General features: G+C 59.8%; 54 protein-coding genes. 17 read left to right on the forward strand and 37 right to left on the reverse strand.

Annotated elements, in window-relative coordinates; translation table 11 throughout:
* Window positions 1-179 precede the first annotated feature (179 nt).
* The gene (locus KGA85_RS02025; protein ID WP_223453934.1) at window positions 180-2,012 is read right to left on the reverse strand and encodes a sigma-54-dependent Fis family transcriptional regulator; all 1,833 of its coding nucleotides are present in this window, start codon (window positions 2,010-2,012) and stop codon (window positions 180-182) included.
* A 383-nt stretch (window positions 2,013-2,395) separates the two neighbouring features.
* Between KGA85_RS02025 and KGA85_RS02030 the strand changes: the two genes are divergently transcribed.
* The 8 genes from KGA85_RS02030 (at window position 2,396) to KGA85_RS02065 (ending at window position 9,321) form a co-directional block, all read left to right on the forward strand.
* Window positions 2,396-3,490 carry an ABC transporter ATP-binding protein gene (locus KGA85_RS02030; RefSeq protein WP_223453936.1) on the forward strand — a complete coding sequence of 365 codons (1,095 nt, stop codon included), beginning with the start codon at window positions 2,396-2,398 and terminating at the stop codon, window positions 3,488-3,490.
* Entirely contained in the window at window positions 3,490-4,605 is a 1,116-nt protein-coding gene (locus KGA85_RS02035) for an ABC transporter ATP-binding protein (RefSeq protein ID WP_223453938.1), read from the forward strand. The genes KGA85_RS02030 and KGA85_RS02035 overlap by 1 nt, the downstream gene beginning before the upstream one ends.
* Window positions 4,602-5,468, forward strand: a complete 867-nt coding sequence (locus KGA85_RS02040; RefSeq protein ID WP_008046507.1) for a carbohydrate ABC transporter permease — start codon at window positions 4,602-4,604, stop codon at window positions 5,466-5,468. Before KGA85_RS02035 ends, KGA85_RS02040 begins: the two co-directional genes overlap by 4 nt.
* 8 nt (window positions 5,469-5,476) lie before the next feature.
* Window positions 5,477-6,277: a carbohydrate ABC transporter permease gene (locus KGA85_RS02045; RefSeq protein WP_223453940.1), complete on the forward strand. Its 801-nt coding sequence runs from the start codon at window positions 5,477-5,479 to the stop codon at window positions 6,275-6,277.
* 10 nt (window positions 6,278-6,287) lie between these two features.
* Window positions 6,288-6,560 (forward strand): DUF2160 domain-containing protein, encoded by a 273-nt coding sequence (locus tag KGA85_RS02050; RefSeq protein WP_095943787.1) that lies wholly within the window; start codon window positions 6,288-6,290, stop codon window positions 6,558-6,560.
* A gap of 47 nt (window positions 6,561-6,607) precedes the next feature.
* Window positions 6,608-8,350, forward strand: a complete 1,743-nt coding sequence (locus KGA85_RS02055) for an extracellular solute-binding protein (protein ID WP_223453942.1) — start codon at window positions 6,608-6,610, stop codon at window positions 8,348-8,350.
* Window positions 8,351-8,714: 364 nt separating this feature from the next.
* Window positions 8,715-8,915: a co-regulatory protein PtrA N-terminal domain-containing protein gene (locus tag KGA85_RS02060; RefSeq protein WP_223453944.1), complete on the forward strand. Its 201-nt coding sequence runs from the start codon at window positions 8,715-8,717 to the stop codon at window positions 8,913-8,915.
* 73 nt (window positions 8,916-8,988) lie between these two features.
* Window positions 8,989-9,321: a DUF2790 domain-containing protein gene (locus tag KGA85_RS02065; protein ID WP_223453946.1), complete on the forward strand. Its 333-nt coding sequence runs from the start codon at window positions 8,989-8,991 to the stop codon at window positions 9,319-9,321.
* A gap of 118 nt (window positions 9,322-9,439) precedes the next feature.
* Here the strand turns inward: KGA85_RS02065 and KGA85_RS02070 are convergent, their stop codons facing one another.
* The 25 genes from KGA85_RS02070 to KGA85_RS02190 form a co-directional block, all read right to left on the reverse strand.
* Window positions 9,440-9,817 carry a type II toxin-antitoxin system VapC family toxin gene (locus KGA85_RS02070; RefSeq protein WP_223453948.1) on the reverse strand — a complete coding sequence of 126 codons (378 nt, stop codon included), beginning with the start codon at window positions 9,815-9,817 and terminating at the stop codon, window positions 9,440-9,442.
* On the reverse strand, window positions 9,814-10,197 hold the full coding sequence (locus KGA85_RS02075; RefSeq protein ID WP_223453950.1) for a type II toxin-antitoxin system Phd/YefM family antitoxin: 384 nt from the start codon (window positions 10,195-10,197) through the stop codon (window positions 9,814-9,816). Before KGA85_RS02075 ends, KGA85_RS02070 begins: the two co-directional genes overlap by 4 nt.
* Before the next feature lie 266 nt (window positions 10,198-10,463).
* On the reverse strand, window positions 10,464-11,927 hold the full coding sequence (nuoN, locus tag KGA85_RS02080) for an NADH-quinone oxidoreductase subunit NuoN (protein WP_108217843.1): 1,464 nt from the start codon (window positions 11,925-11,927) through the stop codon (window positions 10,464-10,466).
* Window positions 11,928-11,934: 7 nt separating this feature from the next.
* Window positions 11,935-13,467 carry an NADH-quinone oxidoreductase subunit M gene (nuoM, locus tag KGA85_RS02085; RefSeq protein WP_223453951.1) on the reverse strand — a complete coding sequence of 511 codons (1,533 nt, stop codon included), beginning with the start codon at window positions 13,465-13,467 and terminating at the stop codon, window positions 11,935-11,937.
* A 39-nt stretch (window positions 13,468-13,506) separates the two neighbouring features.
* Window positions 13,507-15,360, reverse strand: a complete 1,854-nt coding sequence (nuoL, locus tag KGA85_RS02090; RefSeq protein WP_223453953.1) for an NADH-quinone oxidoreductase subunit L — start codon at window positions 15,358-15,360, stop codon at window positions 13,507-13,509.
* The gene (gene nuoK, locus KGA85_RS02095) at window positions 15,357-15,665 is read right to left on the reverse strand and encodes an NADH-quinone oxidoreductase subunit NuoK (RefSeq protein ID WP_007946416.1); all 309 of its coding nucleotides are present in this window, start codon (window positions 15,663-15,665) and stop codon (window positions 15,357-15,359) included. Before nuoK ends, nuoL begins: the two co-directional genes overlap by 4 nt.
* 2 nt (window positions 15,666-15,667) lie before the next feature.
* A complete protein-coding gene (nuoJ, locus tag KGA85_RS02100) occupies window positions 15,668-16,171 on the reverse strand; it encodes an NADH-quinone oxidoreductase subunit J (RefSeq protein WP_223453955.1) in 504 nt (167 codons plus the stop codon).
* 9 nt (window positions 16,172-16,180) lie between these two features.
* Complete coding sequence (nuoI, locus tag KGA85_RS02105; RefSeq protein ID WP_223453956.1) at window positions 16,181-16,726, reverse strand: NADH-quinone oxidoreductase subunit NuoI; 546 nt, start codon at window positions 16,724-16,726, stop codon at window positions 16,181-16,183.
* Window positions 16,727-16,738: 12 nt separating this feature from the next.
* Window positions 16,739-17,746, reverse strand: coding sequence for an NADH-quinone oxidoreductase subunit NuoH (nuoH, locus tag KGA85_RS02110; protein ID WP_046037838.1), 1,008 nt, complete (start codon window positions 17,744-17,746; stop codon window positions 16,739-16,741).
* Entirely contained in the window at window positions 17,743-20,457 is a 2,715-nt protein-coding gene (nuoG, locus tag KGA85_RS02115; protein ID WP_223542863.1) for an NADH-quinone oxidoreductase subunit NuoG, read from the reverse strand. The genes nuoH and nuoG overlap by 4 nt, the downstream gene beginning before the upstream one ends.
* Before the next feature lie 137 nt (window positions 20,458-20,594).
* On the reverse strand, window positions 20,595-21,950 hold the full coding sequence (gene nuoF / locus KGA85_RS02120; protein ID WP_223453960.1) for an NADH-quinone oxidoreductase subunit NuoF: 1,356 nt from the start codon (window positions 21,948-21,950) through the stop codon (window positions 20,595-20,597).
* Window positions 21,947-22,444 carry an NADH-quinone oxidoreductase subunit NuoE gene (gene nuoE / locus KGA85_RS02125; RefSeq protein ID WP_008020715.1) on the reverse strand — a complete coding sequence of 166 codons (498 nt, stop codon included), beginning with the start codon at window positions 22,442-22,444 and terminating at the stop codon, window positions 21,947-21,949. Before nuoE ends, nuoF begins: the two co-directional genes overlap by 4 nt.
* Window positions 22,445-22,446: 2 nt before the next feature.
* On the reverse strand, window positions 22,447-24,231 hold the full coding sequence (gene nuoC / locus KGA85_RS02130) for an NADH-quinone oxidoreductase subunit C/D (protein ID WP_223453962.1): 1,785 nt from the start codon (window positions 24,229-24,231) through the stop codon (window positions 22,447-22,449).
* A gap of 73 nt (window positions 24,232-24,304) precedes the next feature.
* Window positions 24,305-24,979 (reverse strand): NuoB/complex I 20 kDa subunit family protein, encoded by a 675-nt coding sequence (locus KGA85_RS02135; protein WP_007970441.1) that lies wholly within the window; start codon window positions 24,977-24,979, stop codon window positions 24,305-24,307.
* A 10-nt stretch (window positions 24,980-24,989) separates the two neighbouring features.
* Window positions 24,990-25,403: an NADH-quinone oxidoreductase subunit A gene (locus KGA85_RS02140; protein WP_003223812.1), complete on the reverse strand. Its 414-nt coding sequence runs from the start codon at window positions 25,401-25,403 to the stop codon at window positions 24,990-24,992.
* Between the two features lie 555 nt (window positions 25,404-25,958).
* Entirely contained in the window at window positions 25,959-27,284 is a 1,326-nt protein-coding gene (gene aceA, locus KGA85_RS02145) for an isocitrate lyase (protein ID WP_007970439.1), read from the reverse strand.
* 473 nt (window positions 27,285-27,757) lie between these two features.
* Window positions 27,758-28,519, reverse strand: a complete 762-nt coding sequence (locus KGA85_RS02150; protein ID WP_223453964.1) for a secretin N-terminal domain-containing protein — start codon at window positions 28,517-28,519, stop codon at window positions 27,758-27,760.
* A 172-nt stretch (window positions 28,520-28,691) separates the two neighbouring features.
* Window positions 28,692-29,117 (reverse strand): GNAT family N-acetyltransferase, encoded by a 426-nt coding sequence (locus KGA85_RS02155; RefSeq protein WP_223453966.1) that lies wholly within the window; start codon window positions 29,115-29,117, stop codon window positions 28,692-28,694.
* Window positions 29,110-30,279, reverse strand: a complete 1,170-nt coding sequence (locus KGA85_RS02160) for a cupin domain-containing protein (RefSeq protein ID WP_223453967.1) — start codon at window positions 30,277-30,279, stop codon at window positions 29,110-29,112. The genes KGA85_RS02155 and KGA85_RS02160 overlap by 8 nt, the downstream gene beginning before the upstream one ends.
* An 86-nt stretch (window positions 30,280-30,365) precedes the next feature.
* A complete protein-coding gene (gene purB / locus KGA85_RS02165) occupies window positions 30,366-31,736 on the reverse strand; it encodes an adenylosuccinate lyase (RefSeq protein ID WP_223444758.1) in 1,371 nt (456 codons plus the stop codon).
* Between the two features lie 124 nt (window positions 31,737-31,860).
* Window positions 31,861-32,484, reverse strand: coding sequence for a high frequency lysogenization protein HflD (gene hflD, locus KGA85_RS02170; RefSeq protein WP_223531879.1), 624 nt, complete (start codon window positions 32,482-32,484; stop codon window positions 31,861-31,863).
* Window positions 32,481-33,614: a tRNA 2-thiouridine(34) synthase MnmA gene (gene mnmA / locus KGA85_RS02175; protein WP_223531877.1), complete on the reverse strand. Its 1,134-nt coding sequence runs from the start codon at window positions 33,612-33,614 to the stop codon at window positions 32,481-32,483. The genes hflD and mnmA overlap by 4 nt, the downstream gene beginning before the upstream one ends.
* 59 nt (window positions 33,615-33,673) lie before the next feature.
* Entirely contained in the window at window positions 33,674-34,120 is a 447-nt protein-coding gene (locus KGA85_RS02180; protein WP_223453970.1) for an NUDIX hydrolase, read from the reverse strand.
* 175 nt (window positions 34,121-34,295) lie between these two features.
* Window positions 34,296-36,521, reverse strand: coding sequence for an NADP-dependent isocitrate dehydrogenase (locus KGA85_RS02185; RefSeq protein ID WP_223542864.1), 2,226 nt, complete (start codon window positions 36,519-36,521; stop codon window positions 34,296-34,298).
* 326 nt (window positions 36,522-36,847) lie between these two features.
* Window positions 36,848-37,015, reverse strand: a complete 168-nt coding sequence (locus KGA85_RS02190) for a hypothetical protein (protein WP_185754733.1) — start codon at window positions 37,013-37,015, stop codon at window positions 36,848-36,850.
* Here KGA85_RS02190 and icd point away from each other — a divergent pair.
* Window positions 37,014-38,270 (forward strand): NADP-dependent isocitrate dehydrogenase, encoded by a 1,257-nt coding sequence (icd, locus tag KGA85_RS02195; RefSeq protein WP_007972065.1) that lies wholly within the window; start codon window positions 37,014-37,016, stop codon window positions 38,268-38,270. The genes KGA85_RS02190 and icd overlap by 2 nt on opposite strands.
* Window positions 38,271-38,350: 80 nt before the next feature.
* Here icd and cspD read toward each other — a convergent pair whose 3' ends face one another.
* Window positions 38,351-38,617 (reverse strand): cold shock domain-containing protein CspD, encoded by a 267-nt coding sequence (gene cspD / locus KGA85_RS02200; protein ID WP_223453974.1) that lies wholly within the window; start codon window positions 38,615-38,617, stop codon window positions 38,351-38,353.
* Window positions 38,618-38,841: 224 nt separating this feature from the next.
* Between cspD and clpS the strand changes: the two genes are divergently transcribed.
* Both clpS and clpA read left to right on the forward strand, forming a co-directional pair.
* Window positions 38,842-39,204 (forward strand): ATP-dependent Clp protease adapter ClpS, encoded by a 363-nt coding sequence (gene clpS, locus KGA85_RS02205; protein WP_015094394.1) that lies wholly within the window; start codon window positions 38,842-38,844, stop codon window positions 39,202-39,204.
* A gap of 30 nt (window positions 39,205-39,234) precedes the next feature.
* On the forward strand, window positions 39,235-41,505 hold the full coding sequence (gene clpA / locus KGA85_RS02210; protein WP_056723817.1) for an ATP-dependent Clp protease ATP-binding subunit ClpA: 2,271 nt from the start codon (window positions 39,235-39,237) through the stop codon (window positions 41,503-41,505).
* A gap of 234 nt (window positions 41,506-41,739) precedes the next feature.
* Here clpA and infA read toward each other — a convergent pair whose 3' ends face one another.
* The 4 genes from infA to trxB all read right to left on the reverse strand — a co-directional run bounded on the left by infA (window position 41,740) and on the right by trxB (window position 44,537).
* Window positions 41,740-41,958, reverse strand: a complete 219-nt coding sequence (infA, locus tag KGA85_RS02215) for a translation initiation factor IF-1 (protein ID WP_002553999.1) — start codon at window positions 41,956-41,958, stop codon at window positions 41,740-41,742.
* Window positions 41,959-42,069: 111 nt separating this feature from the next.
* On the reverse strand, window positions 42,070-42,777 hold the full coding sequence (locus KGA85_RS02220; RefSeq protein ID WP_223453976.1) for an arginyltransferase: 708 nt from the start codon (window positions 42,775-42,777) through the stop codon (window positions 42,070-42,072).
* A 57-nt stretch (window positions 42,778-42,834) separates the two neighbouring features.
* Window positions 42,835-43,515, reverse strand: a complete 681-nt coding sequence (aat, locus tag KGA85_RS02225; protein WP_223453977.1) for a leucyl/phenylalanyl-tRNA--protein transferase — start codon at window positions 43,513-43,515, stop codon at window positions 42,835-42,837.
* A 62-nt stretch (window positions 43,516-43,577) separates the two neighbouring features.
* Complete coding sequence (trxB, locus tag KGA85_RS02230) at window positions 43,578-44,537, reverse strand: thioredoxin-disulfide reductase (protein WP_150755578.1); 960 nt, start codon at window positions 44,535-44,537, stop codon at window positions 43,578-43,580.
* A 306-nt stretch (window positions 44,538-44,843) separates the two neighbouring features.
* Here trxB and KGA85_RS02235 point away from each other — a divergent pair, with 306 nt between their 5' ends.
* The 6 genes from KGA85_RS02235 (at window position 44,844) to cysG (ending at window position 52,498) form a co-directional block, all read left to right on the forward strand.
* Window positions 44,844-47,255 (forward strand): DNA translocase FtsK, encoded by a 2,412-nt coding sequence (locus KGA85_RS02235; protein ID WP_223542865.1) that lies wholly within the window; start codon window positions 44,844-44,846, stop codon window positions 47,253-47,255.
* 66 nt (window positions 47,256-47,321) lie between these two features.
* Window positions 47,322-47,945 (forward strand): outer membrane lipoprotein chaperone LolA, encoded by a 624-nt coding sequence (lolA, locus tag KGA85_RS02240; RefSeq protein WP_223453983.1) that lies wholly within the window; start codon window positions 47,322-47,324, stop codon window positions 47,943-47,945.
* A 164-nt stretch (window positions 47,946-48,109) separates the two neighbouring features.
* Window positions 48,110-49,432: a replication-associated recombination protein A gene (locus KGA85_RS02245; protein WP_223453985.1), complete on the forward strand. Its 1,323-nt coding sequence runs from the start codon at window positions 48,110-48,112 to the stop codon at window positions 49,430-49,432.
* A complete protein-coding gene (crcB, locus tag KGA85_RS02250) occupies window positions 49,432-49,806 on the forward strand; it encodes a fluoride efflux transporter CrcB (RefSeq protein ID WP_008049383.1) in 375 nt (124 codons plus the stop codon). The genes KGA85_RS02245 and crcB overlap by 1 nt, the downstream gene beginning before the upstream one ends.
* 16 nt (window positions 49,807-49,822) lie before the next feature.
* A complete protein-coding gene (serS, locus tag KGA85_RS02255; protein ID WP_223453987.1) occupies window positions 49,823-51,103 on the forward strand; it encodes a serine--tRNA ligase in 1,281 nt (426 codons plus the stop codon).
* Entirely contained in the window at window positions 51,104-52,498 is a 1,395-nt protein-coding gene (cysG, locus tag KGA85_RS02260; RefSeq protein ID WP_223453989.1) for a siroheme synthase CysG, read from the forward strand.
* 128 nt (window positions 52,499-52,626) lie between these two features.
* On the opposite strand, the gene KGA85_RS02265 is transcribed toward cysG, so the two are convergent.
* The 6 genes from KGA85_RS02265 to tusD form a co-directional block, all read right to left on the reverse strand.
* The gene (locus tag KGA85_RS02265; protein WP_223453991.1) at window positions 52,627-53,628 is read right to left on the reverse strand and encodes a glutathione S-transferase family protein; all 1,002 of its coding nucleotides are present in this window, start codon (window positions 53,626-53,628) and stop codon (window positions 52,627-52,629) included.
* A 91-nt stretch (window positions 53,629-53,719) separates the two neighbouring features.
* A complete protein-coding gene (locus tag KGA85_RS02270; RefSeq protein ID WP_223453993.1) occupies window positions 53,720-54,721 on the reverse strand; it encodes a glycosyl transferase family protein in 1,002 nt (333 codons plus the stop codon).
* Window positions 54,718-55,053 carry a TusE/DsrC/DsvC family sulfur relay protein gene (locus KGA85_RS02275; protein ID WP_223447804.1) on the reverse strand — a complete coding sequence of 112 codons (336 nt, stop codon included), beginning with the start codon at window positions 55,051-55,053 and terminating at the stop codon, window positions 54,718-54,720. Before KGA85_RS02275 ends, KGA85_RS02270 begins: the two co-directional genes overlap by 4 nt.
* Entirely contained in the window at window positions 55,050-55,343 is a 294-nt protein-coding gene (tusB, locus tag KGA85_RS02280) for a sulfurtransferase complex subunit TusB (RefSeq protein ID WP_223453995.1), read from the reverse strand. Before tusB ends, KGA85_RS02275 begins: the two co-directional genes overlap by 4 nt.
* A complete protein-coding gene (tusC, locus tag KGA85_RS02285; RefSeq protein ID WP_223453996.1) occupies window positions 55,343-55,705 on the reverse strand; it encodes a sulfurtransferase complex subunit TusC in 363 nt (120 codons plus the stop codon). The genes tusB and tusC overlap by 1 nt, the downstream gene beginning before the upstream one ends.
* A gap of 1 nt (window position 55,706) precedes the next feature.
* Window positions 55,707-56,099, reverse strand: a complete 393-nt coding sequence (tusD, locus tag KGA85_RS02290) for a sulfurtransferase complex subunit TusD (RefSeq protein ID WP_223454093.1) — start codon at window positions 56,097-56,099, stop codon at window positions 55,707-55,709.
* Window positions 56,100-56,115 lie beyond the last annotated feature (16 nt).

A 56,115-nucleotide genomic window follows, 5' to 3' on the forward strand; every position in this document is an offset into this window, starting at 1 on the left:
GTGGTTTGATCGCTTGGGACTTCCACGTCTCTCCTGACCTCAATCCCTCGAACCGCCCGGTGCGGACCCGCATGCCGGGTGGTGTGGCAGGGGTACGGTCTATGAAGGCCGTCCCCTATGCCGATTGGGGGTTGGCAGTTCATTTTGAAGTGACAGGGCTGACGCCTTCGGGCAACTTGTCATTCAGTCTGCCGCAACCGCTTGTAAAGCGTATTGCGACTAACCCCAAGGCGCCGCGCCAGATACGAAATATTCCCCCCCGCCGCCTGCAACTGCCGGTTCAAATCCTCTGCATCATTCAGATCCACGGCCAACGGCTCCGGCGTATCGACCGGCTCCATCTCCAGATCAACAAAAAAATCATCCGGCAAATGCTCCGGCCTTATCGGTTGTTCCTCGGCCATCGCCAACGCCACCTGCATCACACTGCTGACCTGACGCAAATTCCCCGGCCACGGATGGCGGTCGAACAACTCCAATACCTCGCGGCTCAGTCCAGCCCATTGGCTTGGTTCGCGATGCTGTTCCCACAGGCGTTTGAACAGCGCTTCTTTATCGCTGCGCTCTCTCAGCGGAGGCAGTTCCAGGGTCAGGCCGCCAATGCGGTAATACAGGTCTTCACGAAACCGCCCCAGTTGTACCTGTTCGCGCAACGAGCGATTGGTCGCTGAAATGATGCGCAAGTCCACGGGGAACAACTCGCTGCTGCCCACCGGTTGCACGCAACGCTCCTGCAACACCCGCAACAGGCGCGCCTGGGTCGGCAGCGGCATGTCGCCGATTTCATCGAGGAACAGCGTGCCTTTGTCAGCCTTGCGGATCAGCCCGATGCTGCCTTTCTGGTTGGCCCCGGTGAACGCGCCTTTTTCGTAGCCGAACAACTCGGACTCCACCAGTTCGGCGGGAATCGCTGCACAGTTGACGGCGATGAACGCTTGTTTGCTGCGCGAGCCGGCCTGATGCAGGGCTTTGACGAACACTTCCTTGCCGACCCCGGTTTCACCATGGATCAGCAGTGGAATGTCTTTTTCCAGCAAGCGCTCGGCCTGGCGCACGGCTTTTTCCACGCGACTGTCGCCGAAATGCAGGGTGTTGAGGCTGATGGCCGCGGGTGCAGTTACAACCGGCTCGGTGAATACTCGGGGTTGAATTGATGCCTGTTTCGGCCGCTTCAACAGGCACTGGAAGCGGTTTCGCCCCGAGGTTTGCAGGGCGAAGGGCAGGCCTTCTGGCTGGTTCAGCAACTCCAGCAGCGAGACCTTGAACAGGCTTTCGACACTGACCCGCGACAGGCTGATGCCCAGCAGATTGTCGGCCCGGCGGTTGGCCGACAGCACCTGGCCGGTTTCATCGAAGATCAGCAAGCCGGCCCATTGGCTGTCGAGGTTGTTCAGCCCGGTATTGAATATCAGCTGGAAATGCTGGCCATGGAACAGGTTGAGGATCAGCCGGTTTTCCACGGTCTGGCTCATCATCTTGACCATGCCCAGGGTGTGGGAGGGCGGCAGGTAGCTGTCACTGGATACGTCCAGTACGGCGATCACCTTGCGCTCGGCATCGAAAATCGGCGCGGCGGAACCGGTCATGAAGCGGTTGGCCTTGAGGAAATGTTCGTCGTGCTCGATGTGCACGGCTTGTTCGCAGGCCAGGGCGGTGCCAATGGCGTTGGTGCCGGTGCAGCGCTCCATCCAGCTGGCGCCGGCGCTGAAACCCCGGGCCAGTTTCGGTTCGATAAAGCGCTGAGTGCCCCAGGACGTGAGTACCTGGCCCTGATGGTCGGCGAGCATGATCAGGCAATTGGAATTGCTCAGGATGTTCTCGTAGTAGGGCAGCACTTCCTGATGGGTGGTTTGTACCAGTGAATGCTGACTCTCCAGCAGTTGCGCGATGCCCGCGGCCGGCAATTGGTCGAATGCCGGCGTGCTCTGATGACTGAGGCCGAACGCGCGGCAACGGGACCAAGAGTCCTGGATGATGGCGTCGTGGGACAACGGCGATGCGGGTGCGGCCATGGCAGTCGATCTCTGAGCAAGCTTTTATTGTTTTTATGGTGGCTTCAACTACACACGGTCACTGTAGGAGCGAGCTTGCTCGCGATGGACGTTAACGGTGATGAGGGCTGCCTGAATAAACGAGGCGCTCTCAAGTGCATCGCGAGCAAGCTCGCTCCTACAGGGGGGCGTGAGCAGTCCGTAGAGTGTTGTTCACTATTGTTCACTGTCAATGGGTGAACTGTTCAATTGTTCATTTCCGATTGTTCATTTGTGTTCAGCAACGAACGCGTTTTTGCCGTCTTGTTCTGGAATTTCAAGCTGAATCAAAGGCTTGGGTTTTTTGGCATGGATGTCGCTATGTAGCTCCGGTCGCTTGACTCCAATAATAAAAAGGCCGAGCCATGTCACTCACCCTGGAGCACGTCAGCCGCACCGTCGAGGGCCAGACCTGGATCGACGATGCCAACCTGAGTTTTGAACCCGGTTCCTTCAACGTTTTGCTGGGGCGCACCTTGTCCGGCAAAACCAGCCTGATGCGCCTGATGGCCGGTCTGGACAAGCCCGACAGCGGCCGCGTCCTGATGAACGGCGTCGACGTCACCCAACGTCCCGTGCGCTTGCGCAATGTGTCGATGGTCTATCAGCAGTTCATCAACTACCCGACCATGACGGTGTTCGACAACATCGCCTCGCCGCTGCGTCAGGCAGGTGTATCCAGCGAAGTGATCCAGAGCAAGGTGCTGGAAACCGCGAAGATGCTGCGCATCGAGAAGTTTCTCAAGCGCTATCCGCTGGAGCTTTCCGGTGGTCAGCAACAACGCACGGCCATGGCCCGGGCGCTGGTCAAGGACGCCGAACTGATCCTGTTCGATGAGCCGCTGGTCAACCTCGACTACAAGTTGCGCGAAGAGCTGCGCCAGGAAATGCGCGAGCTGTTCAAGGCGCGCCACACCATCGCGATCTACGCCACCACCGAACCCAACGAGGCCCTGGCCCTGGGCGGCACCACGACCATTCTTCACGAAGGCCGGGTGATCCAGAGCGGCCAGTCGGCTTCGGTCTATCACCAGCCGCAAACGGTGCTGGCGGCGGAGCTGTTCTCCGAGCCACCGATCAACCTGATGCCGGGGCGCATTGCCGGCAACGAGGTGAGTTTCGCCAACTTCGTGCACTTCCCGTTGAACGTCGATTTGCGCCCGGTGGGCGAGGGCGAGTTCCGCTTCGGCGTGCGGCCCAGCCATATCTCGCTGGTGCCGAGCAACGACGATGACCTCGAATTGGCGGTGACCGTCGAAGTCGCGGAAATCAGCGGCTCGGAAACCTTCCTGCACGTGCGCAACGAGCATTTCCTGCTGGTGCTGCACTTGCCGGGTGTCCACGAATACGACGTCGATGCGCCGATCCGCATCTACATCCCGACCCATAAACTGTTTGTGTTCGATACGCAGGGGCGGCTGATCCAGGCGCCGGGCCGGCGTGTCACGAGGGTTGCCTGATGGCCGAAATCCGTTTGCAGAACCTCGCCCACAGTTACACCAAAACCCCGGCCGGACCGGAAGACTACGCGATCCGCGAGATGGACCACATCTGGGAGCAGGGCGGCGCCTATGCCTTGCTCGGTCCCTCGGGCTGCGGCAAATCAACCTTGCTCAACATCATTTCCGGGCTGCTCAGCCCGTCCCAGGGCCATGTGCTGTTCGACGGCAAAGCGGTCAACAATCTGACCCCGGAGAAGCGCAACATCGCCCAGGTTTTCCAGTTTCCGGTGGTCTACGACACCATGACGGTGTTCGAAAACCTGGCCTTTCCGCTGCGTAATCAGGGCTTGGCCGAGGCCAGGGTTCATAGCAAGGTGCAGGAAATCGCCGAAGTCCTCGACCTGCAGAACCTGCTGAGCAAAAAGGCCCGCAACCTCACCGCCGACGAAAAACAGAAAGTCTCCATGGGCCGCGGGCTGGTGCGCGATGACGTATCGGCGATCCTGTTCGACGAGCCGCTGACGGTGATCGACCCGCACCTGAAGTGGAAACTGCGGCGCAAGCTCAAGCAGATCCACGAGCAGTTCAACATCACCATGGTCTACGTCACCCACGACCAACTGGAGGCTTCGACCTTCGCCGACAAGATCGCGGTGATGTACGGCGGGCAGATCGTGCAGTTCGGCACGCCAAGGGAGTTGTTCGAGCGCCCGAGCCACACCTTTGTCGGCTACTTCATTGGCAGCCCCGGGATGAACCTGATCGACGTGCAGCCGCAAGCGGGTGGCGTCGGGTTCGCCTCGACTCACCTGCCGCTGTCCGAGGCCATGCAGCAGCGTATTGCTGAATCCGAGTGGAAAACCCTGAAGGTCGGCATTCGTCCGGAGTTCGTCCATGTGTGGGACGAAGCCTTTGATGACGCGCTGCGGGCACAGGTCGTACACGTCGAAGACCTGGGCACCTACAAGATCATGAGCCTTGACCTCAATGGCGCGCCCCTGAAAGTGCGCCTGGCCGAAGACAAACCGGTGCCGCAAGGCACGGCGTACATCAGTTTTCCGGCGCAGTGGCTGATGGTCTACGCCGATGAATTCCTGCTCGAAGCCAATGCCAACCAAGAGGCGCGGCCATGAACAAGGTGCAGAACAACAAGGCCTGGTGGCTGGTGCTGCCGGTGTTCCTGCTGGTGGCGTTCAGTGCGGTGATCCCGATGATGACCGTGGTCAACTATTCGGTGCAGGACATCTTCGACCAGTCCAGCCGCTATTTCGTCGGCGCCGACTGGTACAAGCAGGTGCTGCTCGACCCGAGGCTGCACGACTCGCTGCTGCGTCAGTTCATTTACTCGGCATGTGTGCTGCTGATCGAAATTCCCCTGGGCATCGCCATCGCCCTGACCATGCCGACCAAGGGCCGCTGGTCGTCGGTGGTGCTGATCATCCTGGCGATTCCGTTGCTGATTCCGTGGAACGTGGTCGGCACCATCTGGCAGATCTTCGGCCGGGCCGACATCGGTCTGCTGGGGGCGAGCCTCAAGGCCATGGGTATCAGCTACAACTATGCGGCGAACACCATGGACGCCTGGGTCACCGTGCTGGTGATGGACGTCTGGCACTGGACCTCGCTGGTGGCGCTGTTGTGCTTCTCCGGATTGCGGGCGATTCCGGATGTGTATTACCAGGCGGCGCGGATCGACCGGGCCTCGGCCTGGGCGGTGTTCCGGCATATCCAGTTGCCCAAGCTCAAGAGTGTGCTGCTGATCGCCGTGATGCTGCGCTTCATGGACAGTTTCATGATCTACACCGAGCCGTTCGTGCTCACGGGCGGCGGTCCGGGCAATTCCACGACCTTCTTGAGCCAGACCCTGACGCAAATGGCGATCGGGCAGTTCGACCTGGGGCCGGCCGCCGCATTCTCGCTGGTGTACTTCCTGATCATCCTGTTGGTGTCCTGGCTGTTCTACACCGCCATGACTCACTCCGACGCCAACCGCTGAGGCCCGCCATGAGCAAGAGAAAGCTGATTCCACTGCTGCTCTACATCCTGTTTCTGCTGGTGCCGATCTACTGGCTGCTGAACATGTCCTTCAAGAGCAACAGCGAAATACTTGGCGGCCTGACGTTGTTTCCCCAGGACTTCACCTTCCACAACTACAAGGTGATCTTCACCGACCCGAGCTGGTACACCGGTTACCTCAACTCGGCGTACTACGTGAGCCTGAACACGATCATTTCCCTGACCGTGGCCTTGCCGGCGGCCTATGCGTTTTCGCGCTACCGATTCCTCGGCGACAAGCACCTGTTCTTCTGGCTGCTGACCAACCGCATGGCGCCACCGGCGGTGTTCCTGCTGCCGTTCTTCCAGCTGTATTCCTCGATCGGCTTGTTCGATACCCACATCGCCGTGGCCCTGGCCCACTGCCTGTTCAACGTGCCGCTGGCGGTGTGGATTCTCGAAGGCTTCATGTCCGGCGTGCCCAAGGAAATCGACGAAACCGCCTACATCGATGGCTACAGCTTTCCCAAGTTCTTCGTGAAGATTTTCATCCCGCTGATCGGCTCCGGCATCGGCGTGACGGCGTTCTTCTGCTTCATGTTTTCCTGGGTCGAGCTGCTGCTGGCGCGAACCCTCACCTCGGTGAACGCCAAACCGATCGCAGCGGTGATGACCCGCACTGTCTCGGCATCCGGTATCGACTGGGGGGTACTGGCGGCGGCGGGGGTGTTGACCATCCTGCCGGGCATGCTGGTGATCTGGTTTGTTCGCAATCACGTGGCCAAGGGCTTTGCCCTGGGCCGGGTATGAGGAACTGATGATGGAATGGATGAGTTGGACCGTCCCCACGGCGGCATTCTTCAGCGTGATTGCCCTGATCCTGGTGGTCATGACCACCTGGGAATTGCGTTCGCCGAGCATCCTTCGGCGTGGTTTTTTACCGATTGCCACCACCCGTGGCGATCGCTTGTTCATCGGTCTTCTCGGCAGCGCCTACCTGCATTTGCTGGTAATCGGCGTCACCGACTGGAGCATCTGGGTCGCCTTCGCGATGTCCCTGGTGTGGCTGTTGGCTGTGATGCGTTGGGGCTAGTCGAATCGCTCGGCAATGTTGCTCCGAAACTTAAACAGGAGGTCTCTATGTTCGACAAAAACAATAAGCTGCGACATAGCATTTCATTGGCAGCCATGCTGGCACTCAGCGGTTTGAGCGTGTCTGCCTGGGCCGATGCCTATGAAGACGCCGCGAAGAAATGGATCGGCGCTGAATTCAAACCGTCCACCCTGACGGCCGATCAGCAACTCGAAGAGCTGAAGTGGTTCATCAAGGCGGCTGAGCCGTTTCGCGGGATGAGCATCAAAGTGGTGTCCGAAACCATCGCCACCCACGAGTATGAGTCCAAGGTGCTGGCCAAGGCCTTCACCGAGATCACCGGGATCAAGCTGACTCACGACTTGCTGCAGGAAGGCGACGTGGTGGAAAAACTGCAGACCCAGATGCAGTCGGACAAGAACATCTATGACGGCTGGGTCAACGACTCGGACCTGATCGGTACGCACTTCCGCTACGGCAAGACCGAATCGATCACCGACCTGATGGCCAACGAGGGCAAGAACTTCACCTCGCCGACTCTCGATATCAAGGACTTCATCGGCATTTCCTTTACCACCGCGCCGGACGGAAAGATCTATCAATTGCCTGACCAGCAGTTCGCCAACCTGTACTGGTTCCGCGCCGACTGGTTCGAGCGTGCGGACCTGAAGGCCAAGTTCAAGGAAAAGTACGGCTACGAGTTGGGTGTACCGGTGAACTGGTCGGCCTATGAAGACATCGCCAAATTCTTCACCGAAGACGTCAAGGAGATCGACGGCAAACGCGTCTACGGGCACATGGACTACGGCAAGAAAGACCCGTCCCTGGGCTGGCGCTTCACCGATGCCTGGTTCTCCATGGCCGGTGGCGGCGACAAGGGGATTCCCAACGGCTTGCCGGTGGACGAGTGGGGGATCCGCGTCGAGGACTGCCATCCGGTGGGTTCCAGCGTGACCCGCGGCGGCGACACCAACGGCCCGGCGGCGGTGTTCGCCACCACCAAGTATGTGGACTGGATGAAGAAGTACGCGCCGCCGGAAGCGGCGGGCATGACCTTCTCCGAGTCTGGGCCGGTGCCATCCCAGGGCAACATCGCCCAGCAGATCTTCTGGTACACCGCGTTCACTGCCGACATGACCAAACCGGGCCTGCCGGTGATGAATGCCGATGGCACGCCGAAATGGCGCATGGCGCCTTCGCCAAAAGGTCCGTATTGGGAGGAGGGCATGAAACTCGGTTATCAGGACGCCGGCTCCTGGACGTTCATGAAGTCCACGCCTGAGAAGCAGAAACTGGCGGCCTGGCTGTACGCGCAGTTCGTGACCTCGAAAACCGTGTCGCTGAAGAAAACCATCGTCGGCCTGACGCCAATCCGCGAGTCGGACATCAATTCGCAAGCCATGACCGACCTGGCGCCGAAACTCGGTGGCCTGGTGGAGTTCTACCGCAGCCCGGCCCGCGTGCAATGGACCCCGACCGGGACCAACGTGCCTGATTATCCTCGCCTGGCGCAGTTGTGGTGGAGCCACATCGCCGAAGCCGCCAGCGGCGAGAAAACCCCGCAAGAGGCGTTGGACGGCCTGGCCAAGGATCAGGACGCAATCATGAGCCGTCTGGAACGCTCGAAGGCACAAGCCACCTGCGCCCCGAAAATGAACCCTGAGCGCGACGCGCAATACTGGTTCGACCAGCCGGGCGCACCGAAACCGAAACTGGCGAACGAGAAGCCTAAGGGCGAGACCGTGAGCTATGCCGAACTGTTGAAGTCGTGGGAGGCGGCGCGTAAATAATCGTCTGTAATGTGAAACGCTAACGGCACCGAAAGGTGCCGTTTTTTGTTTGTGTCTGTTCCACCGCCTTCGCGAGCAAGTCGAATCGTCGCACCGCTGCTCCCACAGGTTTTGTGTCATACACAAAATCTGCGGGCACCCTCGGACACTGTGGGAGCGAGCTTGCTCGCGAAGAGGCCGTGTCAGTCAACAAATGCTTTGAATGACACACCGTCTTCGCGAGCAAGCCCGCTCCCACATTAGTTATTTACCCTGATTCAACAGAGTGGCAGCTACATAACGGATATGTAATCTCCACGCCACCGTCATGAAAGGTTCGGATTGTTACTTTGGCCTCGTTAGTTAATTAAACGAGGAATCAAACATGAAACTTGCACAACTGAGTGCGTTTGCAGCGGCGTTGGTGATGTCTACTGTTGTTTTGGCTGAAGGTGGCGGCGACAGAGCCTTTGAAAAAATGATGGCGGCCAATGACCGTTCGGTGGAGAAGTTTGTCGCGAAGCAACAGGCGCGTGACCCCGTTGTCGTGAATGAAAAGAAGGACGACAAGACCAAAGACTTGTAAGCGTGTCGCACTTGAACTAGCCCGTCATCGAATGCCGATGATGGGCTTTTTTTATGAGCTGAAGGTACAGAATATGACGTTGATTAAGTTGCTTGCGTTCGCCGGGGTGATGGCGATGTCCATGAATGTGCTCGCTGAAGGTGGCGGTGACAGGACGTTCGAAAAGATGCTGAGCGCCAACACCCAAGCCATGGAAGAGTACGCCGCCAGCCAGGGCAAACCCGCACCGGTGGTGAAAGACTACCAATACGGAATGAAGCTAGATGTGGTGAAAGTAGTGAGTGTCGTGCGGCCACAAGTTACCTGCGCCGTAGTACCCACCGCAATGACCTATGAAGATTCTCAGGGCCGACTCAACACCATCAAATACACAGTGGCAGGCGATTGCCGCAACCGCGGCGGATAACACGGCTCCTGCACAGTGCCTGTTCCATTGCTATCGCGAGCAGGCCATCTCATTCATCCGGTTTCTCCAACCGAATAAACATTTCCTGAACAAATGATCACTTGTGGTGGTGGGCCGATCAGACCAAAACAGCCAGATCCGTGTACCTGGCAACCAATGGATCGGCGGTGAGAAGTTTCATGGGTTCTGTCATGGCCGTTGCAACAATGAGGCGGTCAAACGGGTCCCGATGGTGATGTTCGAGGTCCTTCACGGCAATGGCGTGTTCTGAGGTCACAGGCAGCTCGATGAACCCGCTGTCGAGGCAGTACTGGCGGATTTCTTCCAGGTCAACGTTCAGCTTTCCCAGCCCGACCTTGATCGCCATCTCCCAGAATGTCGCTGCGCTGATGTAAATGTCGGCAGCACTCTCAATGAGCTTTCTGGCTTTGCCGGATAGCCTGGGGTCATCGCTGAGCGTCCAGAGCAAAATATGCGTGTCGAGCAGAAGCCTCATTCTTGAGTGCCTTCAAAAGCATCGAGCATGTCGTCCGGCAGTGAGGCGTCAAAGTCTTCGGGAAGCACCAGTTTGCCTTTCATCGCTCCGATACGCTGTCCGCGGGGTTTTCCCACCGGAACCAGACGCGCAAGGGCCCGACCATGTTTGGCAATCGTGATGATCTGTCCGGCGGCCGCGTCATCGACGAGTTTGGACAGATTGTTTTTTGCTTCGGCCAGCGGAACGACGATCATGGTTTTTCTCCCATATTCTGGACAAATATAGCCAGAATTCAGAGCGCCGACAAAGGCAAGCTGACGATAGGTCAAATCGTCATGTGTCAAATTGGGTGAGTAATCAAAACTGCTGTCCCGCAACGTATAGGTTTCCCGTTTCATGGAGTGCTCCGAATGGTTTTTCACGCACCATAGCGCTCGGTAGCGATGATCGGATGTCAGCTATTGCATACCGTCGTGCAAGCATCTTCCTGAAAGGGGTAGGGTAAGAAGCTCAAAAGATCGCAGCCTGCGGCAGCTCCTACAGGGTGTAGGCCATCCTGTTGTAGGAGCTGCCGCAGGCTGCGATCTTTGCTTTTGAATTCCTAAACGCAAAAACGGCACCCGAAGGTGCCGTTTCTGTTTACTACCAAGTGTCGCTCAAGCGATCAACCCGCTAGCCCCGACTGTTGAACCAGGTTCAGCAGCGGTTGTGGGTACAGGCCGAGGAAGAAGGCCAGTACCGCGATGGCCAGCAGCATCACGCCGCCCGCACGTTGTTCCCAGTGCAGCTGGGCGTCGACGCGACGCAGGTTCGGTTCGATCAGGTACAGGGTGACCATCACACGCAGGTAGTAGAACACGCCGATGGCGCTGCCCAGTACCAGGGAGCCGACCAGCCACCATTGGTGCGACTCGACACCGGTGGCGATGATGTAGAACTTGCCGATGAAGCCCGCGGTCAGCGGGATACCGGCCAGGGACAGCATCATCACGGTCAGTACGGCGGTCAGGTACGGACGGCGCCAGAACAGGCCGCGGTATTCGTACAGGGCGTCTGCGTCACGGCCTTTGTACGGCGAGGACATCAGGGTAATCACGCCGAAAGCACCGAGGCTGGTGATCACGTAGGTGACCAGGTACACGCCGATCGCTTCCACGGCCAGACCCTTGCTCGCCACCAGGGCGATCAGCAGGTAGCCGAAGTGGGCGATGGACGAGTAACCCAGCAGACGCTTGAGGTTGCTCTGGGTCAGGGCCAGCAGGTTACCGAACAGGATCGACGCGATGGCGATGATGGTCAGCACGTTGCTCAGCACGCCGCTGCTCGCCGCTGGCGAGATCTGGAACAGACGCACCATCACCGCAAACACAGCCACTTTGGAAGCGGTAGCCAGGAACGCTGCAACCGGTGCCGGAGCACCTTCGTAGACGTCCGGAGTCCAGAGGTGGAAGGGTACCAGCGACAGCTTGAACGCCAGGCCGATGAGCATCATGCCCAGGCCCAATTGAGCCAGCGAGCTTGGCAGACCAGTAGCCGCCAGCGCTTGGCCGATGCCGACGAAGCTCAGGGAGCCGGCGTCAGCGTAGAGCAGGGCCATACCGAACAACAGGAACGCGGAACCGGCCGCCGACAGCACCATGTACTTGATGCCGGCTTCCAGCGAACGCTTGTTGAAGAAGGCATAGGCCACCAGACCGTAGACCGGTACCGAGAGCAGTTCCAGACCGACGAACAACCCGGCCAGGTGCTGCGCGCTGACCAGCACCAGGCCACCGGCAGCGGCCATCAGGATCAGCAGGTACAGTTCTTCACGGTTGCCCGGGTAACCCGTGCCGCCATCGCCGAGGTAGGCGTGGGCGAGGGTCACACAGGCGAGGGTGGCGACCAGGATCAGCGCCATGTACAGGCAGGCGAAGCTGTCGATCTGCAACAATGGAGTCACGGCCAGGGGCGCGACTTTCAAGGCAGGCAGGATCGACAGCAGTGCCAGGTTCAGACCCGCCACCGACAGCAGGAAGGTCTGGGAGTGGTTGCGGCGCCAGGCGATCGCCAGCATCACCACGATGATCGTGGCGCTGGTGATCAACAACGGCGCTAGCGCGATAAAGTGTTGAGTCGTGAATTCCATAGCGCTCTTACCGGGCCGAAGCGAGTTGAGTGAAGGCGGTGCCGATCCACTGCTGCACGCCATGCATCGTAGCGGCAGAGGTATCGAGGAACGGCTGCGGGTACACGCCGATGTAAATCAGCAGTGCAGCCAGACCGACCACCATGATCATTTCGCGACCGTCCATGCCATGCAGCACCGCGTCCGATTTCGACGGGCCGAAGAAGGCACGGTGGACCATGATCAGCGAGTACACCGAACCGAACACCAGGCCGGATGTCGCGATCACGGTGACCCATGGAGCGCTGGCGAAGGTGCCGATCAGGATCAGGAACTCACCGACAAAGTTACCGGTCGCCGGCAAGCCCAGGGACGCTGCTGCGAAGAACAGGCTTAAGGCTGGCAGGTAAGCGATCTTCGACCACAGGCCACCCATCTCGCGCATGTCGCGGGTGTGGGTGCGCTCGTACAACTGACCGGAGAGGATAAAGAGTGCTGCCGCCGACAGACCGTGGGCCAGCATCTGCATCACCGCACCCTGCAGCGCCAGTTGGCTGCCGGAGTAGATGCCGATCAGTACGAAGCCCATGTGGGAAACGGACGAGAAGGCAATCAGACGCTTGATGTCGGTTTGCGCGAACGCCAGGAACGCACCGTAGAAAATCCCGATCAGACCCAGGGTCATGGCGAACGGCGCGAACTCGGCCGAGGCATTCGGGAACAGCGGCAGGGCGAAACGCAGCAGGCCGTAAGCCGCGGTTTTCAGCAAGATACCGGCGAGGTCGACGGAACCTGCGGTCGGCGCCTGGGCGTGAGCGTCAGGCAACCAGGAGTGGAACGGCACGACCGGCAGCTTGACCGCGAAGGCGATGAAGAAGCCGAGCATCAGGATGTACTCGGTGGTCATCGACATCTTGGTTTTCAACAGGTCGGCGTAGTTGAAGGTAATCACGCCGGTGTCGTTGAAGTTGACCAGTACCAGGCCCAGGATCGCCACCAGCATGATCAGGCCGGAAGCCTGAGTGAAGATGAAGAACTTGGTCGCCGCGTAGATCCGGGTTTTCTTGCCGTCCGAAGAACTGTGACCCCAGAGCGCGATGAGGAAGTACATCGGCACCAGCATCATTTCCCAGAAGAAGAAGAACATGAACAGGTCGAGGGCGAGGAACACGCCGACGACACCGCCCAGGATCCACATCAGGTTCAGGTGGAAGAAGCCAACGTGACGCTGGATCTCTTTCCACGAGCAGAGTACCGAGAGGACACCCAGCAAGCCGGTCAGCAGGATCATCAACAGCGACAGGCCGTCGAGGGCCAGGTGCACGTTGATGCCGAAGCGCTGGATCCAGACGTGCTTGAACTCAAGCGCCCAGGTCGGATCGGCGCCAGGCGCCGGGGCAAATGAATAGTCACCGTTGGCCCACAGCCAGAGGCCGAGGGAGAGCAGCAGGGACATGGTGATCAGCGCAATCCAGCGCGGGAGGGTGGCGCCGAAGCGCTCACCCATCCAGCACAGCAGGCCGCCGATGAAGGGGATCAGGATTAGCCAAGGCAGAATCATGACGGGTTCGTTTCCTTTCGCAAATTCGCAAGGTTCATATCAGACCGCTACCAGCACGACGGCGCCAATGACCAGCACGGCACCAGCAGCCATCGAGGCGGCGTACCAACGCAGTTGACCGGTCTCGGTACGGCTCAGGGCGGTGTGACCGCCTTTGGCCATGCGCGGGATCAGACCGATGGTCTGGTCGAGCGGGTCTTTGCGCAGGATATGGTTGATCGCCAGGTAAGGCTTGACGAACAGTTTGTCGTAGATCCAGTCGAAGCCCCAGGCAGCGAACCACCAGGCCGAAAGGATACGGCCGATGCCGCTGTTGGCGATGGCGGTGACGAAGCGGCGCTTGCCGAGGAACAGCAGCGCGGCCAGCAGGATACCGGCCAGGGCGATGGCGCCCGAGGCGATTTCCAGACTGTGCTTGGCTTCGCCGCCAGCATGGCCGACGCTTTCCGGCAGCACGCCGTGCAGCGGTGGAACGATCATCGCGCCGATGGCGGTGGACAATACGATCAGCACCGACAGTGGCAGCCAGTGAGCAATGCCGTGACCGGCGTGGGCTTCGGTCTTCGCTTCACCGTGGAACGCGATGAAGATCAGGCGGAAGGTGTACAGCGAGGTCATGAACGCGCCGACCAGACCTGCGTAGAGCAGACCGTGGTTGCCGCTGGCGAACGCTTCCCAGAGGATTTCGTCCTTGGAGTAGAAGCCTGCGGTTACCAGTGGCAGGGCCGCCAGGGCCGCACCGCCGACAATGAAGCTGGCGTAGGCCAGTGGCAGCTTCTTCCACAGGCCACCCATCTTGAAGATGTTCTGCTCGTGGTGGCAGGCAACGATCACCGAACCGGACGCAAGGAACAGCAGGGCCTTGAAGAAGGCGTGGGTCATCAGGTGGAAGATCGCGCCGTCCCAGGCACCAACGCCCAGGGCCAGGAACATGTAGCCGATCTGGCTCATGGTCGAGTAGGCGAGGATACGCTTGATATCAGTCTGAACCAGAGCCGCGAAGCCAGCCAGAACCAGGGTCACACCACCGACGATTCCTACTAGATGCAGGATTTCCGGCGCCAGGGTGAACAGGCCGTGGGTACGGGCAATCAGGTAGACGCCAGCGGTCACCATGGTTGCGGCGTGGATCAGTGCCGAAACTGGAGTAGGACCGGCCATCGCATCCGCCAGCCAGGTTTGCAGTGGCAGTTGCGCGGATTTACCGACAGCGCCGCCCAGCAGCATCAGGGTAGCCATGACCATCCAGAAGTCGCCGGATTGGAATTTCTGTGGAGCCAGCACCAGCAGCTCCTGAATGTTCAGCGTGCCCAGTTGGGCAAACAGAATGAACAGGCCGATGGCCATGAACACGTCACCGATACGGGTCACGATGAAGGCCTTGAGTGCGGCGTTACCGTTGTTGCGGTTGCTGTAGTAGAAACCGATCAACAGGTACGAGCACAGGCCCACGCCTTCCCAGCCGAAGTACACGAACAGCAGGTTATCGGCCAGGACCAGGAACAGCATGCTGGCGATAAACAGGTTGGTGTAGGCGAAAAAGCGCGAGTAGCCGTCTTCACCGCGCATGTACCAGGACGCGAACAGGTGGATCAGGAAGCCCACGCCAACGACCACACCGAGCATGGTCACGGACAGGCCATCCAGGTGCAGGGCGAAGTTCGGCGTGAAGCCTTCCACCGCCATCCATTGCCACAGCACCTGGGTGTAGTGACCACCTTCCGGCGGGGCGACGTTGAATTGCCAGATCACATAGGACGCGACGATCGCCGACAGGCCAATGGAGCCGACGCCGATCAGCGCCGAGAGGTTTTCCGAGAGGCGTCCCCGGGAAAACGCCAGCAGAACAAAACCGATCAGGGGGAACAGGAAAGTCAGATAGAGAAGGTTCATCCGCGCATCTCACTGGCAGCGTCGATATCGAGCGTGTGGAAGCGGCGATACAGTTGCAGCAGGATCGCCAGGCCAATACTGGCCTCGGCGGCTGCCAGGCTGATCACCAGGATGAACATGATCTGTCCATCCGGCTGCGCCCAGCGGCTACCGGCAACGATGAACGCCAAGGCGGAGGCATTCATCATGACCTCCAGGCTCATCAGCACGAAGAGGATGTTGCGGCGGACCATCAGGCCGACCAGACCGAGGCAGAACAGGATGCCGGCGACCGCCAGACCATGCTCCATGGGGATAGCAGGCATCGTCATTGCTCCTTGGCTTCGTTACGGCCCAAATGGAACGCCGTGACGGCTGCGGCGAGCAGCAGCATCGAGGCGAGTTCGACCACCAGCAGGTAAGGACCGAACAGGCTGATGCCCACGGCCTTGGCGTCTACGGTGGTGTGGCCGACGGCCTGGCCGCTCTCGTGGGAGAGCAGCACATACAGCAGTTCCACCAGCAGCAAGGCTGCGAGGGCGACCGGGCCGCCCCAGATACCGGGCTTGAGCCAGGCGCGCTCTTGCTGAGCCGAGGCAGGCCCCAGGTTCAGCATCATCACCACGAACACGAACAGCACCATGATGGCGCCAGCGTAGGCGATCACTTCCAGTACACCGGCAAACGGCGCGCCGAGGGCGAAGAACGTCATGGCCACGGCGATCAGCGAAATGATCAGGTAGAGCAGGGCGTGCACAGGGTTGGTGTTGGTGATCACGCGAAGCGTGGACACCACAGCGATACCCGATGCGAAATAGAAAGCGAATTCCATCTTTCTTCCTTAAGGCAGCAAGCTCTTCACGTTGATCGGTTCGGCTTCATTCTGCGCGGAGCCTTTGGGCTTACCGGCAATCGCCATACCTGCAACACGATAGAAGTTGTAATCAGGGTTTTTGCCGGGGCCGGAGATCAGCAGATCTTCTTTCTCGTAAACCAGGTCCTGACGTTTGAACTCGGCCATTTCGAAATCCGGCGTCAGCTGGATCGCGGTGGTCGGGCAGGCTTCCTCGCAGAGGCCGCAAAAGATGCAGCGCGAGAAGTTGATGCGGAAGAACTCCGGGTACCAGCGACCGTCTTCGGTTTCAGCTTTCTGCAGCGAGATGCAACCGACCGGGCACGCCACGGCGCACAGGTTGCACGCTACACAACGCTCTTCGCCGTCGGGGTCGCGGGTCAGGACGATACGTCCACGGTAGCGCGGCGGCAGGTAGACCGGTTCTTCCGGGTACTGCAGCGTGTCGCGCTTGCGGAAGGCGTGGCTGAAGATCATCACCAGGCTGCGAAGCTGGGTGTAGAAGCCATGCACGATGTCAAAAATGTACTTCATGATTCTCTATCCTCACTGAGCCGCGACGGCGGGCGTGTTGAGCAACACGATCGCAGCGGTCACCAGCATGTTGACGAGGGTCAGCGGCAGGCAGAACTTCCAGCTGAAATCCATCACTTGGTCATACCGTGGGCGCGGAATCGAGGCGCGCAGCAGGATGAAGAACATGATGAAGAACGCGGTTTTCAACGCGAACCAGATGAACGGGATCTGCGGCAGAATGCCGAACGGACCGTGCCAGCCACCGAAGAACAAGGTCACCAGCAGCGCCGAAATCAACACGATGCCGATGTACTCGCCGACGAAGAACATGCCCCATTTCATGCCGGCGTATTCAATGTGGTAACCGTCGGCCAGTTCCTGCTCCGCTTCCGGCTGGTCGAACGGGTGACGGTGAGTCACGGCCACGCCAGCGATGAAGAAGGTCAGGAAACCGAAGATCTGCGGAATGACGAACCACAGGTTCTGCGCCTGGTATTCGACGATGTCGCGCATGTTGAACGAGCCGACCTGGATCACGATGCCCATCAGCGACAGGCCCATGAACACTTCGTACGACACAGTCTGCGCCGAAGCACGCAAGCTGCCCAGCAGGGCGAACTTGTTGTTGCTCGACCAGCCGGCGAACAGCACCGCGTAGACCGACAGGCCAGCCATGGCGAAGAAGAACAGGATGCCGATGTTGATGTCCGCGACACCCCAGGTCGGGGTGATCGGGATGATTGCGAAGGCAATCAGCAAGGCGCTCATGGCCACGACCGGCGCCAAAGTGAAGATCACTTTGTCGGCGAACGGCGGCGTCCAGTCTTCCTTGAAGAACATCTTGATCATGTCGGCCGCGATCTGGAACGCGCCGAACGGACCGACTCGGTTCGGACCGTAACGGTCCTGCCAGAGGGCGAGCAGACGACGCTCGACCCAGCTGAGCAGGGCGCCACAGACCACCACGGCGAGCAGAATCACCACGGCCTTGAGGACCGCGATGATGATGTCGATCACTTCAGGAGTGAACAAGGTCATTGAGCTGCCTCCTGCAGACCGTCAACGGATTTGCCAAAGATCGCTGGCGGAATGCCGGCGATGCCCGCAGGCAGTGCCACCAGACCAGCGCCCAGCTCTTCGTTGATGCGCAGCGGCAGACGCAGGGTCTGGCCAGCGACGTTCAAGCTCAGCATGGCGCCGTCATTGACACCCAGACGGTCGGCTTCGGACTTGGCCAGTGCAACATAAGCAGCCGGGATGCGTTCCTGAACCGGAGCGGCTTTCGAAGAGTTCTCTTCGCTGCCGAACAGGTGGAAGAACGGCACAACCTGCCAGGTGCCCTGGGCCGGGTTGAACGCGCGCGGAACACTGGCGAACCAGTTCAGCGAATCACCGGCGCTTTCGATCAGGCGGGTGCCCGGGTCGCCAGCGCGGATGTGACCACCGACTTCGTCCTGGAACTTGTTCCAGGCTTGCGGCGAGTTCCAGCCCGGAGACCAGGCGAATGGTACTTGCTGACGCGGTTCGACCGAGCCCGAGTAACCTTCCATGGAGAAGGCGAACGCGGTGTCCTTGTCCTGCGGGGTACGCGGTTCGTGCACGCTGATGTCGGCACGCATGGCGGTACGGCCGGAGTAACGCAGCGGTTCGCGGGCCAGTTTCATGCCCTTGATGCGGAACGAGGCGGACGGTGCAGCATCAACGATACGCGCCAGTTGCGGCGTGCTCGACGCGACAGCAGCGGTGACGTGGTCCAGCTGGGTCCAGTTGATCGGCTGGTTCAGCAGGGTCGCGCGCAGGGCATGCAGCCAGCGCCAGCCTTCGTGAACCAGGATGCTGGCATCCATGTATTTCGGATCGAAGACCTGGAAGAAGCGCTGGGCGCGGCCTTCCTGGCTGACCAGGGTACCGTCGCCTTCAGCGAAGCTGGCGGCTGGCAGAACCAGGTGCGCGCGATCGCTGGTGGCGGTTTTCTGATGGTCGGCAACGATCACCACTTTCGCGGCGGTCAGGGCAGCATCAACCTTGGCTTTGTCGGTGCGGGTGTACAGATCGTTTTCCAGCACGACGATGGCGTCGGCACGGCCGTCGATCACGGCTTGCAGCGCGGCGTCGACCGAGTCACCACCGAGCATGGCCAGGCCGAGGCTGTTGGCCTCAGGCACGATCAGGCTGATGGAACCGTTCTTCTCGCGCAGCTTCAGGGCTTTGGCGATGTTTGCAGCCGCTTCGATCAGCGCCTTGGAACCCAACGAGGTACCGGCAATGATCAATGGACGCTTGGCCGCGAGCAGGGCGTCAGCGATGCGCTTGGCCAGTTCGAGGGCTTCAGCATCGAGGCCTTCAACTGCTGGGGCGCTGGCGTCGAGTGTGTGAGCAACGGCGAAACCGATGCGGGCGAGGTCGTCGGGAGCGGCATGAACGCATTCTTCAGCGATGTCGTCGAGCTTGGTTTCAGCCAGGCTGGCGATAAACAGCGGGTTCAGAGCGTTCTGACCGATGTTCTTCACCGCAGCGTCGAGCCAAGGCTGAACGCGCATGGCGTCGGCCATGTCTTCGGCTTTGCCTTTGACCGATTGGCGCAGGGACAGGGCCATGCGCGCAGCGGTCTGGGTCAGGTCTTCACCGAGGACGAAGATTGCATCGTGGTCTTCGATGTCGCGCATGTTCGGGATTGGCAGCGGGCTGTCTTTCAACACCTGCATGACCAGACGAATGCGTTCCAGCTCAGCGGCTTCGATACCCGAGTAGAAGTGCTCGGCGCCCACCAGTTCGCGCAACGCGTAGTTGCTTTCGAGGCTGGCGCGGGGCGAACCGATACCGACGATGTTGCGACCGCGCAGCAGGTCGGCGGCTTTATCCAGCGCTTCGTCGAGGCCCAGCTTGGTGCCGTTGGCCAGCAATGGCTGACGTGGACGGTCTTCGCGGTTGACGTAGCCATAGCCGAAACGGCCACGGTCGCACAGGAAATACTGGTTCACCGAACCGTTGAAACGGTTTTCGATGCGACGCAGTTCGCCGTAACGCTCGCCCGGGGAGATGTTGCAACCGCTGGAGCAGCCATGGCAGATGCTCGGCGAGAACTGCATGTCCCACTTGCGGTTGTAGCGCTCGGAGTGAGTCTTGTCGGTGAACACACCGGTCGGGCAGACCTCGGTGAGGTTGCCGGAGAACTCGCTTTCCAGGGTGCCGTCTTCAACGCGACCGAAGTACACGTTGTCGTGGGCGCCATACACACCGAGGTCGGTGCCGCCAGCGTAGTCTTTATAGAAGCGCACGCAGCGGTAGCAAGCGATGCAGCGGTTCATCTCGTGGGAAATGAACGGGCCCAGTTGCTGGTTCTGGTGGGTACGCTTGGTGAAGCGGTAACGGCGCTCGTTGTGGCCGGTCATTACCGTCATGTCTTGCAGGTGGCAGTGACCGCCTTCTTCACAGACCGGGCAGTCGTGAGGGTGGTTGGTCATCAGCCATTCGACAACACTGGCGCGGAAGGCCTTGGATTCTTCATCTTCGATGGAGATCCAGGTGCCGTCGGTGGCAGGCGTCATGCAGGACATCACGATACGACCACGGGTGTCGTTCTCGTCGGTGTACTGCTTGACCGCGCACTGGCGGCAAGCGCCAACGCTGCCTAGGGCAGGGTGCCAGCAGAAATAAGGGATATCGAGGCCTAGCGACAGACATGCCTGTAACAGGTTGTCTGCCCCATCGACTTCGAGCTCTTTGCCGTCTACGTGGATAGTGGCCATGGTTCAAAGTTCTTCGTTGGCCCGGTGTCAGCGGGCGTGGCTAATGGAATCTTGTTATCCGCGTGAATCAACACAGCCGTTAAAGGCGTCATCACACGAAAAGCGAAGGGCACGGACCCTTCGCCTTTTTTAAGCGTTTACGCGCCGACCAGGATCGGCCTTGCCAGAGGCGGGACGGCGGCGCTGACAGGCGCGATACCGGCTTCGAACTCTGGACGGAAGTATTTGATTGCGCTGCCCAACGGCTCCACGGCGCCCGGTGCGTGAGCACAGAAGGTCTTGCCAGGGCCGAGGAAACCGACCAGACCCAGCAGGGTCTCGATGTCGCCTGGCTGGCCTTCACCGTTCTCGATGGCCATCAGGAGCTTGACGCTCCATGGCAAGCCATCACGGCACGGGGTGCAGAAGCCACAGGATTCGCGGGCGAAGAACTGCTCCATGTTGCGCAGCAGGGACACCATGTTGACGCTGTCGTCCACCGCCATGGCCAGGCCGGTACCCATACGGGTGCCCACTTTGGCGATGCCGCCGGCGTACATTTGTGCGTCCAGGTGTTCCGGCAACAGGAAGCCGGTACCGGCGCCGCCAGGCTGCCAGGCTTTGAGCTTGTAACCGTCGCGCATGCCACCGGCGTAGTCTTCGAACAGCTCGCGAGCGGTAACGCCGAACGGCAGTTCCCACAGGCCAGGGTTCTTCACCTTGCCGGAGAAGCCCATGAGCTTGGTGCCCATGTCTTCGCTGCCTTCGCGGGCCAACGATTTGTACCAGTCCACGCCGTCGGCGATGATTGCCGGCACGTTGCACAGGGTTTCAACGTTGTTCACGCAAGTCGGCTTGCCCCACACGCCAACGGCGGCAGGGAAGGGCGGCTTGGAGCGCGGGTTGGCGCGACGGCCTTCCAGGGAGTTGATCAGTGCGGTTTCTTCACCGCAGATGTAACGCCCGGCGCCGGTGTGGACGAACAGCTCGAAATCAAAACCCGAACCCAGGATATTCTTGCCCAAGAGGCCGGCTGCCTTGGCTTCTTCCACGGCACGGTTCAAGTGCTTGGCGGCGGTGGTGTACTCGCCACGCAGGAAGATATAGCCACGGTAGGTTTTCAGCGCGCGGGCACTGATCAGCATGCCTTCGATCAGCAGATGGGGCAGTTGCTCCATCAGCATGCGGTCTTTCCAGGTGTTGGGCTCCATTTCATCCGCGTTGCACAGCAGGTAGCGGATGTCGATGGACTCGTCCTTTGGCATCAGGCCCCACTTCACACCAGTGGGGAAGCCTGCACCGCCGCGACCCTTGAGGCCGGAATCTTTCACGGTCTGGACGATGTCGTCCTGAGCCATGTCGGCGAAGGCCTTGCGCGCAGCGGCGTAACCGTTCTTGGCCTGGTACTCGTCGAGCCATACGGCTTCGCCGTCGTCACGCAGGCGCCAGGTCAGCGGGTGAGTCTCGGCCGAACGCTTGATGAGGTTGGCCGGACCGAAGGAAGTCAGGGTCATACGTAGCCCTCGAGCAATTTGGCAACGCCTGCTGGCTGCACATCACCGAAAGTGTCGTCGTCGATCATCAACGCCGGCGCCTTGTCGCAATTGCCGAGGCAGCAGACCGGCAGCAGGGTAAAACGACCGTCGGCGGTAGTCTGGCCCAGGCCGATGCCGAGCTTGCTCTGGATTTCACTGACCACGGACTCGTGGCCGCCGATGTAGCAGACCATGCTGTCGCAGACGCGAATGATGTGACGGCCCACTGGCTGACGGAAGATCTGGCTATAGAACGTCGCCACGCCTTCAACGTCGCTGGCCGGGATGCCGAGGATCTCGCCGATGGCGTACAGAGCGCCGTCCGGCACCCAGCCACGTTCCTTCTGGACGATCTTCAGGGCTTCGATCGACGCCGCGCGCGGGTCTTCGTAGTGATGCAACTCGTGCTCGATGGCCGAGCGCTCGGTTTCACTCAAGGTGAAACGGTCTGTCTGGATAAGCGTGCTGTTCATGCTTAGCGGTCCACGTCGGCCATAACGAAATCGATACTACCCAGGTACGCAATCAAGTCCGCGACCATGCTGCCTTTGATCACCGAAGGGATCTGCTGCAGGTGCGGGAAGCTTGGGGTACGAATCCGGGTGCGGTAGCTCATGGTGCCGCCATCGCTCGTCAGGTAATAACTGTTGATGCCCTTGGTCGCTTCGATCATCTGGAAGGATTCGTTGGCCGGCATGACCGGGCCCCACGAAACCTGCAGGAAGTGCGTGATCAAGGTTTCGATGTGCTGCAGGGTGCGCTCTTTCGGCGGCGGCGTGGTCAGCGGGTGATCCGCCTTGTACGGGCCTTCCGGCATGTTGCGCAGGCACTGGTCGATGATCTTGATGCTCTGGCGCATCTCCTCAACACGCACGATGCAACGGTCGTAGGCATCGCCGTTGGCGGCCAGCGGCACTTCGAATTCGAAGTTCTCGTAGCCCGAGTACGGACGCGCTTTACGCAGGTCGAAATCGCAACCGGTCGAACGCAGGCCGGCACCGGTGACGCCCCATTCCAGGGCCTCTTTGGTGTTGTAGTCGGCGACGCCGATGGTCCGGCCACGCAGGATGCTGTTGTCCAGTGCGGCTTTCTGGTATTCGTCCAGACGCTTGGGCATCCACTCGACGAAGTCTTTAACCAGCTTTTCCCAGCCCCGCGGCAGGTCGTGGGCGACACCACCGATGCGGTACCAGGCCGGGTGCAGACGGAAACCGGTAATGGCTTCGATCACCGTGTAGGCGCGCTGGCGGTCGGTGAAGGTGAAGAACACCGGGGTCATGGCGCCGACGTCCTGGATGTAGGTACCCAGGAACAGCAGGTGGCTGGTGATCCGGAAGAACTCGGCCATCATGATGCGGATGACGTCGACCTTCTCCGGCACCTTGATGCCGGCCAGCTTCTCGACCGAGAGCACGTACGGCAGGTTGTTCATCACGCCGCCGAGGTAGTCGATACGGTCGGTGTACGGGATGAAGCTGTGCCAGGACTGACGCTCGGCCATCTTCTCGGCACCACGGTGGTGGTAACCGACGTCCGGTACGCAGTCGACGATTTCTTCGCCGTCCAGCTGCAGGATGATGCGGAACGCACCGTGCGCGGACGGGTGGTTCGGGCCGAGGTTGAGGAACATGTAGTCCTCGTTCGGGCCGGAACGCTTCATGCCCCAGTCTTCCGGCTTGAAGCGCGCGGACTCTTCCTCGAGCTGTTGCTTGGCCAGGTTCAGGGTGAACGGGTCGAACTCGGTGGCGCGGGCCGGGAAGTCCTTGCGCAGCGGGTGACCTTCCCAGGTCGGCGGCATCATGATGCGCGACAGGTGAGGGTGGCCTTTGAAGTCGATGCCGAACATGTCCCAGACTTCACGCTCGTACCAGTTGGCGTTCGGCCAGATGCTGGTGACGGTCGGCAGGCTGAGGTCGCTCTCGGACAAGGCGACCTTGATCATTACGTCACTATTACGTTCGATCGACATCAAGTGATAGAACACGGAGAAGTCGACGCCGTTCGGCAGCCCTTGACGCTTGGTGCGCAGGCGCTCGTCAACGCCGTGCAGGTCATAGAGCATGACGTACGGCTTGGGCAGGTTACGCAGGAAAGTCAGGACTTCGACGAGTTTGGCGCGGGCAACCCAAAGCACCGGCATGCCGGTGCGGGTTGGCTGGGCGGTGAATGCCTCCGGGCCAAAACGGTTGTTCAGTTCGACGACCACATCCTGGTCGTCTGCCTTGTAAGGCGGGATGTACAGAGCACTGCCTGTAGTCATGGTTATTTTATCGCTTTCGGTCAACGTAAAGAATGAAGCCAGGTTCTCGTTCTTTTTAAGAAGCAGATCTGGATCAGACTTCGTCGGGGCTGCGCAGGTTGGTTACCTGAATACGCTGTTCGCGGCGCTTTTCCTTTTCGGAAGGCATCTCGGCGCGATAGACGCCTTGATCACCAACGACCCAGGAAAGTGGGCGACGCTCCTGGCCAATCGACTCCTGCAACAGCATCAAGCCTTGCAGGAAAGCCTCAGGGCGGGGCGGGCAGCCAGGCACGTAGACGTCCACGGGCAGGAACTTGTCCACCCCTTGAACGACGGAGTAGATGTCGTACATGCCACCGGAGTTGGCGCACGAACCCATGGAAATGACCCATTTAGGCTCGAGCATTTGCTCGTAGAGACGCTGAATGATCGGCGCCATCTTGATGAAGCAGGTACCGGCGATAACCATGAAATCCGCCTGACGCGGCGATGCCCGGATAACCTCGGCGCCAAAGCGCGCGATGTCGTGGGGCGCCGTGAAGGCGGTGGTCATTTCCACGTAGCAGCACGAAAGACCGAAGTTATACGGCCACAGGGAGTTCTTGCGCCCCCAGTTGATCGTGCCGTTAAGCACGTCTTCGAGCTTGCCCATGAAAATGTTTTTGTGGACTTGATCTTCTAACGGATCGGAAACGGTTTCCCGCTGGCCAATCGGATACTGCTCGTTAGGAGCATCGGGGTCGATCCTGGTGAGATTGTATTGCATTGCCAAAGCCTCATTGTTTCAGCTTCGCTTGCCGCTTGCGCCGAGCTTCCGGAGCCCAGTCAAGGGCGCCCACTCGGAATAGGTAGACAAGGCCTGCCAACAGAATTGCTATGAAAACGAGAGCTTCGACGAATCCGGTCCAGCCGCTTTCGCGGACGGACACAGACCATGCAAAGAGAAAGAGGGCTTCGATATCGAAGATCACGAAGAGCATCGCGACCAGATAGAATTTGGCTGAGAGCCGCAAGCGGGCGCCACCTGTAGGTAGCATGCCGGACTCGAACGGTTCGTTTTTGCTGCGGCCCCAGGCTTTTGACCCGAGGAGGCTGGAAACACCGAGCATGAAGGCGCAGAGGCCGACAACGCCTAGAAGGAAAATGGCAAAGCCCCAGTTGTGGGCCATGAGTCCTGTCGCTTCGGGCATGCTGGTAATCCTTAACAGAGAGCAAGGGTCTCTGAGCTTGAAAAGAAACAAAAGCAGTGACGATATGTCGCAGCAATCAATCCCGCTGATTTTATGGCTAAACACCCGGCAAGTAAAATTCCTATAGCGAAATTTATTATAGGAATAAGGACATAGCGCGCCTCAAAACCCCCACAGGCCTTGCGGCTCGGGCATTAGCCGGCATTTCGTCAATTATGTTTTGTAGGGAATGTAACGAACATTGTTAACTATAAATGATAATCAGTATTGTTTGGCGTGGTTTTTAAACTGCTTGTCCTTCGGATACTCGGGAAGTTGTCTTATATGGGCGTTACTGCAAGTAGTGGCGGTGTGCGTTTTAGCGGATTTTTCTGACAGTCGTACCGCTCTGGATCAATGATTTTCTACAAGCACCACCGTCCCACAGGTTTTTTTTGCAGTGTTTGTTGAATCGCAGGCAAAAAAACGCCCCGAACCAGTCGGGGCGTCAGATGTGCAGCGCTGCGGTTAGCTTTCTATTCGGCCCGCAGCGGCTGATGTCTCAGTCGAAGCAGATCAGTGGAACTGTTCTTCTTCAGTCGAGCCGGTCAGCGCGGTCACCGAAGACGAGCCACCCTGGATCACGGTGGTCATGTCGTCGAAGTAGCCGGTGCCCACTTCCTGCTGGTGAGCCACGAAGGTGTAACCCTTGGCGGCGTCAGCGAATTCCTGCTCTTGCAGCTTCACGTAGGCAGTCATGTCGTTGCGGGCGTAGTCGTGCGCCAGGTTGAACATGCTGTGCCACATGTTGTGAATGCCGGCCAGGGTGATGAACTGGTGCTTGTAGCCCATGGCGGACAGTTCGCGCTGGAACTTGGCGATGGTCGCGTCGTCCAGGTTTTTCTTCCAGTTGAAGGAAGGCGAGCAGTTGTACGACAGCAGTTGGTCCGGGTATTCCTTCTTGATCGCTTCAGCGAAGCGACGGGCTTCGTCCAGATCCGGCTTGGCGGTTTCACACCAGATCAGGTCGGCGTACGGAGCGTAGGCCAGGCCGCGAGCGATGGCCTGGTCCAGACCGGCGCGTACTTTGTAGAAGCCTTCCTGGGTGCGCTCGCCAGTCACGAATGGCTGGTCGTACGGGTCGCAGTCGGACGTCAGCAGGTCAGCGGCGTTAGCGTCGGTACGGGCCAGGATGATGGTCGGAGTACCGGCAACGTCAGCAGCCAGGCGAGCAGCGGTCAGCTTCTGTACGGCTTCCTGGGTAGGAACCAGTACCTTGCCGCCCATGTGGCCGCATTTCTTCACGGAAGCCAGCTGGTCTTCGAAGTGAACGCCGGCGGCGCCTGCTTCGATCATGCTCTTCATCAGCTCGTAGGCGTTCAGTACGCCGCCGAAGCCGGCTTCGGCGTCAGCCACGATTGGCGCGAAGTAGTCGATGTAGCCAGCGTCGCCCGGGTTCTTGCCGGCTTTCCACTGGATCTGGTCGGCACGACGGAACGAGTTGTTGATGCGCTTGACCACGGTTGGAACCGAGTCCACCGGGTACAGCGACTGGTCCGGGTACATCGATTCGGCGGAGTTGTTGTCCGCAGCCACTTGCCAGCCCGACAGGTAGATCGCCTGGATACCGGCCTTGACTTGTTGTACAGCCTGGCCGCCGGTCAGGGCGCCCATGCAGTTGACGAAATCTTTCTCAGGACGGAAGGCTGGCTTGGCACCCTGGGTGACCAGGTTCCACAGCTTCTCGGCGCCCATTTTTGCAAAGGTGTGCTCAGGTTGAACCGAGCCACGCAGGCGGACGACGTCAGCAGCGGAGTAAGTGCGTGTCACGCCTTTCCAGCGCGGGTTTTCAGCCCAGTCTTTTTCGAGGGCTGCAATTTGCTGTTCGCGTGTCAGTGCCATGGGAGATAAACCTCGTCGCGTCTTTATGAAAAGTTGTTCTGCGGTGGAAAATTCCTGCGCTCGCTGACCAGAAGCTTAAGCGGTCAAGTCGGATTCGGCGGGGAGGGCGACGGGATGAACGATCGGCTCGAGGGGAAGTGAGCAGGTAAAGGCGAACTGCGGGCGCATTCGGGCGTCGTGGGCCTTGGTGCGAACAACAGTGTGGTGCCGGGTTACCTATTACGCTTCCGTCCCTCGGGACAACTTCGTTCCAGTCGACAACCTCGTCAAACACACCTTGTGGGCGGTACAGACACGAAGCGGTTCGCGGGGTAGGTGCGAACATCGCCTCGAAGGCCCTTGCCAGGGCCTCTGATTAGCGGGAGCGAGGCCATCATGCCTTTGCTTTTTTGGCTCGTCAAACGTTTTGTAGTGCTTTTTTTCAGGCACTACATCTTTGGTCTAATACGACTCGTCAGTCAGTTTTTGGTGCTTTAGTCCAAGGTGTCGACTTTCACCCGCAATGTCATGTCGTTGCGGCTCTGGGTCGAGTAGCTGCGGGTCAGGCCCTGTTTGTCGGCCTGGGTTTGGCCGTTGACCCCGGCCAGCAGGATCCACTCACCGAGGTGGCCGGTGACGGTTGTGTCGGTGCTTTGTACGTTCACTACATCGGGACGTTCCTGGCTCATGCGGTCATGGTTGGTACTGATCGACAGGTGGACGATGTCGCCGGTGACGTTTGCGGTGACGTAGAAGCCCTGGGTGACGTTGCGGTATTCGGTCTGGCTACGCAGGTCGCCGTAGGAGTCGGTCTGCGAGCTGGTCAGCGGCACGCTCTGGCCCACCTGGATCAGCGCCGGTGCGCCTTCGCTGGCCTGCACTTGCTGAATGCCGCCGTCGCGGCTATCGGTGCTGTAGTTGATGATGCGGGTCTGGCTTGGCTTGGCGCCGTTCACCGAATAACCCTGGTCACCCTGGAAGTTGTTGTCGCTGGTGTCGACGGTGATCAGCAGGCGCTTGGGTGCGGTGTCGAGTTGCGAAAGAAGGGCTTTAAGTTCGTCGATCTTGCGCTGATCGGCGTTGACGATGAGTTGATTGCCATAGGCGCTGACCTGGCCATCCTTGCCGATGAAATCCTGCGCCACGGGCAGCAGGTCGGCGCTGGTACGGTAGTTCAGGGGCACGATTTCGGTGGCTGCCATGGCCGAAAGGCTGCAGGCCACCAGCAAGGTGCTGAGCAGGGTGCGTAGGGACATATCCGTTATCTCCGCCAACTTGAATTGATGATAGTGCCACTTTGTCGGCCCGGGGCGAGGCAAGTTGAATGGCAGACAGCAAAACGCCCCGGTATCCGGAGATGGCGGGGCGTTTTGTGGTGTTTGCATGCAGCTTTTGTGGCGAGGGGGCAAGCTCCCTCGCCACAGGGTCTCAAGCCGAGTGCCGAACCATGTCCACATGCGGAATCCCGGCTTCCAGGAATTCCTCACTGACCATGTGAAAGCCCAAGCGCTCATAGAACGCCGTGGCTTGTACCTGGGCGCTGAGCATCTGCTGCTTGAGTCCGCGCTCTTCGGCTTCACCGATGACCGCTTGCATCAGTGCATCGCCGACTTTCAGGCCGCGCCAGTCTCTGAGTACCGATACCCTGCCGACGTGGCCGTCGGGCAACAGGCGGGCGGTGCCAATCGGAAAGTCGCCTTCGTAAGCGAGGAAATGCACTGCATCAATGTCATCGGCGTCCCATTCCAATTCTGGCGGAACGGATTGCTCGGCGACGAACACCGTTTCACGAATGCGCCGGATCTCGGCGTTGTCCTTCTGCCAGTCTGCGACACGTACGTGAATCTTATTCATCGGCAAACCCCAGGCTTCCTTGCTTGACCAGTTCGCACAGCAGGCCGCGACCGTCTTCGTCGCTCAGCCAGTCGCCAAGGTTATCGGCGTGGAGCGAGTCGGCAGCGCAGATCATCTTCAGCAGCTCACGCAGTTTGCCTGGCAGGTAACGGCTCTGGCCGCTGGCGAACAGCAGCAGGTCGTCATCGACTTCAGACCACGCCAGGCGTGCGCTAGGGTTGCGAATCAGGATCGCGCCTTGCTCCAGGGCAGACATGAAGTCCTCTTCTTCGACGTCTTCCGGGCCCACCACCAGTTCCGGGTAGCGTGGCTCGGTCATGAACTGGCCGAACCAGGTCAGCAGCAGGCGCTCGTCGCTCATGTGCTCGGCCAGCAGGCCTTTCAGGCGGTCGAGTGCGTCGCGCTGGATCTGGTGAGGATCGGCAGTCGGCAAGGCGTCGGCGTCGGTGTAGCGTTCTTCGTCCGACAGGAACTGGCTGAGGAAGTCGGTGAAGTGGGTCAGCACTTCAGCAGCGCTCGGTGCACGGAAGCCGACCGAGTAGGTCATGCATTCATCAACGGCGACGCCGCAATGGGCCAGGCGCGGTGGCAGGTAGAGCATGTCGCCCGGTTCCAGCACCCATTCATCGGTGGCTTCGAATTCGGAGAGGATGCGCAGGTCGGCGTGGGCCAGCATCGGGCTCTCGGTATTGCACATCTGGCCGATCTTCCAGTTGCGCTTGCCGTGGCCTTGCAGCAGGAACACGTCGTAGTTGTCGAAGTGCGGACCAACGCTGCCACCCGGTGCGGCGTAGCTGATCATCACGTCGTCAATGCGCCAACTCGGCAGAAAGCGGAAATTTTCCAGCAGTTCGCTGACTTCCGGGACGAACTGATCCACGGCTTGAACCAGCAGGGTCCAGTCACGTTCAGGCAGTTTGCTGAATTCATCTTCGGCGAACGGGCCGCGACGCAGTTCCCACGGACGCTCGCCTTTCTCGATGATCAGGCGCGATTCGACTTCTTCTTCCAGCGCCAGGCCGGCCAGTTCGTCGGCGTCGATCGGGCTTTCGAAATCAGGAATCGCCTGACGGATCAACAGCGGCTTTTTCTGCCAGTAGTCGCGCAGGAATTCCCGTGCCGTGATGCCGCCCAGAAGTTGAAGAGGAATATCAGGATTCATGTGTAACCTATTGAAAAAATGCACTTTTCAGACGGGAATAAAAACGCCCGGCGCGGCCGGGCGTCTTAAAAGGGTCTAGCGGTCGATCAGATGCGCTTGGCTTGTTCTACAGCGTTGCCGATGTAGTTGGCCGGGGTGAGCAATTTCAGCTCGGCCTTGGCGGCAGCTGGCATGTCCAGGCCGTCGATGAAAGTCTGCAGCGCTTCTGGGCTGATGCCCTTGCCGCGGGTCAGTTCTTTCAGCTTTTCGTACGGGTTTTCGATGTTGTAGCGACGCATCACGGTCTGGATCGGCTCGGCCAATACTTCCCAGCACGCGTTCAGGTCAGCGGCAATCTTCTGCTCGTTGAGCTCAAGCTTGCTGATGCCCTTGAGGCTGGCTTCGTACGCGATCACGCTGTGGGCGAAGCCGACACCGAGGTTGCGCAGTACGGTGGAGTCGGTCAGGTCGCGCTGCCAGCGGGAGATTGGCAGTTTGCTCGCCAGGTGCTGGAACAGTGCGTTGGCGATACCCAGGTTGCCTTCGGAGTTTTCGAAGTCGATCGGGTTGACCTTGTGCGGCATGGTCGACGAACCGATTTCGCCAGCAATGGTGCGCTGTTTGAAATAACCCAGGGAGATATAGCCCCAGATGTCGCGGTCGAAGTCGATCAGGATGGTGTTGAAGCGGGCGATCGCGTCGAACAGCTCGGCGATGTAGTCGTGCGGTTCAATCTGCGTGGTGTAAGGGTTGAAGCCCAGGCCCAGCTCGTCTTCGATGAAGGCGCGGGCGTTGGCTTCCCAGTCGATCTCAGGGTAGGCCGACAGGTGAGCGTTGTAGTTGCCGACAGCGCCGTTGATCTTGCCCAGCAGCGGAACGGCAGCGACTTGGGCGATCTGGCGCTCCAGACGGTAAACCACGTTCGCCAGTTCTTTGCCCAGGGTGGTCGGCGAGGCCGGCTGACCGTGGGTGCGCGACAGCATCGGCACGTCGGCGAAACGGATCGCCAGTTCACGGATGGCGTTGGCGGTCTGGCGCATCAGCGGCAGCATCACGTCATCACGGCCTTCGCGCAGCATCAGGGCGTGGGACAGGTTGTTGATGTCCTCGCTGGTGCAGGCAAAGTGGATGAACTCGCTGACCTTGGCCAGTTCCGGCAGCTTGGCCGCTTGCTCTTTGAGCAGGTATTCGATGGCTTTGACGTCGTGGTTGGTGGTGCGCTCGATCTCTTTGACGCGCTCGGCGTGCTCCAGAGAAAAGTTTTCCGCCAGGGTGTTGAGCACAGCGTTGGCTTCGGCGGAGAACGCCGGCACTTCACTGATGGCAGGGTGAGCGGCCAGGCGCTGGAGCCAGCGCACTTCAACCAGAACGCGGGCACGGATCAGGCCGTACTCGCTGAAAATTGGGCGCAGGGCCTGGGTTTTGCCGGCGTAGCGGCCGTCAACAGGGGAAACCGCAGTGAGCGAAGAAAGCTGCATGGGGTGTTCTCGGACAGTCGGGCAACGAAATGGGGCGCGTATCATACATGAAAAAATCCGCCGGTCCGTCGCCAACTGACCGGCGTATTACGCGTATTGCTGAGTTCTGTTCTGTTGATGCGGGTTATTCGTTACGCATCAAGGGGTAAAGCTCTTTGAGCAATTTGCGGCGGCTGATCACCAGCTGCCAGCGATGACCGCCCAATTGCCGCCAAAGGCGCGCCGAACGAATGCCGGCCAGCAGCAGGGCGCGGATTTTCGAAGCGTTGCTCGGTTGTTGCAGGTTGCGCATGTCACCGTGTACCTGGATGCGTTGGCGCAGGGTGCTCAGGGTGTCCTGATACAGCGCGCCGCAGGCGGCGATCACGTTTTCGTGGGCCGGGCCGAAGTGTTCGACCTGGGACTGAATCTGCGGCAGGCGCTTGCCGATCACGTCGAGCATGTCGTTGCGCTTGGCTAGCTGACGCTCAAGGCCGAGCATGGCCAGGGCATAGCGCAGCGGTTCGCGCTGCAGGGCGTTTGGGTCGCGCTCGAGGGCGCCGATCAACGCGCGATAGCCTTCACGCAGGTTGATGTCGTCGCCGCCATAGACTTCAAGGGTGTCCTTGGGGTCGCGGATCAGCAGGCTGCCGAGCATGCAGGTCAGGCCGGCTTCGTTGGTCTGGCCGGTCTTGGCGATCCTGTCCACCAGCACCGCGGCGAGAAACACGCCGCCCAGTGCCGTCAGTTGCTCCTGAATCGGGTTCATAGCGCATGGCCCTTGCTCGTCCACGGCTCGGCTACTTCAATCACGCCGCCGCCGAGGCAGATTTCACCGTCGTAGAACACCACGGACTGGCCCGGAGTGACCGCGCGTTGCGGATCATCGAAGGTCGCGCGATAACCGGTGGCGGTTTTTTCCAGGGTGCACGGCTGGTCGCTCTGGCGATAACGAACCTTGGCGGTCAGCTTGCGTGGCTGGCTCAGGTCGATCGGGTTGACCCAGTAGATATCGGAAGCGAGCAGGGCGCGGGAGAACAGCCACGGGTGATCATTGCCCTGGCCGACGATCAGCTCGTTGTGTTCCAGGTCCTTGATCAGCACGTACCACGGCTCGTCACTGGCATCTTTCAGCCCGCCAATGCCCAGGCCCTGACGCTGGCCGATGGTGTGGTACATCAGGCCGTGGTGGCGGCCGATGATTTCACCTTCGGTGGTCTTGATCTCGCCCGGTTGCGCTGGCAGGTATTGCTTGAGGAAGTCGCTGAAGCGGCGCTCGCCGATAAAGCAGATCCCGGTGGAATCCTTCTTCTTCGCGGTCGCCAGTTCGTATTTCTCGGCAATGGCGCGCACTTGCGGTTTTTCCAGCTCGCCGACCGGGAACAGGGTCTTGGCGATCTGTTCGCCGCCGACGGCGTGCAGGAAGTAACTCTGGTCCTTGTTCGGGTCCAGGCCCTTGAGCAGTTCGGTGCGGCCATCGATGTCGCGGCGACGCACGTAGTGGCCGGTGGCGATCAGGTCGGCGCCAAGCATCATGGCGTAGTCGAGGAACGCCTTGAACTTGATTTCGCGGTTGCACAGGATGTCCGGGTTCGGCGTGCGTCCGGCCTTGTATTCGGCGAGGAAATGCTCGAATACGTTGTCCCAGTACTCGGCGGCGAAGTTGGCTGTGTGCAGCTTGATGCCAATCTTGTCGCACACGGCTTGAGCATCCGCCAGGTCATCCATGGCGGTGCAGTATTCCGTTCCATCGTCTTCTTCCCAGTTCTTCATGAACAGGCCTTCCACCTCATAGCCCTGCTCAATCAGCAGGAGGGCGGAAACGGAAGAGTCCACGCCGCCGGACATGCCGACAATGACGCGCTTCTTTTGTGTGTCAGAAGGGGCTGGATCACGCATAGGGATTCAATGAGTGTCTTGAAAAAGGACGCGATTCTAGCAGGCTCGGGCCCGCAAGGCTAAAGAGAAGGACGGATCAATTCGAGGCCGAAGTGAATGCCTTCCAGATAATCATCGATACAGCGGATGATCAGCTCGCTGCGCCAGTTGTCGCGCTGCTCGATTAATTCGTCGCGGGTCAACCACTTGGCGCCGACGATGCCTTCGTCAAGTTGATAATCCGCGTGGTGTTTCAGTGGTTTGGCGATGAAGCAGACCCTCTGGTAGGTCACGCCGTTGCTCGGGGCGGTGTAGAGGTAAATGCCCAGTACGCCGGTCGGTTCGACGTCCCAGCCGGTTTCCTCGAGGGTTTCGCGCACGGCGGCTTCGGTCAGGGTTTCATTCGGGTCCAGATGACCGGCGGGTTGGTTGAGTACCGTGCGTCCGCTCTTGAGTTCTTCGACCATCAGGAAGCGGCCGTTGTCTTCGACGATGGTGGCGACGGTGATGTGGGGTAGCCAGGTCATGAAATATCCTCCGGTCGTCCTGTAGGAGCGAGACTTGCCCGCGAAGGCATCACCGCGATGTCTATCAAAGACCGCGCTGTCTCCTTCGCGGGCAAGCCTCGCTCCTACAGGGTTTTGTATGTTGGAAACACAAACCCCGGCACAGGGCCGGGGTTTGTGATGTTCCCTTACAACCTTAAACCAGCGCAGCGACAGCCGCGTTGAAGGTTGCGCTCGGGCGCATGGCCTTGCTGATCAGCTCGGCGTCGGCGTGGTAGTAACCGCCGATGTCCACTGGCTTGCCCTGAACGGCATTGAGCTCGGCAACGATGGTCGCCTCGTTCTCGGTCAGGGTCTTGGCCAGGGTCGCGAACTGCGCTTGCAGTGCAGTGTCTTCGGTCTGGGCAGCCAGGGCTTGAGCCCAGTACAGCGCCAGGTAGAAGTGGCTGCCGCGGTTGTCGATGTTGCCGACTTTGCGCGATGGCGACTTGTTGTTGTCCAGGAACTGGCCGGTGGCCTGGTCCAGGGTCTTGGCCAGAACAAGTGCCTTAGGGTTGTCGTAGGTCACGCCCAGGTGTTCCAGGGACGCGGCCAGGGCCAGGAATTCACCCAGCGAATCCCAGCGCAGGAAGTTTTCTTCCAGCAGCTGCTGAACGTGCTTCGGAGCCGAACCGCCGGCGCCGGTTTCGAACAGGCCACCGCCGTTCATCAGCGGCACGATCGACAGCATCTTGGCGCTGGTGCCCAGTTCCATGATCGGGAACAGGTCGGTCAGGTAGTCGCGCAGTACGTTGCCGGTCACCGAAATGGTGTCGAGGCCAGAGCGGGTGCGCTGCAGGGTGTACTTCATCGCGTCGACCGGTGCCATGATCTGGATGTCCAGGCCGGCAGTGTCGTGATCCTTCAGGTAAGCCTGAACTTTCTCGATCACTACGCCGTCGTGGGCGCGCATCGGGTCCAGCCAGAAAATCGCTGGAGTAGCGCTTGCGCGAGCACGGTTGACGGCCAGTTTGACCCAGTCCTGGATCGGCGCGTCTTTGGCCTGGCACATGCGGAAGATGTCGCCGGCTTCAACAGCCTGTTCCATCAGCAGGTTGCCCTTGCTGTCGGTGACGCGAACAACGCCGTCAGCCTTGATCTGGAAGGTCTTGTCGTGGGAGCCGTACTCTTCGGCTTTCTTCGCCATCAGGCCAACGTTTGGCACGCTGCCCATGGTGGTCGGATCGAACGCACCGTTGGCTTTGCAATCTTCGATCACAGCCTGGTAGATGGTGGCGTAGCAGCGATCCGGGATCACGGCCTTGGTGTCGTGCAGCTGGCCGTCGGTGCCCCACATCTTGCCGGAGTCACGGATCATCGCCGGCATCGAGGCGTCGACGATGACGTCGCTCGGCACGTGCAGGTTGGTGATGCCTTTGTCGGAGTTGACCATCGCCAGGGAAGGGCGAACGGCGTAGACCGCCTGGATGTCAGCTTCGATGGCCGCTTGCTGCTCGGCAGGCAATGCCTTGATGCGAGCGTACAGGTCGCCGATGCCGTTGTTCAGGTTGAAGCCGATCTGTGCCAGCACGTCAGCGTGCTTGGCCAGCGCGTCTTTATAGAACTCGGCAACGATCTGGCCGAACATGATCGGGTCGGAGACCTTCATCATGGTGGCTTTCAAGTGAACCGACAGCAGCACGCCTTGTGCCTTGGCGTCTTCGATTTCGGCCGCGATGAAGCTGCGCAGGGCGTTTTTGCTCAATACCGCGCAATCGAGGATCTCACCGGCTTGTACGCTGGTTTTTTCTTTCAGGACGGTGGCGGTGCCGTCTTGAGCGATCAGTTCGATTTTCACGGCGTCAGCGGCGTCGATCAGGGCGGCTTTTTCGCTGCCGTAGAAATCGCCGGTGCTCATGTGCGCGATGTGGGACTTGGAGTCCTTGGCCCAGGCGCCCATTTTGTGCGGGTGCTTGCGTGCGTAGTTCTTGACCGACAACGGCGCGCGGCGGTCGGAGTTGCCTTCACGCAGAACCGGGTTCACGGCGCTGCCCTTGATCTTGTCGTAGCGGGCCTTGGCTTCTTTGTCGGCGTCGCTGGTGACGGTCTCAGGGTAGTCCGGCAGTGCGAAGCCTTGAGCTTGCAGCTCTTTGATCGCGGTTTGCAGTTGCGGAACCGAGGCGCTGATGTTCGGCAATTTGATGATGTTGGCTTCAGGCGTAACGGCCAGGGCGCCCAGTTCGGCGAGGTGGTCGGCTACGGCTTTGTCACCCAGTTGCTCGGGGAAGCTGGCCAGGATGCGCCCTGCAAGAGAGATATCGCGGGTTTCAACGGCGATATCAGCCGAGGCGGTGAACGCCTCTACGATAGGCAACAGTGAATAGGTGGCGAGGGCAGGAGCTTCGTCGGTGAAGGTATAGATGATCTTCGAGCGGGTGGGCATATTCGGATTAACTCTCTCTTCTTTGCTAAAGCGTGCGCAGAAACTCGAGGGCGCCGGGTAAGCGCGTTCGTTCAAAGTCATCCATGAGCCGAATATCGAGGTTTCGTTGCTGTGATGTTGGGTGCATCAGTAGGGCGTCAAGTGGCCGGACTGCGATAACAGGCCGGCCTGCCAGGCGGAAAGTCTCGTCGTAGAGCGCTTCAACCGTCGTGACCCTGTGGTCAGCGGCGGCATTATACATAGGTAGCTGGCAATCTGCCGATGGTTCATACACAACGAATGTCGTCCATTGGTCTAAAGGTCGCAGGGGCAAGTCGAGCGTAGAGTCATTCGTCGTGCTTGGTTTTGGCGCTTTTCCCTTTGCTTTCAGGCTTGTAGCGCACGAGTTGCAAGGCTTTGCGGCAGATGGATGGAACATAGGGTTTGCGCGCCGATTCAACTGGGTTACGCTCGAACCAAGCCAGATGTTCAATCCAATCAATGGAGTTCAGCATGGGTTACAAGAAGATTCAGGTTCCAGCCGTCGGCGACAAAATCACCGTCAATGCAGACCATTCTCTCAATGTTCCTAATAACCCGATCATCCCCTTCATCGAAGGCGACGGCATTGGTGTCGACATCAGCCCGGTCATGATCAAGGTTGTCGATGCTGCTGTTAAGAAGGCTTACGGTGGCGAGCGCAAGATTTCCTGGATGGAAGTGTACGCCGGGGAGAAAGCGACTCAGGTTTACGATCAGGACACCTGGCTGCCTCAGGAAACCCTGGACGCGGTCAAGGACTACGTGGTTTCCATCAAGGGCCCGCTGACCACCCCGGTCGGTGGCGGCATCCGTTCCCTGAACGTGGCCCTGCGTCAGCAACTCGACCTGTACGTCTGCCTGCGCCCGGTGCGCTGGTTCGAAGGCGTGCCTAGCCCGGTCAAGAAGCCAGGCGATGTCGACATGACCATCTTCCGCGAGAACTCCGAAGACATCTACGCTGGCATCGAGTGGAAGGCCGGCACGCCGGAAGCCACCAAGGTCATCAAGTTCCTTAAAGAAGAAATGGGCGTTACCAAGATCCGTTTCGACGAAAACTGCGGTATCGGCGTCAAGCCGGTGTCCCTGCAAGGCACCAAGCGTCTGGCACGCAAGGCCCTGCAATACGTGGTCGACAACGATCGCGATTCGCTGACCATCGTGCACAAAGGCAACATCATGAAGTTCACCGAAGGTGCCTTTAAGGAATGGGCCTACGAAGTGGCGGCTGAAGAGTTCGGCGCGACCCTGCTCGACGGCGGTCCGTGGATGCAGTTCAAGAACCCGAAAACCGGCAAAAATGTCATCGTCAAGGATGCCATCGCCGACGCCATGCTCCAGCAGATCCTGCTGCGCCCGGCCGAGTACGATGTAATCGCAACCCTGAACCTGAACGGCGACTACCTCTCCGACGCCCTGGCGGCGGAAGTGGGCGGTATCGGTATCGCGCCGGGTGCCAACCTGTCCGACACCGTGGCTATGTTCGAAGCCACCCACGGTACTGCACCGAAGTACGCCGGCAAGGATCAGGTCAACCCCGGTTCGCTGATCCTGTCCGCTGAAATGATGCTGCGCCACATGGGCTGGACCGAAGCAGCCGACCTGATCATCAAGGGCACCAACGGCGCGATTTCCGCCAAGACCGTAACCTATGACTTCGAGCGTCTGATGGAAGGGGCCAAGCTGGTTTCGTCTTCCGGCTTCGGTGATGCGCTGATCTCGCACATGTAAGAAAACGCAGGCACACAAAAACCGCCTGATTCAAGAATTTGAGTCAGGCGGTTTTTTTATGGCGGGATGACGGTGTGGTCTTACACCGTAACGGTCTGTTGCGGGGCGGATGTCGTCGCTTTCGAAGCATCCACCGGATTGCCGATGTTGATCGCGTGCAGGCCTTTGGGGCCCTGGATGATGTCGAATACGACAGCTTGCCCGGCTTTCAGGGTTTTATAACCTTCCATCTGGATGGCGGAGTAGTGGGCAAACAGATCTTCTGTCTTGCCGTCCTCGATGATGAAACCGTAACCCTTGGCGTTGTTGAACCATTTGACCTTGCCGCTGACCTTGCCGCCTGACATACCCAACTCCCTCTGCAACAGACTCCATCACTGGAGTATCATTCCGTACATCCGCAGTCGAATCTGTAAATAAGATTGACTCCGCGGACCTTTTTTACCCACTGTGGGCTCTATTGGTTGTAACACCGTTTTGCCGATAGTCAAGCTGACCCGGCAGTCGGAGTTGAAATCGCTGATAGCCGCCCCCACCACTGTATTTGAACAACTGACGAACCTTTCTTTCCATGCATGCAATCAGCCAGATTCGACTAACATTCAATCAGGATCGCCCTGATTTACACGACGACGATTCCGCGGGCATTGCTGTTCAGGAGGCAAAGCCTGCACTACAGGCGCCGCCGATGTACAAGGTGGTTTTGTTCAATGATGACTACACACCGATGGATTTCGTCGTCGAAGTGCTCGAGGTGTTTTTTAACCTGAATCGCGAGCTGGCGACCAAGGTCATGCTGGCCGTCCACACAGAAGGGCGGGCAGTATGTGGAGTGTTTACCCGTGACATCGCCGAGACCAAGGCCATGCAGGTCAACCAGTACGCCAGGGAAAGCCAGCATCCGCTACTCTGTGAAATCGAGAAGGACGGTTAATCGCCGACCACTTGGGTATGAGGTGAAGCTATGTTAAACCGCGAGCTCGAAGTCACCCTCAATCTTGCCTTCAAGGAAGCCCGTTCGAAGCGTCATGAGTTCATGACCGTCGAACACCTCTTGCTGGCCCTATTGGACAATGAGGCTGCCGCCACCGTTTTGCGTGCGTGCGGCGCAAACCTCGACAAACTCAAGCATGACCTGCAGGAGTTCATTGACTCCACCACGCCATTGATCCCCGTGCATGACGAGGATCGCGAAACCCAGCCAACCCTGGGCTTCCAGCGTGTACTGCAACGTGCTGTGTTTCACGTACAGAGCTCGGGCAAACGCGAAGTGACTGGTGCTAACGTGCTGGTCGCGATCTTCAGTGAGCAAGAGAGTCAGGCGGTGTTCCTGCTGAAACAGCAGAGCGTTGCCCGCATAGATGTCGTCAACTACATCGCCCATGGCATTTCCAAGGTGCCGGGGCATGGCGATCACTCTGAAGGTGAACAAGATATGCAGGACGATGAGGGCGGTGAGTCTTCTTCCTCTGGCAATCCCCTGGATGCTTATGCCAGCAACCTCAACGAGCTGGCGCGCCAGGGTCGTATCGATCCGTTGGTGGGTCGTGAGCTGGAAGTCGAGCGCGTCGCGCAGATCCTGGCGCGTCGTCGCAAAAACAATCCGCTGCTGGTGGGCGAGGCGGGCGTGGGTAAAACCGCGATTGCCGAAGGTCTGGCCAAGCGCATTGTCGACAACCAGGTGCCGGACCTGCTGGCCAACAGCGTGGTTTACTCCCTCGATCTGGGGGCCTTGCTGGCCGGTACCAAATACCGTGGCGATTTCGAGAAACGCTTCAAGGCGTTGCTCAATGAACTGAAAAAACGTCCGCAGGCGATCCTGTTCATCGACGAGATCCACACCATCATTGGTGCGGGTGCCGCGTCCGGTGGCGTCATGGATGCATCGAACCTGCTCAAGCCGCTGCTGTCCTCGGGTGATATCCGTTGCATCGGTTCGACCACGTTCCAGGAATTCCGTGGCATCTTCGAGAAGGACCGTGCTTTGGCCCGGCGCTTCCAGAAGGTCGATGTGTCGGAGCCTTCGGTGGAAGACACCATTGGCATTCTGCGCGGCCTGAAGGGGCGTTTCGAAAGCCATCACAATATCGAATACAGTGATGAAGCCCTGCGCGCGGCTGCCGAACTGGCCTCGCGTTACATCAATGACCGTCATATGCCGGACAAGGCCATCGACGTCATCGACGAAGCGGGTGCCTACCAGCGCCTGCAACCGGTCGAGAAGCGTGTGAAGCGCATCGAAGTGCCGCAAGTCGAGGACATCGTCGCGAAAATCGCGCGGATTCCACCAAAACACGTCACCAGTTCCGACAAGGAGCTGCTGCGTAACCTCGAGCGTGACCTGAAGTTGACCGTGTTCGGTCAGGATGCCGCGATCGACTCGCTGGCAACCGCGATCAAGCTGTCCCGTGCCGGCCTCAAGTCCCCTGACAAGCCTGTCGGTTCGTTCCTGTTCGCAGGGCCTACCGGTGTCGGTAAAACCGAAGCGGCGCGTCAGTTGGCCAAGGCCTTGGGTGTCGAGCTGATTCGTTTCGACATGTCCGAGTACATGGAGCGCCACACCGTATCGCGTCTGATCGGTGCGCCTCCGGGTTATGTCGGGTTCGATCAGGGCGGTTTGCTTACCGAAGCCATCACCAAGCAGCCACACTGCGTGCTGTTGCTCGATGAGATCGAAAAGGCGCATCCGGAAGTCTTCAACCTGCTGCTGCAGGTGATGGACCACGGTACGTTGACCGATAACAACGGGCGCAAGGCGGATTTCCGTAACGTGATCGTCATCATGACGACCAATGCCGGTGCCGAGACCGCGGCCCGTGCTTCGATCGGTTTCACCTATCAGGATCACTCGTCCGATGCGATGGAAGTGATCAAGAAGAGCTTCACGCCGGAATTCCGCAACCGTCTGGACACCATCATCCAGTTTGGTCGCCTCAGCCATGAGGTCATCAAGAGCGTGGTGGACAAGTTCCTTACCGAGCTTCAGGCGCAGCTGGAAGACAAGCGTGTGTTGCTGGAAGTCACCGATGCAGCCCGCAACTGGCTGGCCGAAGGTGGCTACGACGCGGCGATGGGTGCTCGCCCAATGGCTCGCCTGATCCAGGACAAGATCAAGCGTCCGCTGGCGGAGGAGATTCTCTTTGGCGAACTGGCCGAGCATGGCGGTGTGGTACACATCGACATCAAGGACGGCGAGCTGACCTTCGAGTTCGAGACCACGGCCGAGATGGCCTGACGTTCAGAAGCAAAACAAAAAGGCGCCGGTTGGCGCCTTTTTGTTGTCTGCAGGTCATACACAAATCCAGTGTGGGAGCGGGCTTGCTCGCGAAAGCGTCGGCATATCCAGCATCCCTGTGTCAGACAGATCGCATTCGCGAGCAAGCCCGCTCCCACATTGTCCGAGTGCGGCAGCTAAATCGCAGGCAAACAAAAACGCCCGGCATAAGCCGGGCGTCTTGTATTGACTTGATTAGCGAGCGCGGTAAGTGATGCGCCCTTTGCTCAAGTCATAGGGAGTCAGCTCTACGCGCACTTTGTCGCCGGTAAGAATACGAATGTAGTTCTTGCGCATCTTGCCGGAGATGTGCGCGGTTACGACGTGCCCATTTTCCAACTCCACACGAAACATGGTGTTGGGCAGGGTGTCGACGACAGTGCCTTCCATTTCGAAGCTGTCTTCTTTCGACATGCAGTAAAGCCCTCGGTGTCCAATGAATGGCCCGGTGCAACTGCGCCAGGCAAAAGCGGCGTGCATTGTGCCCGAAAAGTGGGGTTTAAGCCAAGGGGTTTAGGGCCGGCTCTAGTTTAGAACCACCCAGCGCTGATTAATCAGCAACTCAATAGGGCGATATTGAGTCTTGTAGTTCATTTTTTTGCAGTTTTTGATCCAGTAGCCGAGGTAGACCGCATCCAGCCCCAGCCGTCTTGCCTCGGCGATTTGCCAGAGGATTGCATAGCGCCCAAGGCTGCGGCGCTCTTCGGCCGGTTCGTAGAAGGTGTAGACCGCCGAAAGACCGTTCGGCAGTAAATCGGTGACGGCGACGGCCAGCAGCCGGCCGTTCAGGCGGAACTCGTAAAATCGGGAAAACGGCAGGTCTCGTACCAGAAATGTCGAAAACTGGTCGCGACTCGGCGGGTACATATCGCCATCGGCGTGACGCTGTTCGATATAGCGCTGGTAAAGGTCGAAGTACTCTTCGTTGAAGCCGGGCTTGGCCGGACGCACCTGCAAATCCACATTGCGCTTGAAGATGCGTTTCTGTTGCCGGTTGGGCGTGAACTGCCCCACGGGAATGCGTGCCGGAACGCACGCATTGCAATTCTGGCAATGCGGCCGGTAGAGATGATCGCCACTGCGACGAAACCCCATCTCCGACAGGTCTGCATAGACATGCACATCCATGGGCTGGCTAGGGTCGAGGAACAGGGTTGTGGCCTGCTCATCGGGCAGATAACTGCAAGAGTGCGGCTGAGTGGCATAGAACTTCAAACGCGCCAACTCGGTCATGATCAACCCTCGGGATAATGCTTTTGAATAAGTGTAAGCCACGCGCGCAAATGTCGCTCAGCAAACCCAGGTGGCGGTGTTGGGTTGGTCCAGGTGCCTGGCCAGATAGCCGGCAAATTCACGGCGGGGAATGGCTCGGGCGCCCAGGCTGTGCAAGTGATCGGTGGGCATCTGGCAATCGATCAATACAAAACCCGAGTCTTTCAGATGCCGAACCAGTGTGGCAAAACCGAATTTCGAGGCGTTGTCAGCGAGGCTGAACATGGACTCGCCGAAAAACAACTGGCCCATTGCCAGGCCATACAGCCCGCCAACCAGTTCATCCCCGTCCCACACTTCCACCGAGTGCGCGTGTCCGCGCCTGTGCAGTTCGATGTAGGCGTCCTGCATGGCCTCGGTGATCCAGGTGCCGTCAGCATAATCCCGGGGTGCGGCACAGGCACGGATGACGGCGGCGAAGTCCTGATCGAAGGTCACTTGGTAGCGTTGCTGGCGCAGCAGCTTGTTCAGGCTGCGCGAGACGTGCAATTCGTCGGGAAACAGAACCGTGCGCGGGTCCGGTGACCACCAGAGGATCGGCTGGCCTTCGGAAAACCATGGGAAGCAGCCGTGGCGATAAGCCGAGATCAGCCGATCGGCGGACAGATCGCCACCGGCAGCCAGCAGCCCGTTGGGGTCGCGCATGGCCTTTTCCAGCGGTGGGAAATGCAAGGTGTTGCGTTGTAACCAGGTCAGCATGGCATCCGGACTTACAGAAGGGGAGGGCAGTGGTGGGTTTTGGCCCGCCATAAAGTTTGCCTTCAAACGGTTGGAATGTCGTCGAGGTATTTTTCGGCGTCCAGTGCCGCCATGCAACCGGCCCCGGCAGACGTAACGGCCTGGCGGTAAACGTGGTCGGCCACGTCACCGGCGGCAAACACACCGGCAATCGCCGTAGCGGTGGCATCGCCTTCGCTGCCACCCTTGACCAGCAGATACCCGTCGCGCATTTCCAGTTGGCCCGTAAACAGGTCGGTATTGGGTTTATGGCCGATGGCGATAAACACCCCGGCCAGCGGCAGTTCCTTGGTTTCACCCGTTTGGCTGTCCCGCAGGCGGGCGCCGGTCACGCCGCGGGCATCGCCGAGCACTTCGTCCAGGTTCTGGTTCCAGTGCAGGCGGATATTGCCATTGGCGGCTTTTTCGAAGAGTTTGTCCTGGAGGATCTTCTCCGAGCGCAGCTTGTCGCGCCGATGCACCAGGTGCACTTCCTTGGCGATGTTCGACAGGTACAAGGCTTCCTCGACCGCCGTGTTGCCGCCGCCTACCACCGCAACCACTTGATTTCGATAGAAAAATCCATCACAGGTCGCGCACGCTGACACCCCTTTGCCGGCAAACGCTTCTTCCGACGGCAGGCCCAGGTATTGCGCGGAGGCGCCGGTGGCAATGATCAAGGCGTCGCAGGTGTAGGTGCCGCCATCGCCGATCAATTCGAACGGCCGTTGTTGCAACTTGGCGGTGTGGATGTGGTCGTAAACGATCTCGGTGGCAAAGCGCTCGGCGTGTTTTTGCATGCGATCCATCAGCACTGGTCCGGTCAGGCCTTCAACGTCGCCTGGCCAGTTATCCACTTCGACGGTGGTGGTGAGCTGGCCACCTGCCTGTATGCCGGTAATGACAACGGGCTTGAGGTTGGCGCGGGCGGCATAAACGGCCGCGCTGTAACCCGCAGGGCCGGAGCCCAGGATAATCAGGCGTGAATGCTTCGCTTCGCTCATAAAAACACCTCATAAGCCTTTGTCACCAAAGAGAATGCATGCTCAAATTGAACAGCATGTCATGTGCTGTTGACTATGCTACACCCAAGGGTCTCAAGCATGGCGTCGTGCGTACAAACCCGTACAATGCCCTGCGTGTTACATATATTCAGTGCGCGCCATGTTTATAAAAACCGGGGCGCAGTGTTAAAAGTAGTCCCGGTAACGCGTGTTAACTTTTTTACCTGCCTGGATTGGGCGGTTTTTTCGCAGTTTTTATAGACATTCATCAGATGGACGCGCCATAGGCGCAGGAAAAGAAGCGTTTTGAAGAAATCCACCGCAGCACCTAAACCAGCCGTCGTACCGCTCTGGCGCCAGCACTTGCACTACCGACTCAAGGAAGGTGCGCTGATCGCCATCGGTGCCTTGTGCCTGTTCCTGATGATGGCCTTGTTGACCTATGGCAAGGATGATCCGGGCTGGAGTCATAACAGCAAGATCGACGACGTGCAGAACTTCGGCGGGCCAGCGGGCTCCTACAGCGCCGATATCCTGTTCATGGTGCTGGGTTACTTCGCCTACATCTTCCCGTTGCTGCTGGCCGTCAAGGCATACCAGATCTTCCGCCAGCGTCACGAACCGTGGCAGTGGAGCGGTTGGCTGTTCTCCTGGCGCCTGATCGGCCTGGTGTTCCTGGTGCTGTCGGGCGCCGCTCTGGCCCATATCCATTTCCATGCCGCGACCGGTCTGCCGGCCGGTGCGGGCGGTGCGCTGGGCGAAAGCCTTGGCGACCTGGCCAGGAATGCCTTGAATATCCAGGGCAGCACGCTATTGTTCATTGCGTTGTTCCTGTTCGGCCTGACTGTGTTTACCGACCTGTCGTGGTTCAAGGTGATGGATATCACCGGCAAGATCACCCTCGACCTGTTCGAACTGTTCCAGAACGCCGCCAATCGCTGGTGGGCGGCCCGTACCGAGCGCAAACAGCTGGTTGCCCAGTTGCGTGAAGTCGATGACCGTATGGATGAAGTGGTCGCGCCGAGCGTCACCGACAAGCGCGAGCAGGCCAAGGTCAAGGAACGTCTGATCGAACGTGAGCAAGCCCTGAGCAAGCACATGTCCGAGCGTGAGAAGCAGGTGCCGCCGGTGATTGCACCCGCGCCGCCAAAGCCCGTCGCACCGAGCAAGCGTGTGGAGAAAGAGAAACAGGCGCCGCTGTTCGTCGACAGCGCCGTGGAAGGCACTTTGCCGCCGATCTCGATTCTCGATCCGGCGGAAAAGAAACAGCTCAATTACTCGCCTGAATCCCTGGCTGCGGTTGGCCACTTGCTGGAAATCAAGCTCAAGGAATTCGGCGTTGAAGTCACGGTGGATTCGATTCACCCGGGCCCGGTGATTACCCGTTACGAGATCCAGCCGGCCGCCGGGGTCAAGGTCAGCCGTATTTCCAACCTGGCCAAAGACCTCGCGCGTTCCCTGGCCGTGACCAGCGTGCGCGTGGTGGAAGTGATTCCGGGCAAGACCACGGTCGGTATCGAGATTCCCAACGAGGATCGGCAGATCGTGCGTTTCTCCGAGGTGTTGTCGACCCCCGAGTACGACAACTTCAAGTCGCCGGTCACCCTGGCCCTGGGTCACGACATCGGCGGCAAGCCGGTCATCACCGACCTGGCGAAAATGCCGCACTTGCTGGTGGCCGGTACCACCGGTTCCGGTAAGTCGGTGGGTGTGAACGCGATGATCCTGTCGATCCTGTTCAAGTCTGGCCCGGAAGACGCCAAGCTGATCATGATCGACCCGAAAATGCTCGAACTGTCGATCTACGAAGGCATTCCGCACCTGCTGTGCCCGGTGGTCACCGACATGAAGGACGCCGCCAACGCCCTGCGCTGGAGCGTTGCCGAGATGGAGCGGCGCTACAAGCTGATGGCCAAGATGGGTGTGCGAAACCTGTCGGGCTTCAACGCCAAGGTCAAGGAAGCCCAGGACGCCGGTGAGCCGTTGAGCGATCCGCTGTACAAGCGCGAAAGCATCCACGACGAAGCGCCGCTGCTACAAAAGCTGCCGACCATCGTAGTAGTGGTCGACGAATTCGCCGACATGATGATGATCGTCGGCAAGAAGGTTGAAGAACTGATTGCCCGTATCGCACAAAAGGCGCGTGCGGCCGGTATTCACTTGATCCTTGCGACCCAGCGTCCGTCGGTGGATGTGATCACCGGCCTGATCAAGGCCAACATCCCGACCCGCATGGCGTTCCAGGTATCGAGCAAAATCGACTCCCGGACCATCATCGACCAGGGCGGTGCCGAACAACTGCTCGGCCACGGTGACATGCTCTACATGCCGCCGGGTACCAGCCTGCCGATTCGTGTTCACGGTGCTTTCGTGTCCGACGAAGAGGTTCACCGCGTGGTGGAAGCCTGGAAACTGCGGGGCGCGCCGGAATACAACGACGACATCCTCAATGGCGTCGAAGAGGCGGGCAGCGGCTTTGAAGGCAGCAGCGGTGGCGGCGACGGTGACGATCCCGAGGCCGATGCGCTGTACGACGAAGCGGTGCAGTTCGTGTTGGAAAGCCGTCGCGCCTCCATTTCCGCGGTTCAGCGCAAGCTGAAGATCGGCTACAACCGCGCCGCGCGCATGATCGAAGCCATGGAGATGGCCGGGGTCGTGACGTCCATGAACACCAACGGTTCGCGTGAAGTCCTGGCCCCGGGCCCGGTGCGCGACTGACCCGAGTATGAAAGGGGAGCGCCCATTGGCGCCGCCCGCACTCCCACGAATGTTATGAGGACTCCCATGCGTCTGATCCGCATGCTGTTGCTGCCGGTACTGGCCTTGACCACGCTCCAGGCTAACGCCGATGACAAGGACGTGGCACGCCTGACCCAACTGCTGGAAAAATCCCAGACCCTGACTGCACGTTTCTCGCAACTGACCCTTGATGGTACCGGCACCCAGTTGCAGGAAACCGCCGGTGAGATGTCGCTGCAGCGTCCGGGCCTGTTCTACTGGCACACCGATGCGCCGGCCGAACAGACCATGATCTCCGATGGCAAGAAAGTCACCCTGTGGGACCCGGACCTGGAACAGGCCACCATCAAGAAACTCGACCAGCGCCTGACCCAGACCCCGGCGTTGCTGTTGTCCGGTGACGTGTCCAAGATCAGCCAGAGCTTCGACATCAGCGCCAAGGAAGCCGGCGGCGTGATCGACTTCACCCTCAAGCCGAAAACCAAGGACACCCTGTTCGACAGCCTGCGCCTGTCGTTCCGCAATGGTCTGGTCAATGACATGCAACTGATCGACAGCGTCGGCCAGCGCACCAATATCCTGTTCACCGGGGTGAAGGCCAACGAGCCGATCCCGGCGTCCAAGTTCAAGTTCGACATCCCCAAGGGTGCCGATGTGATTCAAGAGTAATACGCCGAACCTGTGGGAGCGGGCTTGCTCGCGAAGGCGGTGTGTCATTCAATCAAAATGTCGACTGACACGGCCTCTTCGCGAGCAAGCCCGCTCCCACAGGGATCTTTGTCCAATCTCTGGACGGTGTGGCATATAAGCCCAGTGAGGTTTCACAGGTAGTCATGGATCTGTTTCGCAGCACCCCCATCGCCCAGCCCTTGGCCGCCCGCCTGCGTGCGGCCAATCTGGACGAGTACGTCGGTCAGGAGCACGTGCTCGCTCGCGGCAAGCCCTTGCGCGAAGCCCTGGAGCAGGGTGCCCTGCATTCGATGATTTTCTGGGGGCCGCCGGGCGTGGGCAAAACCACCCTGGCGCGATTGCTCGCGGAAGTCTCGGATGCGCACTTCGAAACGGTCTCGGCGGTGCTGGCCGGGGTCAAGGAGATCCGTCAGGCGGTGGAAATCGCCAAGCAGCAGGCCGCGCAGTACGGCCGCCGCACCATCCTGTTCGTCGACGAAGTGCATCGCTTCAACAAGTCCCAACAGGATGCGTTCCTGCCCTATGTCGAAGACGGCACGCTGATTTTCATCGGCGCGACCACGGAAAACCCCTCGTTCGAACTCAATAACGCCTTGCTCTCCCGGGCGCGGGTTTATGTGCTCAAAAGCCTCGACGAAGCGGCCCTGCGCAAACTGGTGCACCGCGCGCTGACCGAAGAGCGTGGCCTGGGCAAGCGCAACCTGACCCTCAGCGACGAGGGCTTCCAGATGCTGCTGTCGGCCGCCGATGGCGATGGTCGGCGCCTGCTCAACCTGCTGGAAAACGCCTCGGACCTGGCGGAGGACAACAGCGAGATCGGCACCGAGCTCCTGCAAAGCCTGCTTGGTGACACCCGTCGGCGGTTCGACAAGGGCGGCGAAGCGTTCTACGACCAGATTTCCGCGCTGCATAAATCGGTGCGCGGCTCCAACCCCGATGGCGCCTTGTATTGGTTCGCACGGATGATCGACGGCGGTTGTGATCCGCTGTACCTGGCCCGGCGCGTGGTGCGCATGGCCAGCGAAGACATCGGCAATGCCGACCCCCGTGCCCTGAGCCTGTGCCTGGCGGCCTGGGAAGTGCAGGAGCGCCTCGGCAGCCCCGAAGGCGAGCTGGCGGTGGCCCAGGCCATCACCTATCTGGCCTGCGCGCCGAAAAGCAACGCGGTGTACATGGGCTTCAAGACTGCATTGCGCGCCGCCGCCGAGCACGGCTCGCTGGAAGTGCCGCTGCACCTGCGCAACGCGCCGACCAAGCTTATGAAGCAGCTGGGCTACGGCGATGAATACCGTTATGCCCACGATGAGCCGGACGCCTATGCCGCTGGCGAAGACTATTTCCCGGAAGAACTCGACCCGATCCCGTTCTATCAGCCCGTGCCCCGTGGCCTGGAGTTGAAGATCGGCGAAAAACTCAATCACCTGGCAAAACTCGACCGTTTAAGCCCAAGGCAGCGGAGAAAATAGTGCTTCCCTTGATCGTTGCGGTTTCCGTCGGCGGGATGGCCGGCACTCTGTTGCGCTTCGCCACCGGCAACTGGATCAACGCGAATTGGCCGCGGCACTTCTATACCGCGACGCTGGCCGTTAATATCGTGGGCTGTTTGCTGATCGGCGTTCTATACGGTCTGTTTTTGATACGCCCGGAGGTGCCCATCGAGGTGCGTGCCGGGTTGATGGTTGGCTTCCTCGGGGGGCTGACGACTTTTTCATCCTTTTCACTGGATACGGTGCGCCTGCTGGAAAGCGGGCAAGTGCCGCTGGCCCTGGGCTATGCGGCGCTCAGCGTATTCGGCGGGCTGCTTGCCACCTGGGCCGGCCTGTCCTTGACCAAACTTTGATAAACGAGAAACCGACATGCTCGATTCCAAACTGTTACGTAGCAACCTTCAGGACGTAGCGGACCGCCTGGCATCCCGTGGCTATACCCTGGATGTTGCGCGCATCGAAGCGCTGGAAGAACAGCGCAAGACCGTCCAGACCCGCACCGAAGCACTGCAGGCTGAACGTAACGCGCGCTCCAAATCCATCGGTCAGGCCAAGCAGCGCGGCGAAGACATCGCGCCGCTGATGGCGGACGTCGAGCGCATGGCGGGCGAATTGAGCACCGGTAAAGTCGAACTGGACGCGATCCAGAGCGAACTCGACTCGATCCTGCTGGGTATCCCCAACCTGCCGCACGAATCGGTACCGGTCGGCGAAGACGAAGACGGCAACGTCGAAGTGCGCCGTTGGGGCACCCCGACTGCCTTCGATTTCCCGGTTCAGGACCACGTGGCCCTGGGCGAGAAGTTCGGCTGGCTGGATTTTGAAACCGCCGCCAAGCTGTCCGGCGCCCGTTTCGCCCTGCTGCGCGGCCCGATCGCCCGTCTGCACCGCGCCCTGGCGCAGTTCATGATCAACCTGCATGTCACCGAGCATGGCTATGAAGAGGCTTACACGCCTTATCTGGTCCAGGCCCCGGCGCTGCAAGGCACCGGTCAGTTGCCGAAGTTCGAAGAAGACCTGTTCAAGATCGCGCGCGAAGGCGAGGCTGATCTGTACCTGATCCCGACCGCCGAAGTGTCGCTGACCAACATCGTCGCCGGTGAAATCGTCGACTCGAAACTGCTGCCGATCAAGTTCGTCGCCCACACACCGTGCTTCCGCAGTGAAGCCGGCGCATCGGGCCGCGATACCCGCGGCATGATCCGCCAGCACCAGTTCGACAAGGTTGAAATGGTGCAGATCGTCGAGCCGTCGCAGTCGATGGAAGCGCTGGAAGGCCTGACCGCCAACGCCGAGAAAGTCCTGCAACTGCTGGAACTGCCTTACCGCACCCTGGCGCTGTGCACCGGCGACATGGGCTTCAGCGCGGTCAAGACCTACGACCTGGAAGTGTGGATCCCGAGCCAGGACAAGTACCGCGAAATTTCGTCGTGCTCCAACTGTGGCGACTTCCAGGCCCGCCGTATGCAAGCGCGTTTCCGCAACCCGGAAACCGGCAAGCCGGAACTGGTACACACCCTGAACGGCTCCGGTCTTGCAGTCGGTCGTACCCTGGTGGCGGTGCTCGAGAACTATCAGCAGGCCGACGGTTCGATCCGTGTGCCTGAGGTGCTCAAGCCGTACATGGGTGGCCTTGAGGTCATCGGCTAAATGAACTATCTGCCGCTGTTCCATAACCTTCGCGGCAGTCGTGTGTTGGTCGTCGGCGGGGGGGAGATTGCCTTGCGCAAATCTCGCCTGCTGGCCGATGCCGGTGCGCTGCTGCGGGTGGTTGCACCTGAAATCGAAGCGCAACTGCGCGAACTGGTTGCCGGCAGCGGTGGCGAGTGCCTGCTACGTGGCTACGCCGAGGCGGATCTGGACGGTTGCGGGCTGATCATTGCCGCCACCGACGACGAAGCGCTGAACGCACAAGTTTCCGCCGATGCCCATCGGCGTTGCGTGCCGGTCAACGTGGTGGACGCGCCAGCCCTGTGCAGCGTGATCTTCCCGGCCATCGTTGATCGTTCCCCACTGATTATCGCAGTGTCCAGCGGCGGCGATGCGCCGGTGCTGGCACGTTTGATCCGCGCCAAGATCGAAACCTGGATTCCTTCCACCTACGGTCACCTGGCCGGTTTGGCGGCGCGATTCCGTCATCAGGTCAAAGGTCTGTTTCCGGATGTGCAGCAGCGTCGGGCGTTCTGGGAAGATGTTTTCCAGGGACCGATTGCCGACCGGCAACTGGCCGGGCAGGGCGGTGAAGCCGAGCGTCTGCTCCAGGCGAAAATCGATGGCGAAGCGCCAGTGGCGACCGGTGAGGTCTATCTGGTGGGCGCAGGGCCAGGTGACCCCGACCTGCTGACGTTCAAGGCGTTGCGTCTGATGCAGCAAGCCGACGTGGTGTTGTACGACCGCTTGGTGGCGCCAGCGATTCTCGAACTGTGCCGTCGCGATGCCGAGCGGGTTTACGTCGGCAAGCGCCGTGCCGATCACGCGGTGCCGCAGGACCAGATCAACCAGCAATTGGTGGACCTGGCCAAGCAGGGCAAGCGCGTGGTGCGATTGAAGGGCGGCGATCCGTTCATCTTCGGTCGTGGTGGTGAGGAGATCGAAGAACTGGCAGCCCATGGCATCCCGTTCCAGGTCGTGCCGGGGATCACGGCGGCCAGCGGTTGCGCGGCCTATGCCGGGATTCCGCTGACCCACCGCGATTATGCGCAGTCGGTGCGTTTCATCACCGGCCACCTCAAGGACGGCTCCAGCGATTTGCCATGGGCCGATCTGGTGGCCCCGGCGCAAACCCTGGTGTTCTACATGGGGCTGGTGGGCTTGCCGGTCATCTGCGAACAGCTGATCAAGCATGGACGCGCCGCCGATACCCCGGCGGCACTGATCCAGCAGGGCACTACGGTCAACCAGCGGGTGTTTACCGGCACCCTGGCGGACCTGCCACGACTGGTGGCGGAGCATGAAGTGCATGCGCCGACATTGGTGATCGTCGGCGAAGTGGTGCAACTGCGCGAGAAACTGGCGTGGTTCGAAGGGGCTCAGGGGCAGGTCTAGAGGCCGAGTCGACCCCATTCGCGAGCAAGCCCGCTCCCACATTGGATTAGTGAACGACACAAATCCCCTGTGGGAGCGGGCTTGCTCGCGAAGAGGCCCTCAAATTCACCGCAAAATTCAGATCAAGCTCAGGCCGTGCGCCAAACCCCTTTCCCACTCAACCGCTCCCGATCATGGGCCGCGGTAAAGTCCTGCGCCGGACCTTTGGGCACCACACCCGTCGGGTTGATGGTGCGGTGGCTGGCGTAGTAGTGGTTCTTGATGTGGGTGAAGTCCACCGTCTCGGCGATCCCCGGCCACTGATAGATTTCCCGCAGCCAGTTCGACAGGTTCGGATAATCGGCGATCCGCCGCAGGTTGCACTTGAAGTGCCCGTAGTACACCGCATCGAAGCGAATCAGCGTGGTGAACAGGCGGATGTCCGCTTCGGTCAGGTACTCGCCAGCCAGATAGCGGTTGGCGCCCAGCAGCAGTTCCAGCCGGTCCAGTTCGGCAAACACATCATCGAACGCTTCTTCATAAGCCTGTTGAGAGGTGGCAAACCCGGCGCGGTACACGCCATTGTTCACTGCCGGATAAATCCGCTCGTTCAGCGCATCGATCTCTCCGCGCAGCGGCGCCGGGTAGAAGTCCAGGTCGTTACCGGTCAGATCGTCGAAGGCGCCATTGAACATGCGGATGATTTCCGATGATTCATTGTTGACGATGCGATTCTGTTGTTTGTCCCAAAGCACCGGTACGGTGACGCGGCCGGTGTAGTCGGCGGTGTCGGCGGTGTAGCGCTGGTGCATGAAGTCGAAGTGATCGAGCCTGTCGCCGGTCGAACCGAGGCTCTGGTCGAAGGTCCAGCCATTTTCCAGCATCAACCAACTGACCACCGAGACGTCGATCAGCTTTTCGAGGCCTTTGAGTTTGCGCAGGATCAGCGTGCGATGAGCCCACGGACAGGCCAGGGACACATACAGGTGATAGCGCCCGGGCTCGGCCGCAAAACCGCCGACGCCGGTCGGTCCCGGCTTGCCGTCAGCGGTCAACCAGTTGCGACGCTGCGCCTGTTCACGCTGGAACGCGCCGTCCTTGCTGCTTTCGTACCACTTGTCCTGCCAGCGGCCATCAACTAACAAACCCATGTTCAAGACTCCTGAAACCCATAATCGATGGAGTCGAGTCTATTCCGATGAGTTCGAACAAAAAGCGCAAAGATCGGGCGTGAATGATCGATTAAATCGATTTGTCCCGCGCAGCCCAGTATTTTTCAGCGGTTTCGAGGGCCTGTTCGCGGCTCTGTCCGAGGCCACGCAGTGCCAGGGCCATGGTCGAGATCAGGGCCATTTGCGGGTAGCTGTCGACGACATCGCCACGCCATACCGCTTTCAAATGTTCAGGTTCAAGCGAGGCAGGTTTGACGTGACGCTGCGCCGACAACTGCGGCCATTCCTCATCCCAACTAACACCGCCGGTGGTGCCGTACAGGTGACTGTCGGCGTCCGGGTTGATCTCGATCTCGCCGCCATCGCCCTTGATCACGATGGCGGTGTCACCCAGCAGGCCGCTGGCATCGCGATGCACCGCCTGATAACCCGGGTGGAAAATGCTCTGCAGACCGCAACGGGCGCCCAGCGGATTGAGAATCCGCGCCAGCGAGTGGATGGGCGAACGCAGGCCCAGGGTGTTGCGCAGGTCGATCATGCGTTGCAGCTGTGGCGCCCAGTCCATCAATGGCATGAAGGCCAGGCCGCCGTTATCCAGTGCCGAACCCACCTGTTGCCAGTTGCGGCACAGCGGGATGTTCAGTTCGCCCAGCAGTTGCTCGCTGTACAGCCGACCGGCCGTGTGGGCGCCGCCGCCGTGCATGAAAATCCGCACGCCGTTTTGCGCCAGGCACTTGGCTGCCAGCAGATACCACGGTAGATGGCGTTTCTTGCCTGCATAGGTCGGCCAATCCAGATCCACCGCCAGAGCCGGAGGATTCAGACGTTCACGCAAGGCTTCGGTGAAGCCCGCCATCTCTTCCGCGCTTTCTTCCTTGTGCCGCAACAACATCAGGAATGCGCCGAGTTGGGTTTCCTCGACCTTTTCATCGAACACCATGCCCATGGCTTCGCGGGCTTCGACCCGGGTCAAATCGCGGGCGCCGCGCTTGCCTTTGCCAAGGATCCGCACGAACTGGGCGAACGGATGCTCGGCGGGGGTTTCGAGGGTCAGTGCTGGATAATCAGTCATAAGCAATTCGTCGGTTTGGGCAGGCCCGCCAGTTTCGCGGCGAGTTTGGCGGGAGTGCCTTTGAACAGTCGGTTCAGGTGCAGGCTGTTGCCTTTTTCCGGGCCGAGTTTCAGGGCGGTGTATTTGATCAACGGGCGGGTGGCCGGTGACAGCTGGAATTCGGCGTAGAAACTGCGCAGCAGTTCGAGGACTTCCCAGTGTTCGGGCGTCAACTCGATGTCTTCGGTAGCCGCCAGGGCACTGGCCACATCGGCGGACCAGTCACTCAGTTCGACCAGGAAACCATCCTTGTCCAGCTCGATGGCGCGGGCGCCGACCGTCAATGCATTCATAGCCAACTGTTGACCTTGTCGTAGTGAATCGACAGCTCGACGAAGGCCGGGTAATCGATGGCCCGGGCCCAGTCTGGAACCGCAAGCGCGCGGGCCTGGGCATCTTCAGCCAGGACGAACAGCTTCAGGCCACGTGCGCTGAGTGTCGTGAACGGTGCGGTGCCTGGCTGCAACGCATAGGCCGCATCACCGGACAACAGCAACCCGTCGTTGGCGCCGATCACGCGCAGGCAACTGGTCAGGCGTTCGTCGCCGAACGGGGAATGAGACAACACATGCAAAGTCGACATCAGAGGGTGATCACCTGGTCGTAACGGTCAATGAGGGCGGTGATTTCGTGGGCGGTCAACACCTGGGCTTCTTCCAGCGACAGGCCGCTGGGGTCCAGGCCACGTTGGGCGATACTGTCGCCGCAGGCAAACAGTTCCTCGACACCGAACATCGGCAGGGCCTGCAGGTTGGCGCTCAGGTCTTTCTGTTGCAGGGCCTTGGCATTCTGACTGGCGGCCAGCTGGAACACGCCGTCATCGAGAAACAACAGGCCAATCGGCAGGTCGAAGGCGCCGCCGGCCAGCACGATATCCAGCGCTTCACGCGCGCCTGGGCCGGACCATGGCGACTGGCGGCTGATGATCAACAAGGATTTGGCCATGTCATGCGCCTCCGAAACAGATCAGACGGTCGGCATCCTGCGCGGCGTCATGCAATTGGCCGAGGCCGGACAATTCCCACGGCGCACCGACGGCTACCGCCTCGCGCTGATAGCGCTTGGCTTCTTCCTCGTTCAACACGCCACGACGCAGGGCGGCGGCGATGCACACCACGCCATCGAGTTGATGGTCGCTGACGAATGCCCGCCATTGCTTGGGCAAGTCCAGTTCATCCTGGGGCGTGACCACGCTGCCGGATGCGTTGTAGACGCCATCCTGGTAGAAAAACAACCGGACAATCTCGTGCCCGCCGGCCAGCGCCGCTTGGGCGAACAGCAGGGCGCGGCGCGAGGAGGGCGCATGGGCGGCGGAAAACACGGCGATGGCGAACTTCATGACGGACTCGATCAGC

This window comes from Pseudomonas sp. GL-B-12 (assembly GCF_019955895.1).
Lineage (GTDB): Bacteria > Pseudomonadota > Gammaproteobacteria > Pseudomonadales > Pseudomonadaceae > Aquipseudomonas.

What these genes read in the sequence shown, in the direction of transcription:
- KGA85_RS02025 (WP_223453934.1), bottom strand. Translation starts at nt 2,012, where the DNA reads ATGGCCGCACCCGCATCGCCGTTGTCCCACGACGCCATCATCCAGGAC.
- KGA85_RS02030 (WP_223453936.1), top strand. Translation starts at nt 2,396, where the DNA reads ATGTCACTCACCCTGGAGCACGTCAGCCGCACCGTCGAGGGCCAGACC.
- KGA85_RS02035 (WP_223453938.1), top strand. Translation starts at nt 3,490, where the DNA reads ATGGCCGAAATCCGTTTGCAGAACCTCGCCCACAGTTACACCAAAACC.
- KGA85_RS02040 (WP_008046507.1), top strand. Translation starts at nt 4,602, where the DNA reads ATGAACAAGGTGCAGAACAACAAGGCCTGGTGGCTGGTGCTGCCGGTG.
- KGA85_RS02045 (WP_223453940.1), top strand. Translation starts at nt 5,477, where the DNA reads ATGAGCAAGAGAAAGCTGATTCCACTGCTGCTCTACATCCTGTTTCTG.
- KGA85_RS02050 (WP_095943787.1), top strand. Translation starts at nt 6,288, where the DNA reads ATGGAATGGATGAGTTGGACCGTCCCCACGGCGGCATTCTTCAGCGTG.
- KGA85_RS02055 (WP_223453942.1), top strand. Translation starts at nt 6,608, where the DNA reads ATGTTCGACAAAAACAATAAGCTGCGACATAGCATTTCATTGGCAGCC.
- KGA85_RS02060 (WP_223453944.1), top strand. Translation starts at nt 8,715, where the DNA reads ATGAAACTTGCACAACTGAGTGCGTTTGCAGCGGCGTTGGTGATGTCT.
- KGA85_RS02065 (WP_223453946.1), top strand. Translation starts at nt 8,989, where the DNA reads ATGACGTTGATTAAGTTGCTTGCGTTCGCCGGGGTGATGGCGATGTCC.
- KGA85_RS02070 (WP_223453948.1), bottom strand. Translation starts at nt 9,817, where the DNA reads ATGAGGCTTCTGCTCGACACGCATATTTTGCTCTGGACGCTCAGCGAT.
- KGA85_RS02075 (WP_223453950.1), bottom strand. Translation starts at nt 10,197, where the DNA reads ATGAAACGGGAAACCTATACGTTGCGGGACAGCAGTTTTGATTACTCA.
- nuoN (WP_108217843.1), bottom strand. Translation starts at nt 11,927, where the DNA reads ATGGAATTCACGACTCAACACTTTATCGCGCTAGCGCCGTTGTTGATC.
- nuoM (WP_223453951.1), bottom strand. Translation starts at nt 13,467, where the DNA reads ATGATTCTGCCTTGGCTAATCCTGATCCCCTTCATCGGCGGCCTGCTG.
- nuoL (WP_223453953.1), bottom strand. Translation starts at nt 15,360, where the DNA reads ATGAACCTTCTCTATCTGACTTTCCTGTTCCCCCTGATCGGTTTTGTT.
- nuoK (WP_007946416.1), bottom strand. Translation starts at nt 15,665, where the DNA reads ATGCCTGCTATCCCCATGGAGCATGGTCTGGCGGTCGCCGGCATCCTG.
- nuoJ (WP_223453955.1), bottom strand. Translation starts at nt 16,171, where the DNA reads ATGGAATTCGCTTTCTATTTCGCATCGGGTATCGCTGTGGTGTCCACG.
- nuoI (WP_223453956.1), bottom strand. Translation starts at nt 16,726, where the DNA reads ATGAAGTACATTTTTGACATCGTGCATGGCTTCTACACCCAGCTTCGC.
- nuoH (WP_046037838.1), bottom strand. Translation starts at nt 17,746, where the DNA reads ATGACCTTGTTCACTCCTGAAGTGATCGACATCATCATCGCGGTCCTC.
- nuoG (WP_223542863.1), bottom strand. Translation starts at nt 20,457, where the DNA reads ATGGCCACTATCCACGTAGACGGCAAAGAGCTCGAAGTCGATGGGGCA.
- nuoF (WP_223453960.1), bottom strand. Translation starts at nt 21,950, where the DNA reads ATGACCCTGACTTCCTTCGGTCCGGCCAACCTCATCAAGCGTTCGGCC.
- nuoE (WP_008020715.1), bottom strand. Translation starts at nt 22,444, where the DNA reads ATGAACAGCACGCTTATCCAGACAGACCGTTTCACCTTGAGTGAAACC.
- nuoC (WP_223453962.1), bottom strand. Translation starts at nt 24,231, where the DNA reads ATGACTACAGGCAGTGCTCTGTACATCCCGCCTTACAAGGCAGACGAC.
- KGA85_RS02135 (WP_007970441.1), bottom strand. Translation starts at nt 24,979, where the DNA reads ATGCAATACAATCTCACCAGGATCGACCCCGATGCTCCTAACGAGCAG.
- KGA85_RS02140 (WP_003223812.1), bottom strand. Translation starts at nt 25,403, where the DNA reads ATGCCCGAAGCGACAGGACTCATGGCCCACAACTGGGGCTTTGCCATT.
- aceA (WP_007970439.1), bottom strand. Translation starts at nt 27,284, where the DNA reads ATGGCACTGACACGCGAACAGCAAATTGCAGCCCTCGAAAAAGACTGG.
- KGA85_RS02150 (WP_223453964.1), bottom strand. Translation starts at nt 28,519, where the DNA reads ATGTCCCTACGCACCCTGCTCAGCACCTTGCTGGTGGCCTGCAGCCTT.
- KGA85_RS02155 (WP_223453966.1), bottom strand. Translation starts at nt 29,117, where the DNA reads ATGAATAAGATTCACGTACGTGTCGCAGACTGGCAGAAGGACAACGCC.
- KGA85_RS02160 (WP_223453967.1), bottom strand. Translation starts at nt 30,279, where the DNA reads ATGAATCCTGATATTCCTCTTCAACTTCTGGGCGGCATCACGGCACGG.
- purB (WP_223444758.1), bottom strand. Translation starts at nt 31,736, where the DNA reads ATGCAGCTTTCTTCGCTCACTGCGGTTTCCCCTGTTGACGGCCGCTAC.
- hflD (WP_223531879.1), bottom strand. Translation starts at nt 32,484, where the DNA reads ATGAACCCGATTCAGGAGCAACTGACGGCACTGGGCGGCGTGTTTCTC.
- mnmA (WP_223531877.1), bottom strand. Translation starts at nt 33,614, where the DNA reads ATGCGTGATCCAGCCCCTTCTGACACACAAAAGAAGCGCGTCATTGTC.
- KGA85_RS02180 (WP_223453970.1), bottom strand. Translation starts at nt 34,120, where the DNA reads ATGACCTGGCTACCCCACATCACCGTCGCCACCATCGTCGAAGACAAC.
- KGA85_RS02185 (WP_223542864.1), bottom strand. Translation starts at nt 36,521, where the DNA reads ATGCCCACCCGCTCGAAGATCATCTATACCTTCACCGACGAAGCTCCT.
- icd (WP_007972065.1), top strand. Translation starts at nt 37,014, where the DNA reads ATGGGTTACAAGAAGATTCAGGTTCCAGCCGTCGGCGACAAAATCACC.
- KGA85_RS02190 (WP_185754733.1), bottom strand. Translation starts at nt 37,015, where the DNA reads ATGCTGAACTCCATTGATTGGATTGAACATCTGGCTTGGTTCGAGCGT.
- cspD (WP_223453974.1), bottom strand. Translation starts at nt 38,617, where the DNA reads ATGTCAGGCGGCAAGGTCAGCGGCAAGGTCAAATGGTTCAACAACGCC.
- clpS (WP_015094394.1), top strand. Translation starts at nt 38,842, where the DNA reads ATGCATGCAATCAGCCAGATTCGACTAACATTCAATCAGGATCGCCCT.
- clpA (WP_056723817.1), top strand. Translation starts at nt 39,235, where the DNA reads ATGTTAAACCGCGAGCTCGAAGTCACCCTCAATCTTGCCTTCAAGGAA.
- infA (WP_002553999.1), bottom strand. Translation starts at nt 41,958, where the DNA reads ATGTCGAAAGAAGACAGCTTCGAAATGGAAGGCACTGTCGTCGACACC.
- KGA85_RS02220 (WP_223453976.1), bottom strand. Translation starts at nt 42,777, where the DNA reads ATGACCGAGTTGGCGCGTTTGAAGTTCTATGCCACTCAGCCGCACTCT.
- aat (WP_223453977.1), bottom strand. Translation starts at nt 43,515, where the DNA reads ATGCTGACCTGGTTACAACGCAACACCTTGCATTTCCCACCGCTGGAA.
- trxB (WP_150755578.1), bottom strand. Translation starts at nt 44,537, where the DNA reads ATGAGCGAAGCGAAGCATTCACGCCTGATTATCCTGGGCTCCGGCCCT.
- lolA (WP_223453983.1), top strand. Translation starts at nt 47,322, where the DNA reads ATGCGTCTGATCCGCATGCTGTTGCTGCCGGTACTGGCCTTGACCACG.
- KGA85_RS02245 (WP_223453985.1), top strand. Translation starts at nt 48,110, where the DNA reads ATGGATCTGTTTCGCAGCACCCCCATCGCCCAGCCCTTGGCCGCCCGC.
- serS (WP_223453987.1), top strand. Translation starts at nt 49,823, where the DNA reads ATGCTCGATTCCAAACTGTTACGTAGCAACCTTCAGGACGTAGCGGAC.
- cysG (WP_223453989.1), top strand. Translation starts at nt 51,104, where the DNA reads ATGAACTATCTGCCGCTGTTCCATAACCTTCGCGGCAGTCGTGTGTTG.
- KGA85_RS02265 (WP_223453991.1), bottom strand. Translation starts at nt 53,628, where the DNA reads ATGGGTTTGTTAGTTGATGGCCGCTGGCAGGACAAGTGGTACGAAAGC.
- KGA85_RS02270 (WP_223453993.1), bottom strand. Translation starts at nt 54,721, where the DNA reads ATGACTGATTATCCAGCACTGACCCTCGAAACCCCCGCCGAGCATCCG.
- KGA85_RS02275 (WP_223447804.1), bottom strand. Translation starts at nt 55,053, where the DNA reads ATGAATGCATTGACGGTCGGCGCCCGCGCCATCGAGCTGGACAAGGAT.
- tusB (WP_223453995.1), bottom strand. Translation starts at nt 55,343, where the DNA reads ATGTCGACTTTGCATGTGTTGTCTCATTCCCCGTTCGGCGACGAACGC.
- tusC (WP_223453996.1), bottom strand. Translation starts at nt 55,705, where the DNA reads ATGGCCAAATCCTTGTTGATCATCAGCCGCCAGTCGCCATGGTCCGGC.
- tusD (WP_223454093.1), bottom strand. Translation starts at nt 56,099, where the DNA reads ATGAAGTTCGCCATCGCCGTGTTTTCCGCCGCCCATGCGCCCTCCTCG.